The organism is Arthrobacter sp. MA-N2, assembly GCF_000517125.1.
In the GTDB taxonomy this organism is placed as follows: domain Bacteria; phylum Actinomycetota; class Actinomycetes; order Actinomycetales; family Micrococcaceae; genus Arthrobacter; species Arthrobacter methylotrophus.
The window spans coordinates 259213-315889 of the sequence record NZ_KI912157.1; the positions used below are offsets into that span (position 1 = coordinate 259213).

At 63.5% G+C, this 56677-nt stretch carries 54 protein-coding genes and 1 pseudogene (2 of these 55 running past the window's edge); 25 read left to right on the forward strand and 30 right to left on the reverse strand.

Annotated features, from left to right (window positions below; translation table 11 throughout):
* On the reverse strand, positions 1-32 hold the 5' end (the start) of the coding sequence (gene istA / locus A3M3_RS0122835) for an IS21 family transposase (RefSeq protein ID WP_028268236.1). Its footprint begins 1528 nt before the window's first position; the window shows 32 of its 1560 coding nt (coding positions 1-32); its start codon is at positions 30-32; the stop codon falls past the left edge of the window.
* 1200 nt (positions 33-1232) lie between these two features.
* Here istA (A3M3_RS0122835) and A3M3_RS0122840 point away from each other — a divergent pair.
* Positions 1233-1643, forward strand: a pseudogene (locus tag A3M3_RS0122840) (ParB/RepB/Spo0J family partition protein); the annotation flags it as partial.
* A gap of 330 nt (positions 1644-1973) precedes the next feature.
* On the opposite strand, the gene A3M3_RS0122845 reads toward A3M3_RS0122840, so the two are convergent.
* Positions 1974-2201, reverse strand: coding sequence for a DUF2188 domain-containing protein (locus A3M3_RS0122845; protein ID WP_028268238.1), 228 nt, complete (start codon positions 2199-2201; stop codon positions 1974-1976).
* A gap of 765 nt (positions 2202-2966) precedes the next feature.
* Positions 2967-4049 carry an IS110 family transposase gene (locus A3M3_RS0122855; protein WP_028268240.1) on the reverse strand — a complete coding sequence of 361 codons (1083 nt, stop codon included), beginning with the start codon at positions 4047-4049 and terminating at the stop codon, positions 2967-2969.
* 591 nt (positions 4050-4640) lie between these two features.
* Here A3M3_RS0122855 and A3M3_RS0122860 point away from each other — a divergent pair.
* The 3 genes from A3M3_RS0122860 to A3M3_RS0122870 all read left to right on the forward strand — a co-directional run bounded on the left by A3M3_RS0122860 (position 4641) and on the right by A3M3_RS0122870 (position 6259).
* Positions 4641-4907: a glutaredoxin family protein gene (locus tag A3M3_RS0122860; protein ID WP_028268241.1), complete on the forward strand. Its 267-nt coding sequence runs from the start codon at positions 4641-4643 to the stop codon at positions 4905-4907.
* Positions 4908-4921: 14 nt separating this feature from the next.
* Positions 4922-5818, forward strand: coding sequence for a single-stranded DNA-binding protein (locus A3M3_RS28645; protein WP_028268242.1), 897 nt, complete (start codon positions 4922-4924; stop codon positions 5816-5818).
* 174 nt (positions 5819-5992) lie between these two features.
* A complete protein-coding gene (locus tag A3M3_RS0122870; protein ID WP_028268243.1) occupies positions 5993-6259 on the forward strand; it encodes a ParB family protein in 267 nt (88 codons plus the stop codon).
* Between the two features lie 734 nt (positions 6260-6993).
* Here A3M3_RS0122870 and A3M3_RS0122880 read toward each other — a convergent pair.
* The gene (locus tag A3M3_RS0122880) at positions 6994-7302 is read right to left on the reverse strand and encodes a hypothetical protein (RefSeq protein ID WP_028268244.1); all 309 of its coding nucleotides are present in this window, start codon (positions 7300-7302) and stop codon (positions 6994-6996) included.
* Positions 7303-7311: 9 nt separating this feature from the next.
* Positions 7312-7572, reverse strand: a complete 261-nt coding sequence (locus A3M3_RS27755) for a hypothetical protein (RefSeq protein WP_035743731.1) — start codon at positions 7570-7572, stop codon at positions 7312-7314.
* Between the two features lie 423 nt (positions 7573-7995).
* Here A3M3_RS27755 and mobC point away from each other — a divergent pair, with 423 nt between their 5' ends.
* From mobC to A3M3_RS26675, 5 genes are all read left to right on the forward strand, one after another.
* Entirely contained in the window at positions 7996-8388 is a 393-nt protein-coding gene (mobC, locus tag A3M3_RS0122890; RefSeq protein WP_028268245.1) for a plasmid mobilization relaxosome protein MobC, read from the forward strand.
* A complete protein-coding gene (locus tag A3M3_RS0122895) occupies positions 8388-9947 on the forward strand; it encodes a relaxase/mobilization nuclease domain-containing protein (RefSeq protein ID WP_028268246.1) in 1560 nt (519 codons plus the stop codon). Before mobC ends, A3M3_RS0122895 begins: the two co-directional genes overlap by 1 nt.
* Positions 9948-9964: 17 nt before the next feature.
* Complete coding sequence (locus tag A3M3_RS0122900) at positions 9965-10906, forward strand: hypothetical protein (protein ID WP_028268247.1); 942 nt, start codon at positions 9965-9967, stop codon at positions 10904-10906.
* A gap of 93 nt (positions 10907-10999) precedes the next feature.
* Positions 11000-11248, forward strand: a complete 249-nt coding sequence (locus A3M3_RS0122905) for a helix-turn-helix domain-containing protein (protein ID WP_028268248.1) — start codon at positions 11000-11002, stop codon at positions 11246-11248.
* Between the two features lie 678 nt (positions 11249-11926).
* Positions 11927-12523 carry a DNA-binding protein gene (locus tag A3M3_RS26675; RefSeq protein WP_051423515.1) on the forward strand — a complete coding sequence of 199 codons (597 nt, stop codon included), beginning with the start codon at positions 11927-11929 and terminating at the stop codon, positions 12521-12523.
* Positions 12524-12642: 119 nt separating this feature from the next.
* Here the strand turns inward: A3M3_RS26675 and A3M3_RS0122915 are convergent, their stop codons facing one another.
* The 3 genes from A3M3_RS0122915 to A3M3_RS26680 all read right to left on the reverse strand — a co-directional run bounded on the left by A3M3_RS0122915 (position 12643) and on the right by A3M3_RS26680 (position 15250).
* Positions 12643-13452 carry a hypothetical protein gene (locus A3M3_RS0122915; RefSeq protein WP_028268249.1) on the reverse strand — a complete coding sequence of 270 codons (810 nt, stop codon included), beginning with the start codon at positions 13450-13452 and terminating at the stop codon, positions 12643-12645.
* Positions 13449-13829 (reverse strand): hypothetical protein, encoded by a 381-nt coding sequence (locus tag A3M3_RS0122920; RefSeq protein ID WP_012311538.1) that lies wholly within the window; start codon positions 13827-13829, stop codon positions 13449-13451. The genes A3M3_RS0122915 and A3M3_RS0122920 overlap by 4 nt, the downstream gene beginning before the upstream one ends.
* A gap of 287 nt (positions 13830-14116) precedes the next feature.
* Entirely contained in the window at positions 14117-15250 is a 1134-nt protein-coding gene (locus A3M3_RS26680; protein WP_231497233.1) for a hypothetical protein, read from the reverse strand.
* Between the two features lie 90 nt (positions 15251-15340).
* Here A3M3_RS26680 and A3M3_RS29170 point away from each other — a divergent pair, with 90 nt between their 5' ends.
* The gene (locus tag A3M3_RS29170) at positions 15341-15604 is read left to right on the forward strand and encodes a hypothetical protein (RefSeq protein WP_231497234.1); all 264 of its coding nucleotides are present in this window, start codon (positions 15341-15343) and stop codon (positions 15602-15604) included.
* Positions 15605-15629: 25 nt separating this feature from the next.
* Here A3M3_RS29170 and A3M3_RS0122930 read toward each other — a convergent pair whose 3' ends face one another.
* Both A3M3_RS0122930 and A3M3_RS26685 read right to left on the reverse strand, forming a co-directional pair.
* Positions 15630-15974 (reverse strand): helix-turn-helix domain-containing protein, encoded by a 345-nt coding sequence (locus tag A3M3_RS0122930; RefSeq protein WP_012311535.1) that lies wholly within the window; start codon positions 15972-15974, stop codon positions 15630-15632.
* A complete protein-coding gene (locus A3M3_RS26685) occupies positions 15971-17104 on the reverse strand; it encodes a tyrosine-type recombinase/integrase (RefSeq protein WP_035741616.1) in 1134 nt (377 codons plus the stop codon). The genes A3M3_RS0122930 and A3M3_RS26685 overlap by 4 nt, the downstream gene beginning before the upstream one ends.
* Before the next feature lie 358 nt (positions 17105-17462).
* On the opposite strand from A3M3_RS26685, the gene A3M3_RS28345 reads away from it, so the two are divergent.
* The gene (locus A3M3_RS28345) at positions 17463-17627 is read left to right on the forward strand and encodes a hypothetical protein (protein ID WP_155854529.1); all 165 of its coding nucleotides are present in this window, start codon (positions 17463-17465) and stop codon (positions 17625-17627) included.
* 29 nt (positions 17628-17656) lie between these two features.
* Here the strand turns inward: A3M3_RS28345 and A3M3_RS27760 are convergent, their stop codons facing one another.
* The 12 genes from A3M3_RS27760 to A3M3_RS26710 form a co-directional block, all read right to left on the reverse strand.
* Complete coding sequence (locus tag A3M3_RS27760) at positions 17657-18133, reverse strand: luciferase domain-containing protein (protein WP_081737026.1); 477 nt, start codon at positions 18131-18133, stop codon at positions 17657-17659.
* Positions 18133-18462, reverse strand: a complete 330-nt coding sequence (locus tag A3M3_RS27765) for a winged helix-turn-helix transcriptional regulator (RefSeq protein ID WP_081737027.1) — start codon at positions 18460-18462, stop codon at positions 18133-18135. The genes A3M3_RS27760 and A3M3_RS27765 overlap by 1 nt, the downstream gene beginning before the upstream one ends.
* 125 nt (positions 18463-18587) lie before the next feature.
* The gene (locus tag A3M3_RS0122955; RefSeq protein WP_331280379.1) at positions 18588-20012 is read right to left on the reverse strand and encodes an MFS transporter; all 1425 of its coding nucleotides are present in this window, start codon (positions 20010-20012) and stop codon (positions 18588-18590) included.
* Between the two features lie 308 nt (positions 20013-20320).
* Positions 20321-21109, reverse strand: a complete 789-nt coding sequence (istB, locus tag A3M3_RS0122960) for an IS21-like element helper ATPase IstB (protein ID WP_028268253.1) — start codon at positions 21107-21109, stop codon at positions 20321-20323.
* Entirely contained in the window at positions 21106-22665 is a 1560-nt protein-coding gene (gene istA, locus A3M3_RS26695) for an IS21 family transposase (protein WP_081737028.1), read from the reverse strand. Before istA (A3M3_RS26695) ends, istB begins: the two co-directional genes overlap by 4 nt.
* Before the next feature lie 1183 nt (positions 22666-23848).
* Positions 23849-25189: a PucR family transcriptional regulator gene (locus A3M3_RS0122980; RefSeq protein ID WP_155854530.1), complete on the reverse strand. Its 1341-nt coding sequence runs from the start codon at positions 25187-25189 to the stop codon at positions 23849-23851.
* Between the two features lie 147 nt (positions 25190-25336).
* Positions 25337-26806: an aldehyde dehydrogenase family protein gene (locus A3M3_RS0122985; RefSeq protein ID WP_197023377.1), complete on the reverse strand. Its 1470-nt coding sequence runs from the start codon at positions 26804-26806 to the stop codon at positions 25337-25339.
* Positions 26803-27330 carry a cupin domain-containing protein gene (locus A3M3_RS0122990; RefSeq protein ID WP_035743735.1) on the reverse strand — a complete coding sequence of 176 codons (528 nt, stop codon included), beginning with the start codon at positions 27328-27330 and terminating at the stop codon, positions 26803-26805. Before A3M3_RS0122990 ends, A3M3_RS0122985 begins: the two co-directional genes overlap by 4 nt.
* Positions 27331-27332: 2 nt before the next feature.
* Complete coding sequence (locus A3M3_RS0122995) at positions 27333-28229, reverse strand: VOC family protein (protein WP_028268257.1); 897 nt, start codon at positions 28227-28229, stop codon at positions 27333-27335.
* A 2-nt stretch (positions 28230-28231) separates the two neighbouring features.
* A complete protein-coding gene (locus tag A3M3_RS26700; RefSeq protein ID WP_051423516.1) occupies positions 28232-29236 on the reverse strand; it encodes a dihydrodipicolinate synthase family protein in 1005 nt (334 codons plus the stop codon).
* 37 nt (positions 29237-29273) lie between these two features.
* Positions 29274-29825 carry a flavin reductase family protein gene (locus A3M3_RS26705; protein ID WP_051423517.1) on the reverse strand — a complete coding sequence of 184 codons (552 nt, stop codon included), beginning with the start codon at positions 29823-29825 and terminating at the stop codon, positions 29274-29276.
* A 54-nt stretch (positions 29826-29879) separates the two neighbouring features.
* Positions 29880-31097 (reverse strand): acyl-CoA dehydrogenase family protein, encoded by a 1218-nt coding sequence (locus A3M3_RS26710; protein WP_051423518.1) that lies wholly within the window; start codon positions 31095-31097, stop codon positions 29880-29882.
* Between the two features lie 523 nt (positions 31098-31620).
* Between A3M3_RS26710 and A3M3_RS26720 the strand changes: the two genes are divergently transcribed.
* The 8 genes from A3M3_RS26720 (at position 31621) to A3M3_RS26725 (ending at position 42776) form a co-directional block, all read left to right on the forward strand.
* Positions 31621-32454: a PaaX family transcriptional regulator gene (locus tag A3M3_RS26720; RefSeq protein ID WP_051423519.1), complete on the forward strand. Its 834-nt coding sequence runs from the start codon at positions 31621-31623 to the stop codon at positions 32452-32454.
* A 78-nt stretch (positions 32455-32532) separates the two neighbouring features.
* Complete coding sequence (locus A3M3_RS0123020) at positions 32533-34101, forward strand: FAD-dependent monooxygenase (RefSeq protein ID WP_028268258.1); 1569 nt, start codon at positions 32533-32535, stop codon at positions 34099-34101.
* Positions 34094-36130: an acetate--CoA ligase family protein gene (locus A3M3_RS0123025; RefSeq protein ID WP_035743739.1), complete on the forward strand. Its 2037-nt coding sequence runs from the start codon at positions 34094-34096 to the stop codon at positions 36128-36130. The genes A3M3_RS0123020 and A3M3_RS0123025 overlap by 8 nt, the downstream gene beginning before the upstream one ends.
* Complete coding sequence (locus A3M3_RS0123030) at positions 36127-37800, forward strand: (2,3-dihydroxybenzoyl)adenylate synthase (RefSeq protein WP_028268260.1); 1674 nt, start codon at positions 36127-36129, stop codon at positions 37798-37800. The genes A3M3_RS0123025 and A3M3_RS0123030 overlap by 4 nt, the downstream gene beginning before the upstream one ends.
* A gap of 9 nt (positions 37801-37809) precedes the next feature.
* Positions 37810-38934, forward strand: coding sequence for a cupin domain-containing protein (locus tag A3M3_RS0123035; protein WP_028268261.1), 1125 nt, complete (start codon positions 37810-37812; stop codon positions 38932-38934).
* Positions 38931-39764, forward strand: coding sequence for a fumarylacetoacetate hydrolase family protein (locus A3M3_RS0123040; protein ID WP_028268262.1), 834 nt, complete (start codon positions 38931-38933; stop codon positions 39762-39764). The genes A3M3_RS0123035 and A3M3_RS0123040 overlap by 4 nt, the downstream gene beginning before the upstream one ends.
* Positions 39764-40522 (forward strand): maleylpyruvate isomerase family mycothiol-dependent enzyme, encoded by a 759-nt coding sequence (locus A3M3_RS0123045; protein WP_028268263.1) that lies wholly within the window; start codon positions 39764-39766, stop codon positions 40520-40522. The genes A3M3_RS0123040 and A3M3_RS0123045 overlap by 1 nt, the downstream gene beginning before the upstream one ends.
* 490 nt (positions 40523-41012) lie before the next feature.
* Positions 41013-42776: a hypothetical protein gene (locus A3M3_RS26725; RefSeq protein WP_331280380.1), complete on the forward strand. Its 1764-nt coding sequence runs from the start codon at positions 41013-41015 to the stop codon at positions 42774-42776.
* A 486-nt stretch (positions 42777-43262) separates the two neighbouring features.
* Here A3M3_RS26725 and A3M3_RS0123055 read toward each other — a convergent pair whose 3' ends face one another.
* Genes A3M3_RS0123055 through A3M3_RS0123090 form a run of 8 tightly spaced genes read right to left on the reverse strand, consistent with a single transcriptional unit; the run spans position 43263 to position 51520 of the window.
* Positions 43263-43688 (reverse strand): DUF4913 domain-containing protein, encoded by a 426-nt coding sequence (locus A3M3_RS0123055; protein ID WP_028268264.1) that lies wholly within the window; start codon positions 43686-43688, stop codon positions 43263-43265.
* On the reverse strand, positions 43681-45450 hold the full coding sequence (locus A3M3_RS0123060) for a type IV secretory system conjugative DNA transfer family protein (RefSeq protein ID WP_028268265.1): 1770 nt from the start codon (positions 45448-45450) through the stop codon (positions 43681-43683). The genes A3M3_RS0123055 and A3M3_RS0123060 overlap by 8 nt, the downstream gene beginning before the upstream one ends.
* Positions 45450-47069 (reverse strand): ATP/GTP-binding protein, encoded by a 1620-nt coding sequence (locus A3M3_RS0123065; protein ID WP_028268266.1) that lies wholly within the window; start codon positions 47067-47069, stop codon positions 45450-45452. Before A3M3_RS0123065 ends, A3M3_RS0123060 begins: the two co-directional genes overlap by 1 nt.
* Positions 47069-48580: an SCO6880 family protein gene (locus tag A3M3_RS0123070; protein ID WP_028268267.1), complete on the reverse strand. Its 1512-nt coding sequence runs from the start codon at positions 48578-48580 to the stop codon at positions 47069-47071. Before A3M3_RS0123070 ends, A3M3_RS0123065 begins: the two co-directional genes overlap by 1 nt.
* 1 nt (position 48581) lies before the next feature.
* Positions 48582-49892 (reverse strand): hypothetical protein, encoded by a 1311-nt coding sequence (locus tag A3M3_RS0123075; protein WP_028268268.1) that lies wholly within the window; start codon positions 49890-49892, stop codon positions 48582-48584.
* Positions 49892-50614 (reverse strand): hypothetical protein, encoded by a 723-nt coding sequence (locus A3M3_RS0123080; protein ID WP_028268269.1) that lies wholly within the window; start codon positions 50612-50614, stop codon positions 49892-49894. The genes A3M3_RS0123075 and A3M3_RS0123080 overlap by 1 nt, the downstream gene beginning before the upstream one ends.
* Before the next feature lie 11 nt (positions 50615-50625).
* Positions 50626-50913 carry a hypothetical protein gene (locus A3M3_RS0123085; RefSeq protein ID WP_028268270.1) on the reverse strand — a complete coding sequence of 96 codons (288 nt, stop codon included), beginning with the start codon at positions 50911-50913 and terminating at the stop codon, positions 50626-50628.
* A 13-nt stretch (positions 50914-50926) separates the two neighbouring features.
* Positions 50927-51520, reverse strand: a complete 594-nt coding sequence (locus tag A3M3_RS0123090) for a DUF6668 family protein (RefSeq protein ID WP_231497413.1) — start codon at positions 51518-51520, stop codon at positions 50927-50929.
* Positions 51521-51687: 167 nt separating this feature from the next.
* On the opposite strand from A3M3_RS0123090, the gene A3M3_RS0123095 reads away from it, so the two are divergent.
* From A3M3_RS0123095 to A3M3_RS0123115, 6 genes are all read left to right on the forward strand, one after another.
* Positions 51688-51960, forward strand: a complete 273-nt coding sequence (locus A3M3_RS0123095) for a helix-turn-helix domain-containing protein (protein WP_028268272.1) — start codon at positions 51688-51690, stop codon at positions 51958-51960.
* A 36-nt stretch (positions 51961-51996) separates the two neighbouring features.
* A complete protein-coding gene (locus tag A3M3_RS0123100) occupies positions 51997-53079 on the forward strand; it encodes a CHAP domain-containing protein (protein ID WP_028268273.1) in 1083 nt (360 codons plus the stop codon).
* Positions 53076-53591: a hypothetical protein gene (locus tag A3M3_RS0123105; protein WP_028268274.1), complete on the forward strand. Its 516-nt coding sequence runs from the start codon at positions 53076-53078 to the stop codon at positions 53589-53591. The genes A3M3_RS0123100 and A3M3_RS0123105 overlap by 4 nt, the downstream gene beginning before the upstream one ends.
* Positions 53592-53597: 6 nt before the next feature.
* The gene (locus tag A3M3_RS0123110) at positions 53598-55058 is read left to right on the forward strand and encodes a MinD/ParA family ATP-binding protein (RefSeq protein ID WP_028268275.1); all 1461 of its coding nucleotides are present in this window, start codon (positions 53598-53600) and stop codon (positions 55056-55058) included.
* A gap of 68 nt (positions 55059-55126) precedes the next feature.
* The gene (locus tag A3M3_RS29175) at positions 55127-55357 is read left to right on the forward strand and encodes a hypothetical protein (RefSeq protein WP_155854532.1); all 231 of its coding nucleotides are present in this window, start codon (positions 55127-55129) and stop codon (positions 55355-55357) included.
* Between the two features lie 81 nt (positions 55358-55438).
* Positions 55439-56677: the 5' portion of a MarR family transcriptional regulator gene (locus tag A3M3_RS0123115; protein WP_231497414.1), read on the forward strand. The gene runs 666 nt beyond the window's last position; the window shows 1239 of its 1905 coding nt (coding positions 1-1239); its start codon is at positions 55439-55441; the stop codon falls past the right edge of the window.

Consider the following 56677-nt stretch of genomic DNA (forward strand, 5'->3'; position numbering starts at 1 on the left):
AAAATTTCCATGAACTCTCCTGGAGACTTCACAACGAGCCCCCTCCTTCCCATAACGGGTGAAATACAGACGATCGACATCGCCATTTCACCGCGGAAGGAAGGGGCTCTCCCCGTAACGACACGAGGGGATGGACAAGGGAATCCCCGGCACGCGAGACCACCAAAGGAGGCCAAATGCTGTTCAAAAATGCTTGCCGCCACGGGTCAAAACCTTGCCGCGAACGGTCAGTCAGATTTTCCGACTCCGGTCAGTTTAAAGTTGCCGCTTACATCGATCGCGCGACTCCGAACACAGCCGCCGCAACACTTAGAGCGATCATGTACGGGACCACCCCATTCAGCCACTCGGCCACGACATTCCCCCCATGTTCAATGAACTCCCGAGGCTACCGCCTCCTAAAAGGAAATCTCAGCGGACGCCGAGCATTATCCGAGGACCACTTTTACTGGCTTGAATCTGAAAGGTCCCCCGCACTCGCGTCCGAAGGGGTATTCCCCGGTTGATTCCGTTTCTACTGGCAGGGCACCGGTCAGTCGGTTCCCAGACGAAGTGCTGGCGTCCACATATATCGAGGTGATGCTTACGGGCGGAGTCAGGTAGGGCGGAGATTGCGGCACTAGCCATTTACCCTCCGCGCTTTTCGTCACCGGCTCAGGAGTGCAGCCCTCGCCGAAACAAGCTGACAACGATTCCGGCTGGGTGGAAAAGAACAGTTCTACGTCACCGACAAAGGCCCAACCCATTGCTGGACATGCTCGGTTTTCACCTGCCAGGCTGCCGACGACAAGGGTATACACCAGCACGGTGGCACCCGCGGCCACTCCTAGCAGAAGTACTCCCCGAGGCTTCATAGTAGGAGCCTACGCTGTCGATCAGTCGCCGGTTTTGCCCTCAAGCTCTTTCGACTGTTCGGTGATCTTCAGGGAACCAAGAGAAACCGGGCTTGGAACGAACCTGCGTTTAAACCTCGAAGGGGAACCCGTTGCGATACAGGTTCAAGCCCTGGCGCTGGTGGCGCCAGGGCTAGCCATCTATTTTGCGGGGTGTGTCACTGCTCGAGTTCTACCCGGTGGCTGGTCGACAGCGGTGTCCTGCTGACGGCGACGAATTTCTTTCACCGTCAAAAAGCGGACTGAACAAGTCAGCCGACGACCGGCCGAGCACAGCCAATACAGCCGGCTATCCAGACCAGCCGAACAAACCTATTGTCAGCCCTTGCAAAGTGCAGAGAAGCTACCACCGTGCGCCGCGAATGGGTCAAGAACCTGCTGGCCAAGAAGCAGGCCCCCAAGGGCTGGCAGTACTTCACCGTCCACGCCATCACCCACCACTCCGAAACCGCCAGCGGCTACGAGGGAAAGGTCGCCGCCGAGATGGCCGGAGTGAAGTTCGAAGAATCCACCCAGTGGGCATGGAACCCGCTCAGGGACCACGTCGCAAAGACGACCGCACGGCCGGAGTTCTCACTGATTGCCCTGATCTGCGCAGGCTACGAAAAGACCATCCAAAAGGACTCGTGGCGCTCACCGAGCCAAACCCACCGGGACTACCTGAATCAGCTGGTCCTCTGGGGCTACACGGCAAGCGAGGTCGAGCAGATCATCATCGACAGCGGCGAAAAGGCTGAAACGACCGGATAGACCACGGCTCCTGTGCTGGGTGGCGGACCACGAACCCCGCCCGGCACAGGCCCCAACCGAATCACCACGAGAGGGCCAGGAACCATCCAGAAGTCGGGCGGTCCGCCGCCCAGGGCGAACCACAGCAACCACTCACCAGCGGCGGACCGCCGTCCGGCGCAACATCGCGAACAACCAGGAAGAGCCGCGCTCCAGCAACGACGCTGGGCAGGGCGGCCGCCACTTCAACTAGACTGAACCATAGATTTCTTTGCAGAGAAGCCCGAAAGGAGCCGGCACACGCCGGCTCCTTTCCGGGTTAATGGGCAACCACAGGTCCCCCGAGCCGGCTCAGCCCCGAACGTTCCTGGGATCGTTGCCGTAACTGTTCTTGGACCCGATCTGACCGTCCTGGTTCTTGATCACGTGCTCAACCTTGTCCGCCTGGGCAGCTTCCCGGCCTGCAGCTTCCGCTTCGGCCTTGGTGCTGTAGCCGGCACCGAACGCGCGGTCAGTACCCTCGCGCTTGTTCTTCCACTGGCCGTCCTCGTAGTACGTCTCAATGTCACCCTGAGCCACTGCACACTCCCTCTGCCGTTCCGGACCAACTGACAACCGCCGCGCACAGCGCAGGCAGCGAAAAGCCCCGCAGCACGAGCACTGACGGGGCCTCCCTGGCACCCACTCCGCCTGATGGGGGACAGGCGGAGAAGCTGCAACAAAACTAATAGAAAGCATGCTTACTTTTCAAGCTGCCACGCCGTAATACCGTCAGGCCCAAATCGCGGGCAAAGTCTCCCATGGTCCAACCCCAGCGCCGCCGACGCGCCTATTCCCGGGGCCGGCGTTCTGTCAGCAGGGATGCTTCTATATACGTCAAGCCCGTCCTGTCCGGTTGGGGACGCCGGTAGTTATCTCGGGACTGCGGCGGTTAGGCTCAGCCCATGACGACGTCTTCAACGGACCCTATGAAACCGGCTCGTGTGGGTGTAGCCAGAGCGCTCAGGATCGCCATGCTCGGGGGCTGCGGCCTGTTAGGCCTCGTGGTGGTTGTGTTGGTCGCTGTGGGAGACAGGAGTCTTCCTTCTCTCCTAGCGCTGACGGCGGGGCTCCTTTGTATGGCAGGCATCCTGCTCATAATTTTCCGGAGCCTCGGACAGTGGGGTCAGGACCCAGGGTACAAACTGTCGGGCACGCCCCTGCTGTCCATCTTTGGGCTGTGCGCCCTAAGTGGAGTGCTGGTCGTTTGGTCCACATCATTGTGATGGATGCACGGTTGGCCTGCGACGGTAAGTCGGATATGAAGACTCCCTGACGAGCTGCCCAGTCTCGAATCGCAGAGCTCTAATAAGCATGCCTCGAGATCGCGTGACTGACCTCGTGAGCCGTACCGAGGGTTCGAAAGATCTGTCGCGTGATGTAGCGCTTCAGACTGCGGATGATTTCCTTCTTGTTTCGTCCTTCACGCGTCCGGCGGACTACATATTCCCTGGTCTCCTGGTGCCAGCGCATTCTTACGACGGCGATCGTGTGGATCGCCTTGTTCAATTGACGATCCCCGCCGCGATTGAGCCTGTATCTGGTCGTTCCCCCGGACGAAGCTGGAATTGGGCATGTGCCGGCAAGCGCTGCCAAGGCTGCCTCCGAACGAACGCGGCCCGGATGAGACCAAGCGGTAAGAATTGCTGCGGCGCTGATCGGTCCCACACCTGGCATGTCCAGGAGCGCTTGATTGGTCTGCTGGACCAACAGGGCCATATCGGCCCGGTTCTGCTCGAGCTGATCTTCAAGCGCGAGGATTTGTTTAGCCAACCGGGTAGCCTCCGAACGACTTACCCGGGTACCGACACCTTCATCCCGCATCCTCCACGCCGCGATGGTTCCGATTGTTTTTGAGGTCAAAGACTTACGAAGATCGATTCCCAGGTCAACGACGCGGAGCAGCGCGATCAACGAATTGATCGCCGCCGTGCGTTCGCGAACCATTGAAGTCCTAGCAACGGTAAGGACGCGCAGCGCCGTATGGTGCTGGCCGGCACGCGGTTCTCGAAGCTCATTCGTCTCGATTCCGAGGACGGCCCTGGCCGCCCGAGCTGCGTCGATACTGTCTGACTTACCCCGTTTTCGCCCAATTCGACGCTCAGGAAACGGTGCTTCAACTACTCGGAAGCCCGACTCCGTTGCCAGCTGCCGAAGTTTGGCACCGTATGATCCGGTTCCTTCCATGGAGAGCAGTACCCCTGACTTATCCCCGGTGCTGCGACGGGAAATCCAGCGGAGCGCCCGGCTCATCCCAGTACTTGTTGACGGGAAAGTTTCGTTCGCAATCTCGGCTCCGGTTACCGCGGAGATGATTGCCAAGGTATGAGTTTTCGAGTGTGTATCGATGCCAACAACAAAGTCGTAAGCCTGCGCCACTACGGCCATTTGTACCTCCTGCAGTTCCTTCGGATCAGTGCGGGTGTCGGCGGAATACGGCGAGGCAAGTCTGGGATGGGCCACAACTTATGAGGCTGGGCAGGCTTCTAATCAAGCCATCGCAGTAGACAGAACCGATGCTGGACTCCCGATGAGCGGGCAGATCCCTGCAAGCGCACCTTAGATAATCCCAAGGGCAAAACGACACAAGGGCCACGTCCGTCCGAAGTCACAGCACCAGCCTGACAGCCAGTCTCGGACCAGCTGCATATAACAGTCCCAGACGACACCAATTCAATGGGGGAGTGCACGTTTTGCTGGCATCTCACCAACAGTCCCGAGAGCGGCTTTTCAGGCACATGGGGGCTGCGGACCTGGCGAACCAACGGGGATGACCACAGTAGCCGGCGGTGGGACTCACCATCCGTAACCGGGAGTCGGCGGCCGGGGGAATCACACAGTTGCGTGTATAAACATGTGCCAAAAATCCCTAGAATAAAAGGGAAAACCCCTAGTCATTCAGTTGAATGATTGCTAAAATTGAGGTAGCAAGTCAGCCAGACGAACGAAACTTATTTGATACGAAACCAGGTGCTGAAAATGACTGCTTCACCGACCGCTTACACGGTCTACACCAAGCCCGATTGCCCCAACTGTGAGAAGACGAAGGACTACTTCGACTCCAAGGGCATCACCTACACGGCCGTGGACATCACCGACGTGCCGGCAGCGCTGGAGTACATCACCGCCGAACTCGGCTACTCCCAGGCACCTGTGGTTGTGAACAACGCCGATGACCAGGACCACTGGTCCGGCCTGCGCCGCGACAAGCTCGTTCAAGCGGCCATGAGCCACAAGGCGGCGTGAGGACCGTGGAGAGAATGCGCCCGGTCGTCGGGTTCAACCTCAGCCCACGGATCCCGTTGGAGGTGGACCTGTTCCGGCAGGTCAACCCCAGCGGCCGGATTCCCACCGACATTGTGGATCCCTACGTTGTGGAGCCCGCCATTGTGGAACCTCTCAGTGAGGACCTGTACGAGGGCTACGCCGTTCCGGGCAGGGGAGGGGATGACGGGTTCCTTGAGGCGCTCAGCCGCGCCCCGGTCGGGGAAGGCGGGCTCTGGGACGCCCACACCGCGGACCAGTACCAACCCAACGACCTCACCCACGACGAACCAGGTGGGACCGAACCTCAGAACGAACCCACAACAGACACCGAGAACATCACCAGCACACGAGGAAAAGGAACCATCATGGCCGGCGAAACCACGATTACCGTCATTGGAAACCTGACATCAGATCCAGAGCTGAGATTCACTCCGTCGGGATCCGCCGTAGCGAACTTCACCATCGCGTCAACGCCCAGGACTTTCGACCGGCAGTCCAACGAGTGGAAGGACGGCGAGACACTTTTCCTCCGGGCCGCCGTGTGGCGGGAAGCAGCGGAGAACGTGGCCGAGTCCCTGACCAAGGGCATGCGCGTCATCGTCACCGGCCGGCTGAAGTCCCGTTCCTACGAAACCAAGGAAGGCGAGAAGCGCACCGTAATAGAGCTCGAGGTGGACGAGATCGGCCCCTCGCTGAAGACGGCCACCGCCAAGGTCAACCGCACCCAGCGCGGCAACCAGGGCGGACAGGCCGGCAGCGGCTTCGGCAATCAGGGCAACGGCAACCAGGGCTCGCAGTCAGCCCCGCAGGAGGACCCTTGGGGTCTGCCCACCGCCGGCGCGACCGCGGGCGGCTGGGGCAACGGACCGGAGTCGGAACCGCCCTTCTAAGCAGCATCCTTGTCGGGGCCGGCACGAACGCCGGCCCCGACAGTTCAATCACCTGATGACGAAGGGAAAAGAATGCTCAATCCGGACTGGGTCCAGACACGTTACAAGGGTTCCCTGGACAGCCCGCACCCGTGCCCTGCCGTGCTGCGGACTGTGCAGTAGGACGCTCTGCAGATGACCAAACCGAAGAGGTTTCCGGCGTTCACGCCCTACTACACCGAGGAGCAGGCGGGGCAGGTCCGGGCCGCGTTCAAGGCGGCAGGTTTGCAGGAGGGCGATGCCAGTGTTTCGGACCTTATTGTTCGGGCGACGATGCGTGAAGTGAAACGGCTGCAGCGCAAGTACAACGGCGGAAAGCCGTGGCCTCCGGTGCAGGCCGGGGAGCTGCGGCGCGGGCAGCGGACACTGGACGAAATGATGCACCGAAACGAGGAAGCGTAACCGTGGGGCAGGGGACTGAAGACGTGAACATGACCGGGATCCGGGCGTCCTCGCCGTCCCCCCAAAATGCTGACCTACAGGAGGTCCAGTAGATTCCGGCCTTGGTAAACCGACGGCATCTGGCGGGCGTGGGAGGATGACCTGGTAGCGTACATCGATTCCGCTTATGAGAAGACGGCGGAACGCATTGCGGCGCCCACGTTCGTGAGGGCGCGGAATCCGAAAAGCACTGAACCGAGACCCTTCAGGGGTCTCAAGGCTGTCGCCCATTCGTGGGCCGGCCTTTTCGCCATGTACTGCGATTGGTGCCATTGCCGGGATCACGCTGGCCGACGGACGTCGGTAGTGTTGAGCGCCGACCTGCAGCTTGTGGCTGTCACCGCCCTGGACCAACCAGGGAAGCCCCTCTGTGCCATAGAAGCCCTCCCCGGCGTCTGGTTCCTGTGCCCGCTGGACCCCAGGCCCCGCACCCTTGAGGTGTGTCATCCCTGCTGAAAGAAACCGAGCCGGAATGGTCGGGAGACGGCCGTCTAAGTTTCGGACCATGGAGGACTGTTTCGGCCTTATCTGGCCATCCTTGCAAGGAGTCTTTGCGCAGCTCCGCAGGACTTGTGCGTTGCGTGCTGAAGCGCAATTGAAGGACCGGAATGTTCCGGTCCTTCAATTGTCTGTAGTTGCTCTATCGATTGCCTCCGCAGCGGCTGTCGGTGTTCAATCCGGCGTTGGTTGCGGGGTTACTGTTCGCTCGAGGACGTGCTGGCGTTCTGGTCGGATCCCTGTTCCGGTTCGGCGGACCGCTTTGTCGCGCGGCGACGCTTTACGGCGGACGGCTCAAGGCCAAGTTTTTTTAGTTCCTCGGAACTCCATCCATCCCGTGTGGCTTGCACGTAGGCGCGCTTGTCATCGCGTTCGGCCGCCACGAGCTGGTCACGCAAATCGTTGATCCGCTGGCGGCTCTTCACCAGGGCGGTGACGGAATCGATGCGGGAGTCCAGCAGCGCCCGGGCCTGGTTTCGTGTCTGTTCAATGTCGAGGGTAGCCATGGAACCAGCCTAACGATTGCCCTGAGCCCGACTGGCGCGTGACGCGCCCTTCAGGCGAGACGTTTCCGGCGACGCCGGAGGATCTCCTGCCAGGAGGCCGGCGTTCCTGGGATCGCTGAACCAGTCCCGCAGATAGTCCTCGGAGTAGCTGACGGTTCGTCGTGTGAACTGGAAGTATTCGGGGCCGATACCTTGGCGCCGCCACTGCCGCAGCTGCACGGGAGAGATTCCGTATTGCCTGGCCACTGTGGTTGGTGAGATGAGAGCCACAACTGTACCTTTCGCTTGCCCTATGCCGCGTTCCTTTCGGCACGCTTGCCGAAACTTGGCCGGTGAGGGAATTGGCCAGTTGGAGCGGCCGGACCGTGGAATACCGGAGCGGAGCGAGGATATGCCGCGAAAGCCGGCCGTGGAGACTTGCCAAGGAAAGACCGGGCAGTAGCCTCAACCAGCCGAAACGGAACGACGCAGTCGTTGTGAACAAGTCAGACGCGCAGCGTCGTCCAGGGCAGTACCGAGCAACCACCCCAAGCGCCGAGAGCACGCGCAGGTGGCTCGCCGGAGCAAGCTATGTGGTTATGTGCCATAACCCGCGTGTCGATCCACTGCCTGCGCGCGTCGATCGGCGACACTGAGGGTGTCGGCCCGGAAATTCCGGGGCGCTGCGCTGGGCATGTGGGGGAGGGGCACGGGATGAGCGAAGAGCAGAGGTCTCCCCGCCGGTTCGCCCGCCGCCGCCGTGCGAACATTGACGGTGCCACGCGGTACGTGCGGGTGTCGATGTCGGAGTTCGAACGGGCGCAGCTGAAGGTCCTGGAAGAACGTACCGGGCGCAGCCCGTCGGAGATTCTGGTCAGCGCGGCCCTGTACGCGGAGAACTCCGAGTCGCTCGCTGAACGGCGTGCGATGGCTGTGGAATTCATCGCGGCCCGCCGCTACCTTGCCGCCCTGTCGAACAACGTCAACCAGCTCGCCCGGCACGCGAACGCCACGGACGAATTTCCCGAAGCAGCGCGCACGGTGCTGACCCGCGTGCGGGCGGTCGCTGACCGGATCAATACGATGCTGGATTCGATGGTCCGCTGATGATTCCCAACATCACCAAAGGCACCCGCATGCACGGGCTCATCGCCTATCTTGCCGGCCCCGGTCGAACGAACGAACACACCGACCCGCACCTTGTCGCCGGCTCACCGTCGATCATGGCCTGGCACAACGACGACGAACTGAACGCCGACGCCGCCCAAGCCATCGCCAAGGAACTGGACCGGGCCAGAAGCGTCTTGGGTGTCGAGATTCCCGGCGGCCATGTCTGGCACTGCTCACTGTCACTGCGCGCCGAAGAAGGCGACCTGACCGACCAGAAATGGGCGGCCATCGCCCAGGACTTCATGGACGAGATGGGGTTCACCGAAGCCAGCGGACGGGCGCCGGTGCAGTGGGTGGCGATCCGTCACGGTCACAGCAAAGCCGGGAACGACCACATTCACATCGCTGCCTCCATGGTTCGCGAGGACGGCACGAAGTGGAGCAGCTGGCGTGATTTCCCCCGTGCCCAACAGGCCGCGCGCGAGCTTGAGAAGAAGTACGGTTTGGAAGAACTTTCACCCACTCATTCCACTCGTGGCCTCCGGCCGGGAGAACGTGAGGCATCCGAACGGCGGGGAGCCCCGGAACCGGAACGCCGGTCTCTGGAACGCAAAGTCCGTGCCTGCGCGACTTCCGCCCAGGATGAGGCCGAATTCATTCGACGCCTTCGCCGCACCGGTGCCCTGGTCAGGCCACGGTACGCGTCCGGACGTGACGACGTCGTGGTCGGCTACAGCGTGGCAGAACGTCCCCCCAAAAGTGGCCGGCCGGTCTGGTTCGGAGGCGGGCACCTCGCCAAAGACCTTGCCCTGCCCAAGCTCCGTGCCGAGTGGCCTGACAGCCCCCAAGGTGCTGCCGCTGCGGTTGCAGAATGGCAGGCAGCTGCACGTGGACGCCGCCCGGTCACGATCGGCCGCGAAGCCCACGAACCGGACCCGCAAATGTGGGAGCAGTACAGCGACGAAGTTGCCCGGCTCCGCGACACGCTGCGCTCCGTCCCGCTGGACGATCATGCGACTTGGGCGCACGTTGCACGCGAGACATCCGGCGCCTTCGCCGCCTGGTCCACGGCGACCGAGGCAACGCCAGGACCACTCGCAGCAGCAGCCGACGAGCTGTCCAAGACAGCACAACTGCGGCGCTACCCAGTCCGCCCCATCCGCGGCGCAGGACCATCTGCCCGCGGGGCCTCCCTCCTGCTTATGGCAGCTTCGATGGGCGGCACCGGAACCGCCGCACAGGCAATCATGCTGCGCCAGCTGCTCAACGTCGCAAAGGCCGTCCACGACATGCACAAGGCCTCAAATGACCTGCGCCGAGCACGCCAAATCAGCCACATGGTGAAGCACCACCTGAGCCAGGTCGCGGCCGCACTACCCAGCGTCCCGGCGACCATGCCCACAGCGGATAGCGAAGCGGCCGTCGCGGTACGCGCGAGTACAGCCGGGCAGGTTGCCGGTCGGTCCGCGGGCTCCGTGCTGCCGCCCAAATACGTGCAGGCACGCACCCACGCGAGCACCCGAAGCGGGAGCGCCCGCCCAGACATTGAGAGATAGCACCAAGGAGGGGAACCATGAGTGAATCTGACGGCATTGATGAGGCTCTTGAGGGAATGTCGCGCGTTGCGCTTACTGTCGCCGGCCGGCTCGGTGAGCAGCTTGCCAGGGCACGCGAGCAAGAGCTGCGCCGCGCCCAAGCGGCCGAGGAACAACAAGCCCGCGAACTGCAGGCCCGGTTCGATGCGGAGCGGGCGGCTGCCCGTGCACAGCTCGCCCCAGTCATGGACAACCGGTGGTGGGACACAGCCACCGGCCGCGACGTCGAAAGGGCACAGGAGGCGGCCACCGCATGGAAGGACCACGACCCGGCCGCGCGCGACGCGGCAGAAGTGATCCGCGACCAGGTACAGCGACGGTACGGCTTGGACGTGGACAACCTCGGCGCGAATGAAGCAACGGTGGCGGAGGCCCTGGCTAAAGCAGAGCGGGACCGCGAACAGGCAGAACAGGAACGCCGTGCCGGCCGCGATGAAAACGCCCTGGCTGTGCAACTGCTGGCCGAGGCCGACCGGGAAGACAGGAAACGCGCGGAGGCCGTTGATCGGCCCTCAAAGGAGGACTTGGACGAAGCGCTGGCCTGGCTCCGGGAGAGCAAACCCATCGAAGCACACAACTGGGAACAGCGGCACAAATTTGCGGACAGCGTGGTCGAGGAGGACGACATGGAAAGGCGGCTGATCACAAACTGGACAGCCGCCCGTGCCGATCACCGCCCCGAGCATTTGCGTGACAAAGCAGGAGCCACATACGACTCAGCCGAGCGCCGACAGGAACTGGCGGCCAGCCTCGAAGGGGTTGCTGATCGCGAGGCTGTGCAGGCACGGCTCAGCGCAGACCAGGACCAGGGCACACCGCCCAGCGCAGCCGTAGACAAGGGATCAAGGCCTGCAAAGGCCCGCAAGACGCGCGGAGCCAACGGCCCGACAAAGCTCCTTCAAAAGGGCATGAGCCGGTAAGCCCTGCATGCTGTCCAGCCCAGGAAATCTCAACGGAAGGCCGCGGCCCGCAAACTGGTCCCGTCTGGGTGCTGCTCACATTAGGATGTCCAGGTGACCGCTGAACACGGCAAGCGCCGCTTTCTGACCATCGAGCAGGTCGCCGAAGAATTGAATTCCAAAAGCAGCCTCATCCGGAACCTCATTCATACCGGGGAGCTTCGCGCTTTTCAGGTTGGAGCCCGGGGGCTCTGGCGCGTTGGGCGCCAGGATCTCGAGGACTATATAGCAGATGCTTACCGGCGCACCGCTGACCGGATCGCCGCGGGCGAACTGGCGGACGACGTGCCGGAAGGGGAATAGGGGCGCTGCAGGGGCGGAATCCCCTGTGCTCCGGGGCGGTCGGGCGTCGCTCCAAGGTCTTACGCTGGCGTGCGCTCATCCGCGGATACACTCTCCCAGCGTTTCTGGGCCACCCTGGCCGGCTGATCCCGAAGGCCCTGCCGATCTTTTCCCAGGAGACGCCCCCGCCCTTGCCGGTGGGCCACGGCTTCATCGAGCTGGGCCTCCAGCTCCTTGAGGCTCCCGCCCAGGGATGCGGGTGCGGTGCAGCGACACGTCCTGGGCGACATGCCACACACCGGAGCAGAGCGCCCCGTAAATGCTGCCACTGCATTCTGAGTCACAGTGACCCCCAAACGTTCTGCCCTTCAAAGCAGCCCGAGGAGCGGTCATCTCCGGGGGCACAGTCAGACCCGAATGGGCTTCCTTGCACTCTGGGAGTAGTAGTAGGAAGCAAACTACTACTCCTACTCTTTTCGTGGATGCGTATCGCACCCAAGGCTCCTGGACGGCGCCGCAAATCCGCAACCGCTCTGCGCCTGGGGCCACCCACGCGGGGGTCCCCCGCTACCCAGCCCTCTGGCGTGGGCCTATCCACCACATGGACGGGGGCGGTCGGCCCGGGAGGGCTTGGTATTGCCGAATGGGAGTAGTAGGAGTAGTTTTGGTACTACTCCTACTACTTTTGAGGGACTTTGTATGAGCTCGAGTGCTAAAGACCGGGTTTTTGCCGCTGCGGAGCAGATCAGCGCCGAGCGGCGCCCGACCGTGTCCACTGTTCGATCTGCTGCAGGCGTTAGTAACGCTGACGCCACCCGCTATCTGAAGGAATGGGCCGAGGAGAAGCAGTCCGCCGGAGGTCAGGTCGCGGCAACCCCGCCGGCCATCCTCGAGCAGGCGGCGCGTCTGGCCGGGGCTGTCTGGGCGGAAGCGTCCACCCTTGCGAACGAGCGCCACGCCGCCACCGGTGAGCTCTGGGCCCGGGAGAAAAAGGAGCTGAATGAAGAGGTCGCCGAGCTTGTTGCCGACCTCGACAAAGTGACAGCCGACAAGGAGTCCGCTGTCTCCGAGCTGGTGGCCAAAATAGAGGAGCTGGAACGCCAGCTAACCACCAATGCCGAGCAGTTAGAGCAGGCCCGCTCAGCCGGCCAGGAAGCAACGGCCGAAGCTGCGGCAGCAGCAACCCGGGCGGCCGCCGCGCAGGCCCGCGCGGACGCGCTCCAGGAAGCCCATGACGCGCTGCTGCAGCGCATTACCCCCGAGCAGCCTCAAAGTGGCGAAGTGCCTAATGCCTGATCTAGCCGGGGCCCCCTCTGCCAACGGCCGGGTCCTGCAGCCGTCAGCAGTGGGCGGCCTACCGGGGGGGGGGGGGGGGGGGGGGGGGGGGGGGCGGCGCTCGGAAGATTTCCTTGATTTCATGGGCGAGCTCCGAGGACCGATAGACCGTACAGTTCGGCTACACGGTGGAATTCAGGGTCCGGTCCGACATTTTCGGAGGTCAGCTGCAGCAGGCCGTTGCGGCTGGGGGAGAGGCCTTCGTCAGCCCGTCGGTCCCAGTACGCCCAGCACCTTCCAGTCAGTGTTTTTGATGGGTAGCTGATACCCAGTGGTTCTGAGCCATCGTCTAACACCGTTCCGCGGATGACGTGGGCGAGCAGGGTTGTCAGATCACGGTCGTCACCGGTGAGGGAGCCGGCCGTGAGGAGCTGCAGGCGTTCGGTCAGCCCCGCCGTGGCTGGTGTGAGGGCTTCAAGGGCGCGGAGGGTGGCGGCGTCGTCTATCTGAACCCACCACCCTTGGCCAGGGAGCCGAATTTCGTAAATCGAACGGTCCATTTGCCAGTCCACGGATATGGCCCATGGGACGTCAATCCCGTTCTCCTCGGCCTGGGCCCGGACACTGGTGATGTAGTCCTCGACAGTCCATCCGATCGATTCCGCGGCCTTGGCCACGGACGCGCGCTGCTGCCGGAAGCCGAGCAATACCTCGGCGTAGGCGCACTGGCGGGAGTCGGCCAGGTAGATCGTTGAGCCCATGCTGTCGTACCGTCCCCGGGAATCGCTGGTCGCGTCCGTTCCGATGGGCATCGGGCCAACGATGGAATTTTTCCTGACCGACAACGCGCCGTAGCGGTCCTTCGCCACCCTGAACGAAATATGGCCGGCGGCCTGGACAAGGGTGAGCCCCGTCGAGGCGCACTGGCGCCCCTTGGCGGTTGGGATCATGCGGCGTAGGTGTCATTCACGAATGCTTCGGCGGCTCCCAAAACCTCACGGGAACGCAGCTGCTGGATGTAAAGGACAGGAAGTTCCTCGTCCAGGCGCGGGTTTGCGCCCATCAGCCAGGCCAACGCGACATGCTTTCCTTCAGCGAGCTCAAGGGTCTTCCAGACGCGATGACCCAGGCGCAGGCGGGATTCGACTTCGGGGCGGGGCTCCGGGCCGTCAGGCTTGGCCCAGCGGAACGGAGACGTGCGGTCCTTCACTCCGGCCATGGTCTGGACGACCGTCGTACCCAGATTCTCATTGAGTTCGCGCACAAGGTCGTGAATGTTCATCCGGGTGGTCCCCAGATGAATGTCATGCCGGGTGGTTGCTTCCATTTCTCAATCATCGCAGGCTTGCAAGAGTAAAGCAACGAAAATGCAACGCTAAACAGCCGGAACTTTGGGCTGGTCAAAACTGGAGAGGAGACCGGTCGCTACTCATCAGCGCCCGGTGTTAGCCCGTCCTGATTGGGCAGCAGGAGTGGTAGGTGTATTCTGAAAATAGCGGCTTACTTGAAGATTAAAGCAAACAACTGGATAAGCGGGTTATCGGTTTGGGGCGTATTCCCTGGCTTGGGGAACTGTGCTTCTGTCCGGAGCTTCTGTCGCGGAGCCTCCCGCGGTCAGGGCGTCTTGCCGGCTCGCTCCTGGGCGAAGTGGGGGTTCTTGCCAACGACGTAGCTTGCCATGGGTGCGCTGGCGGCTCCGGCGTGGCGGGACAGAGTCTGCTTGCTGTATCCGAGCATGCGGGCGAGTGAGGTGGCGTCGATTTCTTTGACCAGGCATTGCAGGGTGGCGTTGCGGATGCCCTGGATGTTGATGCCCATCCTGCGAAGTTTTAGGAGGTGGGTGTTGGGGGATCGGGGAGATCCTGCGCGGACGCCCGGGAAGAGCCAGCGGCTGTCGCGGTTGACTGTCTGCTGGCCGCCGCGGTTTTGGATGTGGGCCCAGAACATGGGTGCCAGCAGCTCGGGGATGGGCGCTGGGTACCGGCCGAGGTTGAGGAACATGCCCTTGCCGGTCACTTCGACGTCGTCGATGGTGAGCATGGCGATTCTGCCGATGGGGATGCCATAGAGCAGGAAGATCAGGCCTGCGATGCGGATCGAGACGGCGACGTTGTCGGCCTCGATGAGCTTGCGGACGAGGTCCAGGCGTTCCTGTTGGCTGAGGACAGGTGTCGTTTTGGCCAGCCGCGCAGCGACCTGGATGTCCTTCCCTGGCGTTTCCCGCTTGAGGTATTGGATGAAGTTCCTGATATGTCGACGGGTCGAGGTGCCCTCGGAGAGGTATTCGTCGAGATGGATCTGGCGGATGGAAGATGCTGTCCTGCCGTGCTCGTCGTGGAGCCAGCGGAGGAATTTTCCTGCTTCGGTGATCTCCTGTTTCGCCGAGCGCACGGCGTAGTTCATGTTCTTCGTCGCGGACGATTCTGTCCGAAGCCTTTTGAGGTGGTGCCAGCGGGCGAAACGCTCGATGGGTGCGTGGATTTCCGGTGTAGTGGAGAGTTGGTTGAGGCGTTCGTCGAGCCATTGTTCGAACATGGCCAGCTGGCGGTCTTCCTGGGCGGGCAGGATGCGGTTGTGGGTGAGGATTGCCCGGAGGTGCTCGACTGCCGGCGTCTTCGGAAGCTCGTTGAAAGCCTGGTGGGAGAGTTCGATCTCTCGGTCACCGATTCGTTTGAGCAGCGATGCGGATCGGCCACCGTTGCTGCGCAGCCAGGTGTAGATGCTCTCGGGTCGGGTGGATTCGGTCAATATCTTAATCAGGCGTTTTAGCCGCAGGTCGGGCGGGTCATTTGGCCTGAGGAGCTCTGTCAGATCGGTGGTGAGTACGCAGGTGATGCAGTGACCGCCGCGGAAGCGCTCGGCCTCGCGGCCGCAGTTGTCACAGGTGAGGTTTGTCGTGATGCCGGCGCACTCGCGGCAGGTGTCCTCGCCTGTATCGGTCCGGCCTGGGAGCATTCTGTCGGCGCCGCAGAGCGGGCATCGGCCGTATCGGTGGGTTGCGTTCGTGAAGCAGATGCCGCAGATGCGTCCGTCTGGCCAGCGGACCCGGATTTTTCCGGTGGTTTTCCCGCAGCGGTCGCAGCCCTCGCTCGTCCTGTTTGAGCGGGGACGGCCGCGCGGCTTGAACTCACTGCTCATGGGGGCGGGTAATGCGCGCCCGGACCGGCCGGTAGGCGGCCAGCAGGGGGACATCCGTGCCGTCGCCGACCGCGGTGCGACGGCGCTGCGTGCGGGCGTCCGTTGCGGTGTAGGTGAGGATTTCGTTGGCTTCGACCTTGAAAATGTCGCAGAGCGCTGCCAGGACCTGGAACGAGATCCGGTCCGGGTTCTGGCCGACGAGCCGGTAGATCTGCGACTCGGAGAGCGTGATGCCGCGCTCCCGAAGCGGAGCAACAAGATCACGGCTGTTACGCATTCCGGCGCGTGCCATCAGCTCCTTGACGCGAAACTGGTAGTCGATCTGACGGTTCATCGTGGTGTCTTTCCGGGAGGCGTTTTGGGTTTGGTCAGCACCCTGCTGTTGCTGGCCAGCAGGGTGTTGTTGAGAACGCGTTCGAGTTCGCGCGCGGCATAGTCGGGGGAGGGCAGGGTGTAGATCGTGGTGGTCGATGTGTGTTCGTGGCCAACCTGCATTGAGATGAACTTGGTGTCATAGCCGTGCTCGGTCTGCATGTGCGTGACGTAGGACCGGCGCAGGGAGTGAAGATCGAGCCCCGGCGGGAAGCCGAGTTCGTCAAGGAACCCGCGCATCCGAGCCCGGAGGTTCTTTTCCGGAACCAGGCCTCCACGGTCAGTCGGGAAGAGGTCGCCGACAGGCTGCCCATACCGGGGAAGGCCGCGTCTGACCCAGTCATCAACCGCCTCGGCCGCCCAGTCCACAAGGGTCAGGACGGACCGTTGCTTCTTGGGGGAGCCCTTCTGCGGCTTCCCGAAGCGGACGCGCAGAATGCCGTAGTCACCAAAGTACGGGGCCTTAACATTGCGGGAAAAATCCACGAGGCTGAGGTGACGAACCTCGTCGCGCCGAAGGCCCCAGCCGTAGGCGGTCTTGAAGGCGACAGCGTCACGCCACGCGGCAAGAGCGCCCTTGCGCCCCGAGTTAATAATCCGTTCGACTTCCAGGTCGGCCAGGTCGAAGAATGCCTGCAGCTCCTCGGGAGTGAAGGCACGCTTTTCCGGACCCATATCGGCATCCTGGACGTGTCGGGCCTTGTTGAACTCGGTGATCACCTGGGAAAAGGTTGTCCCGAAGAGCCGCCCGCAGTTCTCGTTCCACGGGTATTCAGGGTTGGTTGCATACTCGCAAAACAGCTTGATGTCCGTCTGGTAGGCCCGGACGGTGGAAAGGGCAAGGTTCTCAACACCGCGAAGATGAGCGAACAGCTCGTCCGCGTCGACCGGGCCCCATTCCCAGGGATACTTGCCCGAGAAGTCCGCCAGGCGCATCACAGAGGCGACCCGGCGCTTGGTCGTCTGCAGGGTGAAGTTCTGCGCCAAGTGGGATCTCTTCCACCCGGTGAGCACTTCGCTCAGGAACCCGTCACGGTCCGGCTCCCGATTCGGCAGAGGCAAGAACGCGAGACCGCCGAACTTATCACCCAAGAAGCCTCCTATGTCGACTGCAAGTTTTGCAGTCGAGATGCAAAAAATGCAAACCCAAGGCCCAAAACGCCTGGTAAGTCGCCGATTATGCAGCCGTTCAGCGCAGGGCGCACCGGTTCGCCCGAGCAGATCCCTGCCACGGCGAAGCGAGTAAACGGGCTGGTCAGAGCGGATTCCTACGCCTGCGCGGCCGTTATCAAGAGTGGACATATTCGCAGAAAATGCGGACAACCTTTTTACAACTTTACATAAGGTCCATTATCGGCGTTCAAAGCACGGGAGTAGAAGCGGATGGGACAACTCCCGTCTGCTGAAGAACCGTACCTCAGCGAGACACGGGCACCCGTCAGCGGCGCTGATGTCTGCGGACGACCTGGAATCCCCGCAGGAAACCATCCACTTGCTGTCCCGTTCAGGCATCCGCGAAGACCTGAACCAGGAGCGGGGCGACATTGCGGACGGGAATACGACCAGGGGTGATGCCCTCTGCCGTGAGTTTGGGCTGCCGCCGAACGTTGTGTGAGCGGGGTGAAGTCGATCTCTATCGCGCTGTTAGGCCAGCGATCCGCCGGCGGCCAGATAGCTCTGCTCAATGGCGAACTTGACGACGGCAAGTTCGCCCTCGTCGCGGGGGCCATAGACCATAATTACTATGGGTGGCAGATATCCCTTGCCGACCAGGCTGTGGTGTTCGGCCCAGCCTGCGGCGATCAGCTTCTGAGCAACGTCAGTCGGCACGTTGAGGTGCAGACTACCGTCCGAAGGCGGATGGATATGTCCCCACTCGCCCCCGAACAGGTCTGGGATGCTGGGCTCGGCCACGGGCGAATCGAGGTAGAACGCGACGGAGCCTGGGACCGAGACATGGCTCGGCCCGCGTCGTACGCCCGGCAGGGAAAGAGCATGATCACGGGCCCGGTCCTGCATCGCCGGTGGAGCGACCTGTTCGAGCTGAGTGTGAGGGTTCGACGGCGTAGTCGAAGGTTTGGCGCCGGGGCGCAGTGGCAGATCGTTGAGAGACAGGGCCATTAGCGATTCTCGCTTTCATGATCGGTCGAAGTTGGCGGCAGAAGATTGCCGTCCTCGTCGGTCGGCGCCCCTGCCCACACGCGAAGGGCATCGAGGGCTGGTTCGAGCCCTCGACCTCGGTCAGTGAGTTCGTAGGTGACTGCGATCGCAGGTCCGGGGTCGACCTCGCCAACGACCAGGCCCGCCTCTTGGAGCTCACTCAATCGGTCGCTGAGCATTCGGTTGGATAACTGCGGCAAGGCGTGGCGCAGTTCGCTGAATCGCGCAGGCCGTTGTAAGAGCAGGTCGACGATGAGCCCATTCCACCGCTTGCCGAAGAGTCGGAATATGTTCTCGGTGTATTGACACGCGTGTAAGGGAAGTGGGCCGCTCCTTTAGAAAATCGCCGATACGTTCCACTGGATGTTGCTCATCATGTTCCATGGGCGAGTCATCTATCAGTGCAGACTGGACCCTAATCAACAGGTAAAGTACCGGACTTGAACGTTTCGCGTGTGAGTATTGTCGCGATCAGCGACACCAGCGCGAGTGCAGCGATGTAGACAGCCACGGGCCAGAAGTGCCCGACCGCAGCCAGTAGAGCGGTTGCGATCAGCGGAGTGAATCCACCGGCAAGCATGGCGGTCAGTTGCACGCCGAGGTTGACTCCGCTGAGCCGCACCCTGGTGGGGAAGAGCTCCGCGAAGAATGCACCAACCGGCGCACTCAGCGCGGCATGCCCCAGACTCATCGCGAGAATGAGTGCAACGTAGATAAGAGGCAGTGATTTGGTGTTGAGCAGCATAAAAAACGGAGCCGCAAACAACGTCAGGAAGGATGCGCCAAAAATCATTACCGGTCGGCGGCCAATCTTGTCGGAAAGGGCGCCCCACAGTGGGATTGCTATCATCTGAAATACCGCTGCGATCAGCACCGCATTAAGGATATTTGCGGCGGGTAGCCCGAGGGTCTGCGAGCCGTACGCAACCGAGAACGTCGCGATGAGGAAGAAGGCAGCCGTCTCACCTGACTTCATTCCAATGACCAGCAGAATCTGTTTCCAGTAGCGGCGGATTGCCTCTATAAGCGGTGCTTTGACGGTGCCGTTTTCGCTTTTGACGGTCTGGAAAACGCTGGGTTCGGGCACGCTTAGCCGCACCGCTAGTCCGGCGCCGACGATGAGCGCGCTCAGCCAGAATGGAACGCGCCAGCCCCAAGCCAGGAATACGTCTGGTTCGAGGCGGGCAAAGGCGCCGAAGATGAGGGTCGCGAGTACGAGTCCGCCGGCCATGCCCACTGCAGGCCACGACCCAAGGAAGCCCCGACGTCGTGAGTGTGGGCCATCAGCCTCAGCGGCGAGCACGAACGCGCCTCCCTGCTCCCCACCCATTGCGACACCCTGTATAAGCCGCAAAGTAACCAGGAGAATTGGAGCCCACACACCGATGGTCTCGTAAGTTGGGAGCATACCGATCAGCGTCGAACTGACGCCCATCGCGATCATGGTGATGACTAGGACACGCTTGCGGCCAATGATGTCACCAAAATGCCCGAAAATCATTCCACCTATCGGTCGAGCGACAAAGCCCACCCCGAAAGTGGCAAATGCCGCCAACGTTCCGGCCGTGGCATCAATCTTGGGGAAGAAGAGGGGGGCAAATACGAGCGCCGCTGCCGACCCGTACAAGACGAAGTCGTACATTTCCAGCGCAGTCCCGACTGTCGCTGCAGCTATCGTGCGCCTAGTCGGGGCCGTGTTCGTGGTAGCCGCCCCCTGCTCCCCGCTGGCGGCAGCACTCTCTCTTACAGACATGCAAAATTCCTCTCTTCGGGTGACTACTTTGTCACGACGGCGATTTACTGAAGCTCCAGGCTTGGCGACATGAGGGCATAACCGCATCCGAGGAATTTCTAGCGAGTCGCGGACCGTTCAGCGCCGTAAGGTAAAGCCTGGGCAGCTCGCCTCAGCGTCGGCCTGCTTCCACTGCTCCCTCGCGGTTCCAACTGCAGTTGATGAGCGACCCGAGCATCGCTCGAGCCTCTGTCTTGACCTCATCCTTGCAGGCAGGCAATGATGTCAATGGCCAGTTGTTTCTGCCCATGGACGGCCACAAGAAGTGCCCGCTGGTGGCCAGTAAAACTGCCCGGTTATGGCCAATAGATCTGCCCACTGATTGGTTTCGGCGGGATTGGCCATCGTTGGGTTGGTCAGTTCAAGCGGGTGACTCCTTTTCCGGCGAGGGCTTGGGTGAGGCGGACGGAATCGCCGCTGGTCTGGCAGACGTGGGCGTGGTGCAGCAGTCGGTCAACGGTGGCGGTGGCGAGGGTTTTGGGCATGAGCTCGTCGAATCCGGCGGGGTGGAGGTTTGAGCTGATCGCGACGGAGCGTTTTTCGTAGGCTGCGTCCACGACCCGGTAGAGGCCTTCGGCGGCGTCGGTGGCCACGGGCAGCAGGCCAATGTCGTCAATCACCACGAGCTCGGCTCGGAGAATCCGGGCGACGGCCCGGGTGACACTGTCATCGGTTCGGTGGGCCCGGATGAGGACGCCGAGGTCCTCGAGCCTGAACCAGGCGACCCGCATGCCGGCTTCGACGGCCTGCTGGCCGAGGGCTTCGAGGAAGAACGTCTTCCCCGTCCCCGAGGGCCCGCAGACGACGAGGTTTTCCCTACGGGTGACCCATTCCAGAGTCCGCAGCGCCTGCTGGGTCGGGGCCGGGATGGAGGACGCTGCAGGGTCCCACGCCTCGAATGTCTTCCCGGTCGGGAACCCGGCTGCTTTGCGGCGGGAAGCGAGCATGGACCGGGCCCGGCCGGCGGCTTCCTCCGTGAAGAGGGCCTTGATGACCTCGGCCGGTTCCCACCGCTGGGCGCGGGCGGTGGCGATCAGTTCCGGGGCCAGCGCCCGGGCGTGGGGCATTTTCAGGGACCGCATCAGGGCCTCCAGGTCCGCCGGCAGCGGCGGAGCGGCGGTGTTGGTCGTGGTGACGGGGCTCATCGGGCCTCCTCCGACGTGATGTTGGCTGTGGTGGTCTTGTTGGTTGTGGTGTTCATGGCGGGGTTGCCGATCGCGGCCCACGCCCCTGTTCCTTGGGTGAGGGAGGTGGCTTCGTTGGCGGTGTGGGTGGTAGTGCGGCGGATGTTGGCGTTCAGGATCGAGGCGAGGTCCGGGTGCGCGAACCGGCCGTGGAGTGCGGCGTCGCCCAGGGCCCGGTCGACCTGGTCGGTGCCGGCGATTTTGGCCAGCGTGACGGCTTCTGCCATTTTCACGTTCATCCTTGCGGTCCCGGCCGCGGCGGCCTCGACGAGCCAGGTTCTGGCGCCTTCGCCGATGGCCAGGAACGCTGCCTCGTCGGCGCTGCGGGCCCTCACCTCGTAGTCGCCGGGGAGCTTCGCCCGGGTTCCGGGGAAGTGTTCGTCGTTGATGGCGGGGCTGCCGGGCCGGGCCCGGTCGTGGCGGGCGACTTCGACGGGCCCGGTCGTGCCGTGGTGGACGATGATGACCTGCTCGCCGGGCCCGGTGCCGTGGGTGCGGACGAACACCCGGGCTCCGAGCAGGTGGGCCGGGACGGAGTATTGGGCGTTTTCGAAGGTGACCATCGGGGTGTTCTCCGGAACGCTGCGGGCCAGGCCGAATGCGACCGTGTGGGCGGTGTCCGGGATCCGGTGCAGGCGCGGGGCTTCCTCGGCGAGCATGGCTGCAGGTTTCCGCCGCGTCGTCCGGTGCTCCCGGTGATTGACCTCGTCCATGAACGCCTGGCAGGCGGCCTCGAGCTCGACGAAGGTGCGGTATTCGTCGCGGAGGTTGGTGTCTTTGGGCACGAGGTCGGCCTTGGCGAGTTTCACGGACGCTTCGACTCCGCCTTTGGTGGCCGGGTCCGCCGGTTGGCAGGTCAGCACGGTCACCCCGTAGTGCCGGGCGAAGTCCAGGGTCTGCTGGTTGCGCACCGGGACCCCGGCGACGTGGGCGGTGGTGACGGTCTTCTCGTTGTCCGTGAGGACGTAGGTCGGCGCCCCTCCGAGGAGCCGGAAGCACCGGTCCAGGGCCGCGAACACGCTCGGCGCGGTCCTGTCCCTGAGCGGGATCACGATGCGGAAGCGTGAGAACGCCAGCCAGGCCACGAAAAGGATGGTCTTCACCCCGCCGATCCGGGGCCCGTCGCCGAAGTCGTACTGCAACCACATCCCCGGTTCTGTGATCCACGGCCGGTGGATGCGGGTGTGGCCCAGCCGCCACGCTGCTTTGACCTGCGCGATCGCCCGGCGGGTGGAGCGCTCCGAACCCGTGTAGCCAAGGGCGAGGAGCTTCTCGTGGGCCTTGTCGGCCCGGATCCGGCCCTTGGAGGCTTCCACCCATTCTTCGATCTTGGGCAGGTACGGGTCGGTGACCCGGCCCCGTGCCGTCGGCTCCCCGATGGGCCTGCCGGCATCCCGGGCGGTGACGTGTTTGGCAACGGTGTGGTGCGAGCAGCCCGTGAGCTCCGCGGTGGCGCGCAACGATCCGGTCAGATCGTAGGCAGCAAGGATTTCCATGATTTCTCCGTCAGACTTCATACAGGGCCTCTTCCTGGTTCGCTTGGTGCGCTTAGACACCGTCATCAAACCCCAGGGAGAGGCTCCCGCCGCTTAAGGCGCGGTCGGTTCAGTAAGGAAGTGGGCAGATCTCATGGCCACCGTCGGGCAGTTTTACTGGCCGTCAGTGGGCACTTTCGTGGCCGCCTATGGGCAGTTTCTCATGGCCGCTAACACAATGACGCCTGCTTGGTCCCCGAGACCAGGTTTCTCGCAGATGTTGGCCTAGGGGCACGCTTCCTGGGCGGGTGCGAGCAGGCAGCCTTCGCCGGCCATGCGCGCTTTGATCAAGGGGATCTTCTGCCAGCCCCCGTTGGCGATATCGATTAGCCGCAATGTCACGCATCCGGTGAGCAAGGGCCGATCCGGGCCTTGGCCAGATCTAGGGCGCGTTCCAATTCGGTTTAGACCGTTCCATCGAAAGCCTGCCATGCGCCCGACTCATGTCGGCGGAGATGTATCCCAGCAGGGTCGTCAGTGCCTGGAGGGAGTTTGCTGTTGATCAGGCGGTGGCATCCGCAGCTTGGAGCAGCAGTGTGTTCCCGGTGAGCCGTTTTGGCGAGCGGACGTGCTCGGCCGGAAGCGCCGTTTCTTGTTGTCTTGCGGGCCTGGGGCAGGAATGCTGGTTCATCCCCTGAGAACAGCACGCGCCAGCCGAACGTGTCTGCCAGCACCGGGCTGTTTGAAATTCAAATGCGCCGTTCGGAGGTGTCTGCCTCGGCTCTCCTTTGCCGTCGCTGCAGCCTCGTCCAGGCGGGACCACCGCACCAACCCTAGGTGCCGCTAGGTCCACTGAGGGAGTGCGGTGGTTTGATCCCGATGTCCGGGTCGGGCAAGCTGACTGTTGACCTCAAGCGCAGGCGCTGGGTGCTGGCCGTCCCATGTCACGCAGCTGTTTCCGTTCCTCCATCACGGTGACGCGTCCGCCCTTCTTCACTGCCTTGCCGCGATGAGGACGGTGTCAAAGCTTCCGGCGTGACCGGCAGGACCTGGCTGACGGGATCGTTGACGAGGTGCCATGATTTAGGCAGTTGCGCGGGCGAGGCGGCGACGACAGTAGCAAGCGATGGATGGATCGACTTCTGGGCCCTGATGCTTGCATCGTGATCGGGTGGTTCCACTGGTTTCCGGAGGGGGCCGCCCTCGGGTATGACAGTCTCAGCGCTCAGTCTCTGCCGCTCTGGCGGCGGAGGACCACCTCGCCGAGCAGGCCGCTGATAATCAGCGCCGTGTGCAGTGCGTGGTGGTCGCTGCCGATGGGATGACCGAGAATTTCCTCGGCGCGTTTGAGCCGGTAGGTGATCGTATTCCGGGAAACGTGCAGGCGTTCGGCTGCACGTGCCAGGCTCCGGTCGGTGTTCAGGTACTCCTGGATGCTCCGCCGTATGTCGCGCATGTACGCGGAATCTTCCGACAGTCCGTCCAGGTGCCGGCCGACGAACCGGCGGAGCAGGTCCAGGTCGGAGCTCATGAGCGCAGCGACCTCGACGTCGGCGAAGACCACACTGTCGGGGCGTACGTGTTCCCGGTGCGTGAGGAGGCGGAGGACGGCCATTGCTTCAGCGTGGCTGCTGCGGAAACCGTCTTCTCCGGAGGTAATGGTGCCCACCGTGACGACGTGGTCGGCCTGGACCGGGGGCCGGATGATCTTCAGGTCGGCAGGATCGGGGGCGCTGCCCCAAGCCATGACGCGGCCGAGACCGGTGGGTGCCAGGAACTGGGCGGTGCATCCGAAGGATTCGAGGATGTCCCGGGCCTGCCGGGAAAGTGCGTCAATCCGGTCGTGGACGAGCGATTCTGTGGTGGCAACGACGACGGCTATGTGGTGGCGGTCCCGGATCCGGTATCCAACGGCGGCTTCGGCTTCCGCCACGCCGACCGTGCCGTCCAGGAGTCCGCGGGCTATGTCCGCGCGCTGTGCCTCCCCGGTCCGTTGCCAGTGTTCAAGTTCGAGGCGGTAGGACTTGGCCAGTTCATCGCCGAACGCGTCGAAGAACTCGAAGAGTTCACGGGATGCGGTGGCCAGCTCTTCTCCGGAGCGTTCGGCACCAATCAGGTCCCTGCATGCGGCGTAGAGTGCATCAGTCAGGTCCGCCTGCGTCATGTGCAATGCCCGCAGAATATGGTCATAGGAAATTCCGCGCCGCACCATTTCCCGTACGCTGCTGTCAGCCTCGGCTGTCATGACTTCTTCGTGTCCCGGGCTGTGCAGATGGATCAGTACCCGGACGATCAGGGACTCCACTCCCAGCCGGAGGACTTCGTAGGGTTTCTTACCCCCGCCGAATTCGGGCAGCACGTTGATGATCCGGGCAGTATTATCTTGGGCAATTGACGCCGCCCAACGGCCAGCCGTGGGACCCAGCAGCGCTTCTGCACGGCCTACCGAGGCTGGCAGCAGGATACTGGCGGCCGGCTGTCCCGGCGCAGGCTGAAGCCTTGTGATCCATTCGGTGCGGCCGGTCTGTGCCGTGGTTGTGTGGCGGCCAGGGGAATCGTGTGGCACGTTTTTCACCAGGTATCGGGTTAGGGCGCCGGTGCGGATCCGGTGCGGAGGGTCGATTCAGCATACGGCGGTTCCGGGAAGGCCGGAACGGCAGGGGTGGGGCGCCGGTTGTCCTTCCGGCCTCCGGCGGCCCACCCCTTGCTGGTCCTACTTCAGCAACCGGATGGAGTGCTCCTCCACGTACTCGGCCAGGCCCGCGTTACCGAACTCGCGCCCGATGCCGCTTTGTTTCACGCCGCCGAACGGCATCCGCAGATCCAGGGACTCGAAGGAGTGTGTGTTGACGAACGTGCTTCCGGCCTCGATGCGGCTGGCGATGGCCAGACCGCGCTCTGGATCTGACGTCCATACGGAGGACCCGAGCCCGTACTCGCTGTCGTTGGCCCACCCGATGACTTCTTCCTCGTCGTCGTACGGGATCAGGGGAATGACCGGACCGAACTGCTCACAACTGGTGACGGCGTCCGTATGGGCGGCGCCGCGGACGACGTGCGGGAGGACGTAATAGCCGTCATCCCAAGCCGTCCCTTCGGCGCGGTGGCCGAGTTCGATGATGTCGGCGCCGGCGGCGCGGGTGGACTCGATGAGGTCCAGGACCTTGCGGTACTGGGCCTCGGTCGCCAGCGGGCCGAAGGCCACGCCTTCGGTCAGGCCGTGGCCGACCACATAGTTCTCGACTCGGGCACAGAGCGCCTGGGCGAACTCGTCGTGCATCGCCCGCGGGACGTACACGCGCTTGACGGCGAAGCAGATCTGTCCGGACCGGGTGAAGATGCCAGTGAGCATTCTGTCGAGGGTGGCCTCGATGTCTGCATCGTCCAGCACGATGGCCGGGTCGTTCCCGCCCAGCTCCAGGGTTATGTTCTTGATCGTTCCTGCCGCGGCTGTCATGACGGAGCGGGCAGTTTCCGTGCCGCCGGTGAACCCGACTTTCCGCACCAGCGGGTGCGTCGTCAGTGCCGTTCCGACGTCGCCGTCGCCATGGACCACGTTCAGCACGCCATCGGGCAACACCTCGGCGATGCGGTGCAGGGCCACTGTCAGTGCGGCGGAGGCAAACGGGGACGGCTTGAGCACCATGGTGTTGCCGGTGGCCAAGGCAGGGGCCAGCTTCATCATGGTCAGCACCACTGGCATGTTCCACGGAACGATCGCCGCGACGACGCCGCGGGGCGCCTTTTCGATGCGGATCGTGGACTGTTCGTCGTCGTATACCGTGGGCTCCATAAAACCCTCGAGCAGGCTTGCGGTGTGCTGCAGTACGCCGGTGCCCAGGGCGAAGTCCGTCTGCGCCTCCCACAGGACGCCGCCGTGCTCACGCACCAGCAGCGGTGCGAGTTCCTCTGCGGAACCGGCGAGGATGTCGGCTGCCTGCATCAGCAGAGCGGCACGCTCCCCTGCCGGGATCTGTTGCCAGGAGGCGAAGGCCTGGTGTGCCGCCTGGACCGCGCGGTCAACATCCTCGGGTGTCCCGACGGCGACCCGTGCCACGGTCTCGGACAGCCGGCCCGGATCGACGGCATCACGGAATCGTTCGCCGTCGACCATCTTGCCGTCGATGACGTGTCCGATTGTCGGCACTGCCGTCATGGTTGGAATGGTTGGAATGGCAGTCATGATAGTTCCTTCCTGGTTGTGGCCGCGCCGAATTGCTCCGCGAAGCTGATGTTTCCTAAGCTTTCCCGCTGGGTTGCATCAACTGCGCTGAGCAGCCGCGAGTTTTCGATGATGATCATGTCCACAGTGGCGGCCTTCTCTGCATAGTGGCGGTGCCAGATCCACGGCGGGGTGTAGACAAAGTCGCCCTTGGCCCAGCGGACGACCTGGTCGCCGATCTCCGACCATCCGGAACCGTCCACCACGTAGTGGATGGACTCGTGGACGTGCCGTTGCAGGTCCGTCGCGGATCCGGCGGGGATTTGCTGGAGGAAGAACTCGGTGGCCCGTGTCGGCATGTGCAGCAGCAGTCCGATCCGGGAGGGGTTCCCGGTCTGTTCCTCGGTCAGCCAATGGGCTGTGGAGGACGACACCACCAGGTTCGGCTCCTCGACGTGCTGGTCGTCGCGGCTTTTCATCTTGTGCAGGTCCGCCAGGAATGCTCCGAGTTCCTCCTCGGAGGGTGCCTTGGCCTGTCCGGTCATGCTTAGGATCCGTTCTGGAAGGACTCCGGGGGCAGGTCGCCCCAGGCGCTGAACATGGCAGCCATGTCGCTCCAGATCTTCGGCGCGGCCGGGGTGTTGATCATCCGGGGCATTTCGGCGGTCAGTTCATAGCGGTTGCCGCCGGGGCTCCACATGTAGCTGTAGAGGTTTCCGCCGACGCCGTGGCGGCCTGGGCCCGTCTCGGTCTTGTATCCGGCCTGGGCGAAGTAGTCCGATGCGACCTTGAGGTGGTCGAAGTTGTTCAGCGTCCAGCACAGGTGGTCCAGGGTTTCGCCCTCGCCGCGCTTCTGCATCATGGCCACGTCGTGGTGGTACTCGCCAACCCGGGTCCATGCGGCTCCCCAGACGCCCGGTGCCGGGGAGAAGGCCTCGGAGATGCGGAAGTCCAGCACCGTCTCAAGGAACTCGGCCAGCTCCTTGACGTTGTCGGCGCGCAGCGTGATGTGGTCCACGTCGATCGGGTTCACTCCGCCGTAGGTCTTCTTGACCTTGGTCAGGGCGGGCTGGATATGGGTTTGGGTGTAGTTGCTCAGCAGCACGAGCTCCATGTCGTGGCCGCTGGGCAGTTGAAAGGACAGACCCTGCTCGACGCCCGGGACGCGTTCCTTGGACCGGGAGGTCTGCACTCCGGCAGCCGCAAGGCGGGTCTCGTAGTGGTCCAGGTCGTCCGTGGCGTCGACCTGGATCGCGAAGTTGCGAACGCCTGTACCACCCTGGGTGAGAGAGAGGTCGATGAAGTCGTCATAGCCGCAGCTCAGGAAGACCTGGCCGTCCTCGCGGGCCACTTCTTCCAGGCCCAGGACGGTGGTGCAAAAATCGAGTTCCTTCTCGAGATCGGTCACGCGCAGTTCGGCATAAGACAGTTTCTGGTGGCTCATTTTCATGACTCCTGTGTAGTTGCGGCGAGCATCGTCGCGTGGGTGTACTTTTGGTGCAGCCGGGCCCAGCGGGTCCCTGCTTCCCGGGCCCCCAGAAGGTATTCCTGGGGAACGTGGTGGTAGGGCGGCCTGGCCGGCCCAGGGTCGACCAGGCCGCCAGCGGCAAACCGCGCCTTCTCGAGCGGGATGTTATAGAGGGAGAATTCCGCGAAGCTTCCGTTCGGGAAGAGGGTCTCCATGGCGCGGCGCATCTCGTCGCTGACCATTTGGGCCCGCTCGTAGTCCGAGCTGTTGATAGCCTCTCGAAGGGCGATGAGCGGGGCCATCCCGCAGTTGCCGCTGCCGGTCCATGTGGCTCGGGCTGCCCCGCCGACCCGCCGACGGGCGCTGAGCCAGTCTGTGTCCAGCGGCATGATGGTCAGGTCATCGCCGCATGCTTCGACGTCCGCCTCGTAGTCAGGCGTCAGCGCAACGTACTTGGCGCCGATCACCGTGGGAATTTGGGCCAGCTCACGGTAGACGGCAGTGCTGATCTTGCCTTTGAAGACCTGAGGATTGTCGTAGATCACGATGGGGGCCTCAGGCAGTGCCTCGGCGACGTCGGAGTAGTAGCCGATGATCGTCTTGTCATCGCAGGCGCTCCACATCGGCCGGCCCAGAAAGAGACCGGTGGCACCCAGTTCCATCAGCCGGCGGCCGCGCTGGATAGTCTCCCGCGTGCTGAGGGCGGTGGCACCGGCAAACACAGGGACCGCACCGTCGACCTCGCGGACGACCTGGGCGACGAACCCTTCCAACTCCGCCTGCGACAAAGTCGCGGCCTCGCCGAACGTGCCGTTGGTCATGATCCCATCGACGCCGCCATCGATGACCGACCGGACGAGCCGGGTGGTCTCGTCGTGGTCGACCGTGTCATCGACCGTCAGGAGGTCAGCGTCCTTGAGCGCCGGAGTGGGCAGTATGTTGTAGACGCCCTGCAGGTCCCGGGCAGTCATGGGGAGGGTCATATGGATCTCCTGGTGGTTTTCGTGGGGGTTTGAGCGGTCAGTACAGCGACCACTCGAAGTTGTGCGGTTGGGTCATCTGAATGTGTTTGGCGTCGAGTTCGCCCAGCTGGGAGCGGTAGAACACCAGCGGTGTGGCGTCCGATGCTCCCTCTTGGACATGGAGCACACGCCCGACGAGCATCGTGTGGTCACCGACCGTGCGGCGCTCGTGGAGTTCACAGTCCAGCCACAGGACGCAGCCGTTCAGCTGCGGCAGGTGGTTGGGCGACCAGCCCCAGGTATCCTCGGCGAACCGTTCGTCCACCCGGCGCTTCGAGGCGTATTGGAAGCACAAGTCCTCCTGGCCTTTGGCCAGCAGGTTCACTTGAAAACGTCCTGCCTCGATGATTCGCTGGGCGGTGGCTGAGGTGTCGAGCGCGTAATAGGACACCAGGGGAGGATCAAGGGAGATCGATGCGAGGCTACCGACGGTCATGCCGATCGGGGTCTCGTCGTGGACGGCAGTGATTACGGCTACCGGGGTCGGGATCTTGCCATAGGCCCGCTTGAGCGCGGAATCGGTCGGGATTTGGATGGTGTCAACGGTCATGGCCGTGCTCCTCTCTGCTGGATGGGTTCCGGGATTTGGGTGTGCAAGGGAGCATCACACGAACGGTGTCGGCATGTGGGCGATGCCAAGCAGGGTCCGGCCGTAGGCCTCGCGAGCGATTGCCGGGGAGATGAAGGCATGCCGTGACGCGGTCTCGATGTCGCGCCAGTACATCTGGAGGCGGTTGAATGTTCCGAAGCTGGAGGCCCCCCCGACGTTCAGAAGGGTGTCCACAGCCTCTCGGGCGCATACCGCAGCCCGGTCGACGGCCATTTTGGCGCGTGCGCGCTCCTGGATCGGCATGAACTCTCCGCTGGCGCCCCACCGGTCGATTTCCTCGGTGGCGGTGCGCAACAGCGCCTCGGCCGTGTCGATCAACGACGCGGCCTCCGCAACCTGGGACTGCACGAAGGAGACCTCAGAGGCGTTCTTGTAGAAGGAGTGCGAGATACCCTTGCCTTTGCCCAGCGATGCCAGGACAGTGTCGAGTGCTCCGCGGGCCATGCCGATCTGTGGCGAGATGAGCGCCACGGTGAACAATGGCACTAAAGGCATGTTGAAGTGCGCACTGTCCGGGAAGCCTTGGGGAAACTCGTGCTGGAGGGTTCGCGGAAGCGACATCGACCGGTGTTCGGGCACGAAGACCTTCTCAGCGCTCAGAGTGTTCGAGCCAGTCCCCCGCATGCCTGCTACGTGCCACGTGTCCTTCCATCCCAGCTCCGAGCGCGGAATCAGGACGAAGACCTGATCGACAACCTCGCCGTGCTCATCGATGACCGGAGTCCCGAGCATCGCCCAGTCGGCGTAGTAGCTGCCTGATTGGAAACCCCAGCTTCCATTGACCTCGAAGCCTCCCGTGACCCGCCTCGCCTCGCCGGCGATGGTGATGGCCCCGCAGAACAAGGCGTCGGGATTCTCTTCGAAGATCTCCGTGACGGCCTGCTCAGGGAAGTGCGAGATGGCCCACGCGGAGGCGTTGGACAAACCGCCGATCCACGCTGAAGACGGGCAGTGCCTGCCAACCGCAGCGAGCACCTCGAAGAGCGTGCGGGAGGACACCTCGAGTCCGCCGTAGGCGTGGGGCCGGGTCACCCGGAAGACACCAGCGTCTACCAAGGCGCGAATACTTTCGTCGGGTACCTTGCGCTGTTCGTCAGCGATCAAGGCATTGGCGGCCAGCAGCCCAGAGAGCTCATCGACGCGGGCCAGCAAAGCGTGGCGGTGCTCAAGATCGGCGAACGTGGTTTCGGCGGGGATTATGGCAGTGGACATGGACAGAACTCCTAGTCAGAGGTGAGCAAAATGGGTCCTGCGGCCCCGGAGGGGAAGACCTGGGTTCGGCGGTACAGCTGCCGGCATTTCGATAACGTCAACGTTAGGCTGGTCACATTTGAGGCGATTGTGGCGGGGAACCAGAGTCTCGCCGGCGCATTGGCCCCGCAGCACAAAGGCCGCGCCGTTGCACGGCAGGATGATCCACTCAACGTCACGCTCGTTGAACGGATGCGCACGATGGAGACTTTCGCCGCGCCCCTCTTCCACCGCCCCCTGGCGCCGGGCAGCGGCAGCCCGAGGCGCAGCCAAGCGAAAAGGTGGCTTGTTGGGTGCAGTGCACCGCCAACTCCTTTCCGAGACCACGGAATCCCTACCGGCATCATCGGCCAGCCGATCGCAAGGGCCGGTAACCGCAGGCCAGGGCCCTTCGCGCCAAGCCGCCGAACCAAGAATTGATGTAACATTTTTATGTGCACCGTTAGAGGTCATGTTGCATATAAATCCCGGAAAAGGAGGCCCCATGGCGGAGACACCCCGGTCGCTCGTCCTGAATCTGTTCGGCGACTACCTTCGCTATGCCGGCGGGGAGGTCAAGCTTGGCGAGCTGACCGAACTGATGGTGGCATTCGGCATGGAACCGGCCACCATCAGGGTCAGCATGTCCAGACTCAAGAAGGAGGGCTGGTTCACCACCCGCAGGGAGGGCCGGGAGACGGTCTACGCCCTCAGTGAGGACATGCTTGACGTGCTCATTCAGGGCCGTGCACGGATCTTCCGCCGCAGGCAGGAGCGCTGGACCGGTCGGTGGACCATGGTTATTTACCAGGTGCCCGAAACCGAGCGGGCGGTCCGGGAGCAACTTCGCAAGCAGCTGGCCTGGGCCGGATTTGGCCAGCTCTCCCCCTCGACCTGGCTGGCCCCGCACGATCTTTCGCGGGAAGCGAAGGAGCTCGCTTCCCGGTTTGTGTCTGCGCGGGTGGATGTCCTCTGGTGCGGTTGTGATGACGCGGAGGCGGCCCGCGACCTGGCCGCCCGATGCTGGGACCTGGAAGCGCTGGGACGGGACTACCGGGATTTCCTGAGCACCTACGCGCACCTGGACAACGAACGCGGCAACGCCAACAAGGACGGGAAGCAGGCACTGGTGGAGCGCACCCGGATCATCGACGACTTCCGCCGCTTCCCCTTTCGCGATCCCGAGCTGCCGCAGGAGCTTCAGCCGGCGAACTGGCCCGGCCCGGCAGCATTCAGCCTGTTTGACCGGGTGCACAAACAGCTGGGGCCACAGGCGAACGCCTACGTGGAGGGCATCATCGGGCGTACCGTCGCAGTCACCCCAGAAGCAAACATGTAACAAAAGCTTGACGGCCAACATGTACCAGTAACATACTTGATCTATCCCACTCCCCCAATTTTTCAGAAGGTGGCATCGATGGCACTTCGCGTAGCCTGCATTGGCGGCGGTCCTGGCGGACTGTTTTTCTCAACTTTGTTCAAGCAGACAGTTCCCGACGCCGAAGTCGTGCTCTTTGAACGAAACCAGGCCACGGACGCATTCGGCTTCGGCGTGGTCTTCTCCGACGCAACCCTGAACAAAATCAACGAGGCCGATCCCGTGGTCCACGACGGCCTGCGGGACTTCGGCACACACTGGGACGACATCGAGGTCTGGCTCAAGGGCGAGCAGAAGTCCTTCAGCGGTAACGGCATGGCCGCGATCTACCGCAAGACCCTACTTCAGCTGATGCAGGAACGGGCCGCGGACGCCGGCGTCGACATGCGCTTCGGCCAGTATGTCCCGGACCTGTCCCAGCTCGCAGACTTTGACCTGATCGTGGGCGCAGACGGCGCCAATTCATCGACCCGGGAACAGCTCGGCGAAAGCCTGGGCCACACCGCTGAGATGGCCACCGCCAAGTTCATCTGGTTCGGAACCAGCCACATCTTCAAGGGCATGACCTTCCTGCACCGGAAGAGCGAGTTCGGTAACTTCGCGGTTCACGGCTACCCGATCAGCGACAAGCTGAGCACTTTCATTGTCGAAACCGACGAGGAAACCTGGCGCAAAGCCGGGCTCGACGAATTCGATGTCAGCCAGCCCCCGGGACCTTCGGACCTGAAGACCCAACGATTCCTCGAAAAGCTCTTCGCCGAGGACATCGCCGGCGAACCGCTGGTGGCCAACAGCTCCCGCTGGGCGAATTTCCGCACCCGCCGGACTCAGTCCTGGCACAAGGGCAACGTCGTCCTGCTCGGCGATGCCGTACACACGGCACACTTCTCCGTTGGATCCGGGACGAAGATGGCCATGGAGGACGCCATCACCCTGGTCCGCGAAGTCGCCGCACACCAGGACGACCTCGAAACTGCGTTCACCAACTACGAGGCCGAGCGTCAGCCGCAGGTGGCCAAAATCCAGAACCAGGCACGCGGCGGACTGAGCTGGTGGGAACATTTCGGCAGGTACTACAACTCCTTCGCCCCCACCCAGTTCACCTTCCATTTCTTCTCCCGCAGCATCGACATCGACAAGATCCGCCAGCGCGATGCCGGCTTTGTTGAGTCCGTGGAAGGAGACTGGCTGGCCCGGCACGGCCACACACCACTGGAAACACCCCTCGATGCCGGCTCTGTCCGGTTCGGCGGGCGCCAGCTCTCCCTCACCCAGCAGGGGGGCCGGGCCGCCCTGGCCGGGCCAGGCGGCAGCATTGCCGTGGTCACCGACCCTGCCGAGGCAAACACCACCACGGCACTGCTGCTCACCGCGCCGGACACCGAAGAGGGCCTGGCCGCAGTCTTTGACCAGCTGCCGGACCAGGCCGCTGCCGTCGTGATCCGGGGCGGTAACCCCTTTACCCGGATTCTCCTGTCCGAGGAAGCCCGGCTCGGCCGCGGCCTCACCAGTGTCATCGTTGACGACCGGGGCTCGGTATCAGCGCTCACCCTGGTGCTCTCCGGCCGGGCAGACGCTGTCGCCACTCCGGAGGCAGACCATGCATAACCTGTCGCCGCTGTTCGAACCCCGCGGCGTGATCGTCGTCGGGGCCTCGTCCAGCCCGGAGAAACTGGGTGCCGTCATGGCGCAGTCCCTAGCCACGTATCCGGCACCCGTGGAACTGGTGAACAGCCGCGGTGAGAACGGGATGCACACCAGCATCGCCGGCGCAGCGGCCGCGATCCCGGGCGGTCCCGATCTTGCCGTCCTCTGCGTCCCTGCCGCTGCCACAGCCCAGGCTCTGCGGGACAGTGCAGCCGTCGGCGTCAAAGCGGCCCTGGTCTGCGCAGGCGGATTCGCCGAAGCCGGCGGCCCCGGTCTCGCGTTCGACCGGGACGTCCGGGAAGCCATCCGGGAAACGGGGATCCGGCTGCTCGGCCCCAACACTTCTGGTTTCTTCGTTCCGCACCGTAACCTGCGCGCAAGCTTTGTGCCCGGCGTCGCAGAACTGGAACCCGGCTCGGTGGCCGTGGTGGCCGCCAGCGGCGGCGTCAACCACGTCCTGGCCTTCCACCTGCAACGCGCTGGAGTGGGCGTCAGCCTTGCCGTCGGCATCGGCGCCGGCACGGACATCACCGCACCGGACGTGCTGGACTACCTGATCTCCGATGACCAGACCCAAGCAGTTGCCCTGCACCTGGAGACCGTTGCGGACGGCCCTGCCCTGGCGGAGTCGGTCTCCCGCCTCAGCGCGGTCAAACCAGTGGTCGCGCTGGTAGTCGGACAGAATGATGTGTCCGAATTTGCCCAGTCACACACCGGCGCCCTGGCCACGTCGTGGCGCACCACCCGTGCCGTCCTGAAACAGGCAGGCGCCGTGATCGTCGACGACGAGAACCAGCTGGTTGCCGCTGTCACCGCCCTTACTGGGCGCCGCCTGGCACCCGCGGCCGATCCCGGCGTCGGGCTCATCACCGGCCAGGCCGGCCCCGGCCTGCTGATCGCCGATGCTCTCCATACTGCCGGCGTGACGCTGCCGCGCCTCACTCAGGCCAGCCAGGACACCATCGCGACGATCCTGCCGCCCATCACGTTCCAAGCAAACCCGGTGGACACCGGCCGTCCCGGCCCCGGGTACGGAAACATCGTGGCAGCTGTGGCCGCGGATCCGGCCATCGATGTGGTCGCCGTATACGGACTGACAGAACCCGTGGCCGACCTGCCGGCATCCGTCGCCGAATCCGGCGCGGCCGAGGCGCTCCCGTTCCTGATCGGTGTGGACGGACCCGACGGTGACGTTGAACGTACCCGCAAATCCGCCCAAGTCCACGGCCTGCCGCTGATCACCGGACCAACGTCGCTGGCCCACGGCATTGCCGCGCTGGTCAACGACGCCCGGGGACAGTTCCAGCGTGCTCAGGCTGCGGCCGTTTCCTTCGCCTGGCCCGATGTGGAAGGACCGTGGGACGAGGACCGTGCCAAGGAATTGCTCGGCGCGCTGGGCATCGCCACACCCGCCCGGCGCAGCTGCAGCACCCGCGCCGCCGCCCAGGAGGCTCTCGCCGAGCTGGGCGGCCCGGTGGCGGTGAAGCTGCTCGACGCAGCCGTCCTGCACAAAACCGAGATCGGCGGTGTGCACCTGGGCGTGAATACCGCTGCGGCCATGGACCTGGCTTTGGACGGCCTGGAGGCAGCCGGGGCCCGCGAATTCCTGGTCGAGGCCATGGCACCATCGGGGGTTGACCTGGTGGCGGGAGTGCGCCGCGACCCCGTTTTCGGCCCGATCGTCGTCTTTGGCCTCGGCGGCACCGCCGCTGAAGTCTTCGCCGACATTTCCATCCGTTCGGCCCCGCTATCCGCCCGCGAGGCTGAAGGCATGCCCGCAGATCTCCAGGCCCGCGAACTGCTGCACGGCTTCCGCTCCGGTCCTACCGTGGACACGGCCGAGCTGGCAGGCATTTTGGTCCGGCTCGGTGACGCGCTCGTTGCCAATGACCAAATCGCCGAGATCGAAATAAACCCTTTGCGCCTGACCCGTGACGGTCTCATAGCGCTTGACGCAGTAGTGATCAATGTCGAGGAGTACATGAAATGAGCAGCCACACCAGTGAAGGCACCATTGCCTGGCCGGCGGACCTCGCCGCAGAATTCCGTGCCAAAGGCTATTGGGAAGACCGCGCTCTGGGCTCTTACATCGTCGACACGGCCGACCGGTTGCCGGAGAAGGTCGCCGTCGTTGACGGGGATCTGAGGCTGACCTACGCCGAACTGGCAAACAGAATGGATGCGGCCGCGGAACGACTCCTTGGCTTGGGACTGCGGCCTGATGACCGCATCATGGTCCAGCTGCCCAACGGCTGGCAATTCACCGTGCTGACGCTGGCATGCTTCCGTGCCGGCATCATTCCTGTGATGGCACTGCCGGCACACCGGCAATACGAGCTGTCCTTCCTCACGGAACTCTCCGAAGCAAGGGCCATCGCCGTCCCGGACGTCATCAAGGACTTTGACCACCAGGAATTGGCCGAAGGCCTGGCGGCAACCATCCCGTCGCTGGAGTTCATTCTCGTGTCGGGGGAAGCCAACGCCCGGAACGTTCGCCTCGAGGACATCCTGGCTCCCGGAGCGGATGCCCCCGGCGCAAGGGCCAGACTGGACGACTCCGCACCGTCACCCGATTCGCCCGCCCTGTTCCTCCTCTCCGGCGGCACCACCGGCCTGCCCAAGCTCATCACCAGAACCCACAACGACTACGCCTATAACATCAAGGCCACCTCCATCCCCACCGGAGTCACGGAGAACACCGTGTATCTGGGCACGCTTCCTGCCAGCCACAATTTCCCGTTGGCATGCCCGGGCATTCTGGGGATCCTGTTCGCCGGTGGCCGCGCAGTCATGCTGCCCAGCCCTGAACCGCGCAAAGCCTTCGCCACCATCGAACGCGAGAAGGTAACCCTGTCAACGGCGGTCCCCGCGGTCGCCCAGCGGTGGATCGAGTACCAGCAGGAAACCGGCGGCGATCAGCTGGCCAGCCTCGAAGTCCTCCAGGTGGGCGGCTCCCGCCTCCCGGATGAAATTGCTCGGAAGGTGAAACCGGTCCTGGGCGCGACACTGCAGCAGGTCTTCGGCATGGCCGAAGGGCTGATCAACACGACCCGCCTCGATGACCCGGATGACGTCATCTGCGCCACGCAGGGCCGCCCCGTATCCGAAGCCGACGAAGTCCGCATCGTGGGTGAGGCCGGAGAAGACCTGCCCGACGGCGTTGCCGGGTCCATCCTGACCCGCGGCCCCTACACACCCCGGGGCTACTACCGCGCCCCGGAAGCCAACGCCCGCGCCTTTACCCCCGATGGCTGGTACGCCAGCGGAGACATCGTGGAACGGCGCCCCGACGGAAACCTCATCGTCCAAGGCCGCGACAAAGACATGATCAACCGCGGCGGCGAAAAGATCTCCGCCGAAGAAATCGAAAGCCTCGTCTACCGGATCGAAGACGTCACCATGGCGGCCGCGATCGCCATGCCGGACCCACATCTCGGCGAACGGCTCTGCCTCTACATCACCGTCAAACCCGGAACAGAAGTAACCCTCGATCAGATCCAGGGCATGCTGCGCCAAACAGGGGTGGCGGCCTTCAAGATTCCCGAACACCTGGTGGTTGTAGACGAACTGCCTGCCACCAAGGTCGGCAAGATCAACAAGAAGGAACTCCGAGCCGACATCGCCGAACGGCTGGGTACTGCCGGCGCCCACGCAAAGTAGAGGACTGCCATGACTGAGAACATCACCCATGAATCAGTGGCCGCCAGCCACGCCGTGCCGGAGCCGACGCCTGAAGAGGCTGTCCAGCTGGAAAAGCTGTATGCGGACTTCGAGACCGAGAACCTGATTCCGTTGTGGACCGAAATTGGGGATCTGATGCCGATGGTTCCCTCTCCGAAGGCTGTGCCGCACGTGTGGCGGTGGAGCGATCTGTATCCGTTGGCTGCCCGTGCCGGTGATCTGGTGCCGGTGGGCCGTGGTGGGGAACGCCGTGCGATCGCGTTGGCCAACCCCGGCCTTGCCGGCACCGCCTACGCCACCCCGACGCTGTGGGCTGCCATCCAGTACCTCGGTGGCCGTGAGACCGCACCGGAGCACCGCCACTCCCAGAACGCGTTCCGCTTCGTGGTTGAGGGCGAGGGTGTCTGGACCGTGGTGAACGGGGATCCGGTGCGGATGTCCCGCGGTGACTTCCTGCTGACCCCGGGGTGGAACTTTCACGGCCACCACAACGACACCGACGAGCCGATGGCCTGGATCGACGGCCTGGACATCCCGTTCGTGCACTACGCCGACGCCGGATTCTTCGAGTTCGGCACCGAGCGCGTCACCGACGAGGCGACCCCGGACATCTCCCGCTCCGAGCGGCTCTGGGCCCACCCCGGCCTGCGCCCCCTCTCCGGCCTGGATGACACCACCAGCTCCCCCATCGCCGCCTACCGCTGGAAGTACACCGACGCCGCGCTGCGCGAGCAGCTCCTGCTCGAAGATGAGGGCCACCCGGCCACCGTCTCCCAGGGCCACGCAGCCGTCCGCTACACCAACCCGACCACCGGCGGGGACGTCATGCCCACGATCCGGGCGGAATTCCACCGCTTCCGGGCCGGCGCGTCCACCGAACCCCTGCACGAGGTCGGCTCCAGCGTGTGGCAGGTCTTCGAAGGCCGTGGCAGTGTAGTCCTGAACGGCGAGACCAGGACCCTGGACAAGGGCGACCTGTTCGTGGTCCCGTCCTGGGCCGAATGGTCCCTGCAGGCCGAGACAGAGTTTGATCTGTTCCGCTTCAGCGACGCCCCGATCTTTGAACGGCTGAACTTTAACCGCACCTACACCGAAGGACGCAAGAACGCATGAAACTCCTCACCCTCCGTCTCTCCCAGGGAGCAGAAACCGTCACGAAGGCTGTCCGCCAGGACGGCGACACGCTGACCGAAATTGACGGGTTCTCCGACGTCGGAGCGCTCCTGAAGGACAGCAACTGGGAAGCCATCGCCCAGGCCGCCTCCGGCGCCACGCACCCGCTCGAAGGCGCCGACCTCGACGCCGTTGTCCCCGCACCGGGCAAGATCATCTGCGTGGGCCACAACTACCGCAACCACATCAAGGAAATGGGCCGGGAAGTCCCCGAGTACCCCACCCTGTTCGCCAAGTACGCCGAGTCACTCATCGGACCCAACGATGACCTGGCCCTGCCGCAGGAGTCCGACACCGTTGACTGGGAATCCGAACTCGCCGTCGTCATCGGCAAGAAGGGCCGCCGGATTTCCGAAGCCGACGCCGCAGACCACATCGCCGGCTACGCCGTCCTGAACGACGTGTCCATGCGCGACTACCAGTTCCGCACCATCCAGTGGCTGCAGGGCAAGACCTGGGAGAAGTCCACCCCGTTCGGTCCCGCCCTGGTCACCAAGGACGAATTCAGCGGCGGCCTCATGACCACCGCGGTGGACGGCGAAGTCCAGCAGTCCACGCCGACGAACGACGTGGTCTTCACCCCGGAATTCCTGGTTTCCTACATCTCCACCATCATCACCCTGAACCCGGGCGACGTCATCGCTACCGGCACCCCCGGCGGCGTCGGACATGCGCAGGATCCGAAGCGGTACCTGCAGGAAGGCCAGCTCCTGGTCACCACCATTGAGGGCCTGGGCCAGCTGAACAACCGCGTGGTCAAGGAAGCCTGATGGTCGCGCGCCACGACCAGACGTCGGACCCGCAGCTGCTCGAATCGCTGCTGCAGGCCCGGCGTGGGACCGCGTTCTTCGCGCGCAAGCTCAACGAGCTCTCCGACGCGGACCTCGACGGCCCCTCGTTGCTGCCGGGCTGGACCCGCCGCCACGTGACCGCACACATCGGCTACAACGCCCGCGCCATCGCCCGGCTCATCGAATGGGCCGCGACCGGCGTGGAAACACCCATGTACGCGTCCACCGAGGTCCGGGACCACGAAATCAACTTCGGGGCCACCCTCCCGCCGATCGCGTTGCGGCACCTCTTCGACCACTCAGCGGTGCACCTGAACGTCGAATGGCGCGACCTGCCAGCAGACTCCTGGCACCACAAAGTCAAGACCGCCCAGGGCCGGACTGTCCCGGCCGAGGAAACCGTCTGGATGCGCACCCGCGAGGTCTGGACCCACGCCGTGGACCTGGACAACGGCGCGACCTTCAGCGATATCCCCGCACCGGTGCTCGAACGCCTCCTGGGAGACATCACCGGAGCGTGGAAAACCCGCGGCACCGACACCGGACTCCTCATCAAGGTCACCGGCCCGCAGCCCGAGCTTGAATTCGGCAGCACCGGTCCGGACACTCCCCTGGTGATCTCCGGCCCGCTTGCCGGAGTTGCCCGCTGGGCGACCGGCAGGGGAACCGACGGCGTCACCGCCACCCGGAACGAAGCACCCCTGGCCCAAACACCCGGAGCGCCCAAATGGATCTAAAGAATTTTAGTACGCCATTTGCGAGACGCGAACAGCCACAAACGCTTCGAGAGTAAGTGATGTAGTCGGGGATTTTTCGATCCGCAGCGTGTGACGCCCACACCCAATCATTTAAGAGTTTGAAGTACACCCCAACCTGACGTCAGGATGTTTCCTAAAACCCGTCAGAATAGAGTCCGAATCGTACTCAGGGTGGTGCCTCACCGGAAGGCCTAAGATCCAAATCTGACAGAAGGACGCGCCCTCGGAGCCACACAAAAAGGGGTATGGAAAGGCACCTTTGCGGAGAGTGCCGTGGTGGATCTCTCGGGTTGAACACGTAAGGGACGCGAGTTCGCATGCACTCCGAATCAACTCGATTGAATTGCTGGGAGGCAACAGGACCGTCGACCTGAAGCCAGGTTTGAACCTTATTCGTGGGGACATCACAACGGGCAAGACCACACTCGTTCGCTTGCTCCGAGGCTTCTTGGGGAACATTCCTAAGCACATGCCACCGGAAATGGAGCAGGTGCGGGCACTAACGGGCGAGGTCCTGCTCGGCGACAGACTGTGGAAGCTTTACCGTCCTATGGTCACCACTAAGGATGCCCCAGTTGAAGTGGCAGAGGCGGATTCGTCCGAAGAGGTAGAAGGTATAGCTCTGCGCCTGCCGGCCGCCGGCTCGGCGGGCTATGGAGAGTTCGTACTGCAACAGCTTGGTTTGCCAGTGGTCTCTGTTCCCCGCGCTAGAAAAGAACCCACCCTTGACCAAACGCCGGTAACCATTAACGACTGGCTGCACTATTGCATCGTCACCGGCGACGAGTTGGACGTTCAGGTCTTTGGGCACCGTGAGACATTCCGTGATCACAAACGGCGTTGGGTGTTTGAAATCGCCTATGGCCTATACGACGAGGAACTCGCACGACTTTCTGCCCAAATCCGTCAAGTGGATCTGTCCATCCGCGCAGCAGAGGCCGAGCATGAAGTAGTGGCAGCTTTTCTGGCGGAGGCAGAGTTCGGGAGCAAGGAGGAATTAGAGGGTACTTTGGAGGCCGAGCAGGAGACACTGTCCGCACTTCAGCAAAGCCAGCATGACACCCGTAGTGCCTTCGAACATGAGCCAGCAGAGGAGATCGCTGCGTTGCGGGCTGGCGTGCTAGACCTACGCAAGGAAATTGACGCCGATAAAGCCGAGCTTCGGCAACATGAGGCGCAGCTTCGTGACCTCTTAGACCTGGAACGTCAGTTGGTGAGCCTTTCCAAGCGTCTTACACGCTCGATAGTGGCAGACGAATGGATGGTTGACTTTGATTTCATCGTTTGCCCTCGCTGCGGCCACGACCTGGACCGACATCGTGTAGAAACTTCCATTTGCTACTTATGCGAGCAACCTGAGCCAGACATCGCTCCAAATAGGGAGACCCTTCTTCGGGAACAGGACCGCGTTACTTTTCAAATCGCCGAAACCAAACAGCTCATTGAAGAACGGCGATATAGCCTCGAACGGCTGCGCAATGCGAGTAACGAGGGGGCCGAACGACTGATCAAGCTGTCGGTTCAGCTTGATCAAGCAACCGAGCAATTTGTGTCGAGCCATGCATCCGAACTAAAAGCTCTAGCAGCACAAGTGGCTACGGTCGAGGCAAATGTTGCTTGGCTCCTGCGTTCATTGAAACTGTTCGCGCACCAGTCGAACCAGCAGGAGCGCCTAGACATACTCCGCGACCGGAAGGCCGAGCTGGAGGCGGACCTTGAAGCCCACGATGTTGCAGTCTCTGAGGCAGAGGAAAACATCGCTGCTCTTGAAGCACGGATGCTCGACTACCTCCAGCGCCTGAATGCCCCTACCTTGGGCGATTTGTTGACCGTCCGGATCAACAGAACAAGCTATCTGCCTGAGGTCAGTGGACGGACGTTCGACGAGCTGTCGAGCCAAGGGCTCAAGACTATTGTCAACGTGGCGCACACATTGGCTCATCACACGGTCGCAATAGACAGAGGACTCGCGCTACCAGGATTTGTCGTTCTGGATGGAGTATCGGCTAATTCGGGGAAGGATGGCCTGGATGGTGAACGTGTTCTTGACATGTACCGGCTCTTCGCTGAGATATCCGACTCCTACAGCGACCAACTTCAGATTCTTGTAGTTGATAATGAGCTACCTCCCGAGATTGTGGCCGACTTGAACGATCGAATTGTGCTAACACTTTCACAGAACGATCGGCTAATTGTCGGTCCAGCCGAGCTAACCGCCACAACGGACCAATAAAGCAACTCGCCTGCTTTTGTGTCGCAATCGCCGGCGAGGTCCGCCTCGTACATGGCCTTTGGCCCTGCGGGCGTCGCAGGCGTCGCGGACGGCCCTGGCGGATTGCCGCAAGGTTCGCAGGCCCCGGACGTCGTGCGATGTCTCGCAAAAAAGATGAAGTCACGGCCTGGGCCGCCCCAGTCTCCCAGCTCGTACGCCGCAAGCTTTCAGGTTTTGGTCGGGATTCCTGTACCAGCCCTAGGACTCGTATAGACGCCGACCTGCAGCGATGGCTGGCTAGGAGATTGCCCACGGCTGTTATTGAGATGCCGTCTGGCTGTGGCTCCGCTGCCCACAGCCGGGGACAATCCTGATGGGTTATCCACCGCTACTGCTGCTGAGGGAGCTTTCCCGATGGCTCCCGATTTCAGCCGTGGATAACCCGGTTTGACCCCAACTGTGGACAGCCCGCGTGGTCACCTGAGGGTTGGCTAGACAAAGCCCCGGTCAGAATAGCCCTGGGGGCGGTTCCTCGCAGGGTAGCGGGGCGAGTTTGGAGCGGTGCCCGTCGTCCGGGTTGCAGCCGCGGAACGGCCCGTCAGTTGAGAGTAGTACGGACATGTGGTGGTCTGCGTGGTCGCGCCACCACACGCTCATCCCTGTGGTCCCGTCGAGGCGCAGGAACTCCCAAGCGCGCCAGAGTGCTTCGAGGCGGCTGATTGCTTCCGCGTGCTTCCACCATTGCGGGCACCAGGTCACTCCTCCCTGGACGTTAAGCTGCCGGCGATAGCTGGTGGCCAGCTTTTTGCTGACGAATTCGGCGACGTTTGGGTAGAACAGTTCGGGCTGGTCTCCGTCGTCCTCGGCTTCTTCCCTGGCGTCAGCTTGAGTGTCGTCCGGTTTGTCGTCCCATTCGCCCAGGCCTTCACTCATCAGAGGCTCCAGCGGCTACCCATCGGTTAGTTGCCGCGAGTGCCGGATGGTTGGCCGGGTCGTGCGCAGCGATGGAGGCCCGGATTGCGTCGGCGTGTGCGCCGTTCATCCAGGGCACCGTTTCCAGCAGTGCGGCGGGGGCGCCGGAGGCGAACATGATGGCGCGGCCGCGGGGGAACGCGGCCAGGTCGGAGACGTCCAGGGTGCGTTCTCTGCGGTCGTCGTCGTGGCTGTAGGAGGTGCCTTGTTTGGAGCGGCTGCGGGTGGTGTTGGAGTAGCGGTACTCCCCCACGAGCTGCGCGAGCTCGTTCAGGAATTCGGCTTCGGCGACGCCGCCGCCGTAGACCTTGATGTTGGAGGCTGACCAGAGTTTGCGCATCCCGTCACGGCCCCAGACTTCCACGCCTTGGGACCAGGACTGGAGGATGGTCATCAGGACGATGCCCCGGGAGCCGTAGTGGCTGTAGAGGTTTGGCAGTTCGCGCCAGCGGCAGACGTTGGCCGCTTCGTCCAGGACACCGACCATGGGGGTGGCGAGCCGGCCTCCGGGTGAGTGGACGGCGAGTTCTTCGGCGGCTTCGACTGTGGCCACGGTCAGTGCTGTCACGAGTGGGCCGGCGGTGCCTTTGCCTTCCTTGGACAGGCTGTACAGGGTCCCCTTGGAGCGGACGAATTCCGCCGGATCGAACTGCGGCCGCTCATCGTTCTCACCCCGGGGTGTCACCCACCGGGCCACTTGGCGGTTGGTGAGGCAGGAGGCCATCTGCAGCGCCGTGCCGTACACGCCGCCACGCTGTTTCTCGGGAGCGTTGATCACGCCACCGACGGCGTTCGCAGTCTGGAGGTACCCGTGGGTCTTGAGGATGTCGACCGCTTCATCCTCAGCGGGCCGGGTCAGCCAGGTGTGAACCTGCGTGATCGGGCGGCCGTCAAGGGCCGCGGCGAGCAGGAGCCCGGCAAGGAGATCCTGGCCAGCCGGATCAAAGTAGGCGTCCGTCTTGGCATCAGGGCCACGCGAACCGGCTGCGAAGTGGTCCGCCAGGCGGGCCGCTTTGACCTCGTCCGTGACGTAGGACAGGGGGTTCCACCACCAGTCGGGTTCCTCGAGTGCGACGGACTGCGGGTCGAAGACCCACACCGGCCCGTCGGCCGCCCGGACGTCGCGTGTTCCGTCAACGATGTCCCGCTTGTTTGAGGTCACCAGCGCAGCTCCCGGGGCGGCGAGGATCGCAGGGATGGCCCGGGATGTCGTCTTGCCCGTCCGGGGTCCCCAGATGTCGATGTGCATGTCTTCCCAGGATCCGTAGACCATCTGCCCGCCGAGGACGGTCTTGCCTACCGGGACGCCCGGTGAACCTTTGACTCCGAGACGTTCGGCGGTGGCCGTTGCGCCGCGCAGGCTCAGGGCGCGCAGGTCCCGGGCTTTGGCCATGTGCTGGGCTGCGGCGTCCACCCGGGAACGCTTGGACCGTTTGCGCAGCACCGCACGGACCACCAGAACGGCCACAAGGATGATGAGGACGCCAAAGCTGATCAGTACCCAGGTGGCGGCCTCGGGCCAGGTGACCTTGTGCGAGAGCAGGCTGAAGACCAGTTCAAACGGGTTCGCCGGCAGCTTCTGGCCATCACCGGACAACATTGAGCCCAGGTGCACGGCGCCGGCCACCGAGCCGACACCAAGCACCACGGCTGTGATGAAGACCCAGAGCAGGATGGTTTCGCCATCCATCCGGGAGCGTTTGCCGCTGTTTGGCGCACCCATCAGTTGTCCCCTTCGCCGTTCCGGCTGATCGTCCAGCGCTTGTTCGTGTCGTGCAGTTTTTCTTCGACGCTGGTCAGCTTGAGGGCGACCGGGATCCCGGGGCGGCCACCGACTTTGAAGAGGAACTTGCCCAGGCCCGGGCGTACGCGTTTGCGGGATCCGCCGACGTCGGTCCATGACCCCGGGTCAGCCCATGAGATGAGGCGGGATTGTTCGGCCCGGGAGAGGGTGACGGCTTTGTTGAGTTTTTCCATTTCGGCTCCGGGGAGCGCGCCGCAGACGACCATGCCGGAGCGTTCGACGAATCCGCGGGCTTTCATCCGTTCGGCTTCCGTGGGCAGGGCTTCGAGGTCGCTCATGGTGTGCGTGATCATGGCCTGCCCGACGCCCTCGGTACGGTTCAGGCGGGTGAGTGAGTCGACCCTGTCGACCATGCCTTCGCCGGAGCGCAGGGCCCGCCAGAGCTCGTCCATGACGACGAAGTAGTTACGGCGCGGTTCCAGGCCGGCGTCTGCCAGGGTGTGGGCGACCTGGACGGTGGCGAACCCGGTTGACCAGCAGGCCAGCAGGCAGGCCGCTTGAATGTCGCGCTGCGTGTCGGAGATTCCTGACAGGTCGAAGACCACGGGCTTGGTCAGGTCCATCGGCTGGTCGGTGGGCTGGGAGAACATGTCCGAGAAACGGCCCGAGCCGTCGAGGGAGTACAGCGACTGGCGCAGCTGGTCGGTCGCGTCGAGGTAGCGGCTCATGTCGCCACGGTCCAAGGCGATCGCGCGCAGCTCGTCGGGGGCGTCTTTGATGACCTCGATCAGGTCCCCAATGAGGGGCACGCGGTCCAGGCGCTCGTCCAGGATGTGCAGTGCCCGGTCAATCAGGGATTCCTCGTGGGCGCTGGGCTTGGCGTTCCGCACGATGGTGATCAGCGCCGTGATCATGTTCAGGCGCCGGTTGTGCGAGTCGGCCATCAGCTGTTCGGCCAGTTTCTCCGCCTTCGCCGCTGCAGCTAGCAGCTGCGCGGCCGCAGCCTGGTCGCCCTCTGGATCGTTTAGGGCCCGGTTCGCCTTGGCCCGGTGTTCCTCGGCTGAAGCGAGCAGCCTGACGGCGGCTCCTTTGGCTTCACCGGGGTCCAGGACGTTCAAGTGGCCGCGTCCGGGGCCCAGGCTGATGACCTGCCCGCCGAGGGCTTCGATCAGGTCAACGTAGTCCGGCTTCAGGTCACCGAGGATCAACGGGTTGATGCTCCGGCCAGCCAGGCCCAGGACGATGTGCCGGACCAGGGTGGACTTGCCGTAGTGCGGCAGGCCGAGGACAAACATGGAGGGGTTGTTGATCATGCCGTGCATGAACCAGCTGATGGGATCGGCGCTGAAGGGCGCTCCGGTGTCGGTGTGAACGCCGATTGGAACTCCGAGGATCGGGGTGCCGGAGCCGCCCACGAATGGCCAGAGACCGCAGACCTGGACGGAGGTTCCGCGCCATTCGTCGGCAGCGGTGACGTAGACGGCTTCGCCCTGTCCGCGGCCGCGCCAGCCCCGCAGGCCCGGGCGGCGGGAGACCGCGGGGGCGAGCTTCGTGGCTGGGGCCGGTGTGCGCTGGTGCTGGGTCTTGCTGCCGAACATCACATGGCCTCGCGGATCTCTTCGGGAACCTTCAAGTGCTTGGGCAGGACCAGCCCCAGTGGCAGGGACGCGGCAAAGGCAGAATCCTGTGAGCCGTACGCGCGCCGCAACAGCAGACGTGCCGAGGGGCCGAGGTTGCCCTCCACCACGGCCACGGCGTCCTCAAGGTCACGGGCGGACAGCACCGTGGCGGTTACGACCATGCCGAAGTTGACCAGCCCGGCCCCCTTGGCTTCCTCCGCTGCGGTGGCCTGCGCAGCGCGCGCGTCGACCAGAGCGCGTGCGGTGGGGCGGTTGGTCGAGGAGGCCCGGGTCAGGGCGCTCGTCTGGTCGGACTCCACGATGGCGGCCGCGCGGCCTGCTTCGATCGGACGGTACAGCAAGGTGACGCGCTTGCGGTCGATCTCCCCGTGCGGTGCGACGAGGCGGCCCAGCGCTGATGCCAGGATGTGTCCGCGCGGGGCGCCCGTCATTGTCCATGACACGGAGTGCCCGGAATCGTGGCGGTAGCCGTCCCAGTTGGATTGGTGGGCGGACGGTCCGACATCGCCCCAGTCCAGGTCAACGGGTGTGCCCTGGTAGTGGGCTTCGTCGATGAGCCGAGCTGCTGCAGGGTCGTAAGCGACCCGAACGACCTCACACAGTTCCTGGGCGTTCAACGGGGCGCAGGCCCCGGCGCCGGTGGATTCCAGACGTTCGGTCAGGCTGGGAAGCCGTGAGGCGAGATCCCTTGCGATCTCTTCGGCCGTGCGTCGTTTGCCGCCGGCCCGGGCAGCGGCGCTGAACGTCAGCGCGACCCAGGCGCGGATCGTGGCCGATCCCTGCGGGTAGGTGTTCAAGGCCTCGCGGAGCATGGCCTTGGCAATGTCAGGGGCGTCGTCATGGATGTTCGATTCAACTTCCCTGCGCAGCCGTGCCCCGGAATCGGGTGCGGTTTCGACCGTGACGGATGCAGCCACGACGGCAGGTTCATTGGACAACGAGGCCAGCCAGCCGCCCCAGTTAGCCACCCAGGCATCAATCTGCTCGGGATCAACCAGGGACGCCCCGTCGGGCTGGGTGCCGAAGACAACGGTGTAATGCGCGGTGGAGGGAAGGTGAATCAGCGCGAAGGGGCGGCCATAGGAGTCGGTGAACTCGTAAAGCTTGGAACCGGCGGAGATCCCAGGCAGCTGGAACTCGCCCCAAGGCGTCAGCCCCAGCGGGCCGGAGCGGTAGATGTTGGCCTTCTTGCGCCGTGCGGAGCGGAACGCCAGCCGGGCGAAGACCCGCTCCCCTACGGATTTGTTGTGCTTGTCGGTCACCGACACGACGGCCAGCGCCACCCCAAGAATGAACAGAGCAATGAGCCCGGCGAACCAGCCCCCAACAAAGAGGCAGATCACCGTGATGATGAGGCCAACAAACAAACCGGCTGTTGCCAGCCCACCAAGGGTGCCGATGCCCGCCTTACGGGGACGTCGCCAGTTGCCGTAGGTCGGTTCCCTGTATGTGTTCTCGATCGCTGCCATTTCAAGCACCCCCCGTGGATTCTTCACTCATGTCTTTGATGGCCCCGGAAGCGGCCTGGCCTGCTTCTGCGCCCTTCTGTGCGGCCAGTACGGCGGCACCGCCCGCGCCCGCGGCCACAGCGCCGCCGCTGGCGGCTGCTCCGCTGCCTGCAGCAGCACTGCCCGCACCGGCGGTAGATGCTGTCGGGCCAGTTCCTGATTGGGCGCCCGTGGCTCCCGAACCCCGGGTGCCGTTCGTTCCTGCTGTTCCCTGGCTGCCAGTGCCCGAAGGGCCCTGCGATGCAGGGCTTTGGCTAGATGCGCTGTTGGTTGTCGTCGAGCTGGTGGATGATCCGCCGCCGCGTCCGGCGCTGCCCATGCTGATTGCGCCGGAAGCCAGTGCGCCGACCGTCCCTGCTGCCAGAGCGCCACCGCCGCCAGCGACAGCACCAACCATCGGGGTGACGAACCGCATGAGGGCTGGCAGGGCGAACAAGGCAATGATCATCAGAGCCAGTCCGGTGACTGTTGCCAGGAGCGCGGAGCCGAAGTCCTTGCCGTCACCAACGTTTCCGAAGATCTTGCTGCCGCTGAGTTGGAAGGCCGTCGCGTAGATAATGGCGGCCGCGGGCTTGTAGAGAATGAAAGCGATCAGCCAAGCTGTGCACTTCTGGAACCAACCCTTGCCGGCCTCGGTGTTGCTGAAAGCTGCAGCCGTAGGAAAGATCCCTGTCAGGATGACGAGCAGGCCACCGCGGATGATCATGAGCACGATCTGCATTACGGAGGCCATAATCGCGATGAGCCCCAGGAGAATGATCATGATCGACCCGATCGGGCTGGTGGCCGAAAGCGCCAACAGGGCCGTGATGTTTTCGTTGAACGAGGTCCCGTTCGTGGAATTAGTGATGATCCAGGCAGAAAACTGATCCGCCGCGACCGTCAGCAGTCCCACTGCCGCCACACCGGCGCCGGAGATGACGATCAACGTCGCCAGCGAACGCACCAGATCCCGCAAAGGCGCACCCCTGCGCTCAATCACCATCTTTGCTGACCCCACAAGGACGGACAGCACAGCCAGGGAAGCCGTCCAGAAGTAGAGACTGTTCTGCAGGAACAACACCGGGTCACTCGCCGTGGACCCTCCCGGGGCCGCGGTCAGAGCGGGAGTTCCCACGTTCAACCAAAAGGTCCCGAGTGTTTGGACTGTTTGTCCAACGGCATCGGCAATAGCTTTCGCCATGTTCTTCACGGCATCATTGGCGACATCTTCAATGGCCGCCCCTGCCTGGCAAAAGGGATTTATTGCATTCAAGCCGGAGCAGTCAGCCATTAGACACCGGCCCACTCAACGTAGCCACTGAGGTCACTGAGCTGTCGCGCCCCAGTGTCCCCTGTAGCCGGAACAACGAACTTCCAGTCGCCCTCGTACCACTGGAGCGGAACTGGGATGGAGACGAAAGTTCCATTTGCACCCTTGAATGCGAGATCAATGACGGCCCGGTCAGCCTCGTAAGAACGGAATGTGAAGCCGGCCAATTGGGCGGTCACGGAGTTTGGGGCGGCTGTTGGGGATGACTTCAGCACCGCATCTCGCTCCGGGCTTGGTACAGCCAACTGCTGATAAACGAGGTCCGCTTTTCCAGCTGAGGACAACGCAGTCATGTTTGCCGCTGCATACAACGCGCCGGTCGGTGAGTGTGCGAAACAGGAGCGGAGGCCGTTGGCTTCGGTCTTGCCGGGGCCAAATTGCGTGGGCGATGTTGGTGCGGCGATCTTGCCGACCAATTCCCATTTGGTATCAGCGGGTGTAGTGGCCGGCTTGGCCTGATCACCGGATGGCAGGCCGCACACGCTGGCCCCCGACGTCGCCGCAGGTTGGCTGCTGGTGCTCGTGCTGGTGGAGCTCGGTTCAGGGGACGCCGTTCCCCCGCCTCTGGGAACCAGGGCCAGGATTACCCCGAGCGCGACAATGATCGCCACGACAACGGCCGAGATGATGAACTTAGGTTTGGTGAGCGGATTCTGGTCTTCGTTCACTGTCGGTTCAGTCATGGCTCGGCTCCTTAGACCAGGGCGCCTACGACGCCGCCAGCGGAGGCTGCCAGGATGCACCCGCCGAGGACCCATGCCAGACGGCCGGCATGCTCGCCGCCCTCTCCGCGTCGGTTGTTGATCATCATCGTTCCGGCTGTGATCAGGATGCCCGCCACGGCAAGGCCGAAGACGATCCATGCGACCCATTTGAGGATTGTCAGCAAACCTTCAGAGCCGGGAGGCGCTTCACCTGTGCCCGGATTCGGTATCTCAGTGATGGCAAAGCTTGACCATTCCATGGCCTTGGAAAACATCATTAGTTTCTACTTTCTACTTAGCCGTGTGTCCGGCAGTGGCAGTTACTGCGATCTGGACCTGTTCAAGAGTGGTGCGGGCTTCTTTGGGAAGTTCCTCGGTGGCGACGTCATGGCCATAACGCCATGCGTTTACCCAGGGGAAATGCCACATGTGGGGCACTCCCCCACCGACGACGCGGGCGAAGTCGCGGATCTCTTTGGGGAGCCGTCCGGGAGCGTCAGCCATGACCACCAGGCCGGCGACGTGGATCCCGGAAAGAGAGCCGGAAGCCCATTCAGTGGCAGCGAGCCGTGCTGCACGAAGACCCGGGATATTGGACCGCGCAACCAGGACGATCGCGGATCCGGCTGCCGTCAAAGGCCACTGATGTTCGGCGGCTTTGGTTCTCTTGTCCAGGCGTGCAAGCGAAGTTTCGCCAGCGCCGCCGTGGACACCAAGCCACCAAAAGCTCGGTTCCCTCCCCGCAACGTTCCTTCGGGGAAGCCGGTCCGCCTGGTCCGGTTGCGGAACACTCAGCTGCGGCCTGGTCGCCCCCGTAGGGACGAAAGGCGGCTCTTCCGGGATAGCTGAAACGGGTTCGTCGATAGTTTCTGCGCCGAGCGTCACCCAGCGATTCTTTGAGACCGGCATTTCACATCCCCTACTAATGTCCGCAAAGATCGTATCGGTACCATCCGACACGAAAGGCCAAAAGTGACCCCCAACAACAGCTTTAATACCTTTCAGTCACCTCCAGTACATCACAGTACCAATTTGTGGTCTACGATGGCTCTATGCGGTGGGACGGACTGAGCGTGGACCCCAAGTACCTGGAAGCACTCTTCGCCAAGTACCCGGAGCGTCTTACGCCTCAGGACCTCGAAGAGATCTTCGGGTTGTCCCGGAACACCGTCTACCGCTGGCTCCAAACCGGAGTGATTCCTGCTTACCAAGTCGAGAAGACATGGTTAATCGCCAGAGATCAAGTCAAGGACTGGGTCTGGGAGAACCGGAACACGCTCAGGAAGGGCCAGATACCAGAAGTGAACGACGAGGACCAGCCCTAGGGCGCAGCAGCCGACGAGCAGATGTGAGGGGGACACATGCAATCACGAACGAGCGCGCCCGCGCTGGTCGCCGGCGCCGTCCTTGCACCCGTCGGCTTGGTGCTGTCCATCATCCTGTTCGGCGGGGGCTCCCAGGCCGCGGCCGATGTCTGCTCACCAACCGGGTCCAGCGTCAGCGTTGACGCAAGCCAGCTGCCCAAAGTCGCTATTGCCGGTTACGAGGGCGAGCAACTGAAGAACGCGGCCCTGGTCATCAATGCAGGCAAAGCCCTTGGTCTGTCCGCCCGGGGACAGACGATCGGTGTCATGACGGCCATGGGCGAATCCGGGCTCCGGGTTCTGGACTACGGCGACGGCCCGGGCCCTGACTCCCGGGGACTGTTCCAGCAGCGCGACAACGGCGCATGGGGGACCTACGCGGACCGCATGAACCCAACGACTTCAGCGACGAGCTTCTTTACCGCCCTGCAGAAGGTCAGCGGGTGGGAACAGCTCGAACCCACCACGGCCGCACACAGGGTCCAGCGCAACGCCGACCCGTTCCACTACCAGCCCTACTGGGCCGCCGCCGTCGAGGTTGTCGCCGCCCTAGGCGACGTTCAGATCACCGACGCCGGCGGGGAAAGCTCCTGCGGGATCCCCGGCCAATCCGGTAAAGACGATGACCTGCCGTGGCGCACGGCCAAGATCTACGAACCATCCCCGCTGGGCATGTACACCCGCGAATGCGTCGACTTCGCCCTCTGGCGTGTCAACCAGCAACTGGGCAGCACCACCGCCCCCTACAAGGTCCTCAACGGCACCTTCCGGCCTGACGGTGCCGTCCTCGGCTCTGCCCTCACCTGGAAAGACGGCTGGGACGCCAAAGGCTGGCCCACCGGCAAAACGCCACGTGTCGGCGCTGTCGTCTGGTACTCCCCCGGCACCGGAGGCGCAGACGGCACCTACGGCCACGTCGCCGTCGTCAAAGCCGTTAACGGTGACGGCAGCTTCCTGGAAGAGGGCTACAACGGCAACCCCGCCCCGAACGACCACACCTACTACACCCGCACAGTAGAGAACAGCACTCCCAGCGCCTTTCTCTACCTGCCCGGCAGCAACTCACCGGAGGAACCATGAAACGCACCCTGACAGCCCTCGCGGCCCTGCTCGTGTGCACGGCATGCGCGCCGGTATCCAGCTCTACGCCCGGGGAACCATCGCCCAGTGCTTCCGCCGCCAGCTCAGCCACGCTCAGCGCGGGCGGTAAGCCCCAAGCTCCCGGCGGCACAGCGCCGGCCACGCTAGGCATTGCCTGGGACGAGGCAAGCAAAACAGCCGCGCTGGAAACCGCGACCGAGGCCATGACGCTGTATGCCCGTCCCACTGTCACGGACAAGCAATGGATCCAGGAACTCGGCCAGCTCCTCACCGCCCAAGCAACCGCTGATTACCAATATGTTGACCCGGCCAACATCCCGGTCACCAGGATCACTGGAACGGGCCAACTCAGGATCGATGAGAACAACGGTTTCGGCTGCCATGTCGTCTTTCCCACCGATGTCGGCGACTACGACGTGCAGCTGCTCCGCAGCGCAGCCGACAAGCCCTGGCAGGTCAACCGTTTCACGCCCCCGAACGGCACAAAGTAAGGACAGATGATGGAAACTCAAGCACTCGACTTCCCCAAGATCAACGCCGTTCTGCGGACCAACGGAACCGGCGAAGTCACCATCAACGGAACCTCCCACGCGATCGAGGCCGCCGACGAAGCCGCTGTCCTGGGCGAGGCGCTACGCCTCATCTCTGAAACCGCTGCTCAGCTTGGCCGACCCGTCCGCGTCAGCACCACCGATCCGGACGGCCAGGGCCTCATCATCGTCTCCCCCGAAGGTGTTGTCAGCGAGGCCGCTCCTATCAAGCCCACCCCGAAGCAGGAGCAGGACACCTTGCCCGCTACGGCAGCCCCTTCCCCCAGAACGGCCAAGGCCACGACTACGGCCGCGCCTGCTCCTACACCAGCCTCGGCTCCCGATGCCTCTCCGGCCGAAGAAGTGCCGGCACGCCCTGCCGACCCTGCGCCGGTGACCTTCGGTGCAGCTGTCAAGGACTCAGCCCAGGGGCCCGCGCCGGCCGCCACAGCAGCCGCAGCTGAGCCTGCCACACGGCGCAGCCTCAAAGACACCTCATTCCTCATCAGCGCGCCCGTGCTCCAGCCGGCCACGCGCGGCTGGCGCGGCGTTCTCAGCCGCCTGGGCTTCCGCATGGACCCCTCGCCTGAAGAGCTGGCCGAACGCGAGGACATCCGCACAGTGAGCCAGCACTGGCCCGGCCCTCGCACTGTGGCTGTCGTCAACCGCAAGGGTGGAGCGAACAAGACCCCCACCGTCGTCATGCTCAGCGCGATCCTGGCCCGTTACAGCGGCGCGGCGACTGTCGCCTGGGACAACAACGAATCACAGGGCACCCTCGGCTGGCGCACCGAGAAAGGCGGCCACAACAACAGCGTCCTGGATCTCATCGACTCATCAAAGGCGCTGCTCTCCCCCAGCGCCCAAGCAGCAGAGATCGCCCAGTTCGTCCACCACCAGACCTCGGACAAGTTCGACGTCCTGCGCTCAGACGAAAACGAGGAGGGCGACCACGAAGTGACCGCAGAGGAAGTGGACATCGCCCACCAGGTACTCACCCGCTACTACCGTCTGATCGTCATGGACTCAGGAAACACCGCCCGGGCCGCCAACTGGCGGAGAATGATCCACCACACCAACCAGCTCGTGGTCCCCGTGACAGCCATCGAAGACCGCGCCGAAGCCGCCCGGCTGACTCTCCAAACCCTCGAATCCCGTGGCGGCCACGACGCCGAGCTGGCCCGCAACGCCGTCGTCATCGTGTCCGAGTCCACCGACGCCAAGCGCAGCATGAGCGGCGACGCGCTCAAACGCGCCAAGGACGAAGCCCGGCGGATCGCTGACGGCTTCGCCCCCCATGTACGAGCCGTTGTCCGCATCCCCTACGACCCCGCCCTGGTCAACGGACCCATCCGCTACGACGCACTCCAGCCAGCCACCCAACGAGCCTGGCTCGCCGCAGCCGCCGCCGTCGCAAAAGGCTTCTAAAAGAGATGAAGCCGACACGCCGTACTTTATGTCCGATCCCCAGCGTTTCAGAAACTAACGTGAGGGGCATGGCAATTCAGAAACGCGCACGCGGAGGACGCCCTTCTAAAGGGGACCGTCATGTTCTGACTACCCGGCTCCCCGTTGCAGATGCAGAAAAGTTGTTCGCTGTTGCAGATCACCAAGGGCAGTCGGCTAGTGAGTTCATCGCACATGCCGTTGCTGAAAAGCTCGCCGCTATCGACATGACATTCGTTAGCGGCCAGGAGGAACTGCCTATCGGCCGTATCGCCTCTTAAGAGAGGAAGGCCCGCACTAGGCGGGCCTTCTCGGAAGCATTAAGTCCAGATCCAGTTCTTGGCGGGACACGATCTGAACTTTTGACAACACCCACGCTGTGGGTGCCATTTGTGTTACCTCGAAAGGAACTACTGCACACCATGGTACCGGAACCGGTATCGGCGTCAACGCATGCCCTTATGGGTGTCGCGCCGTATGTGAAGCCAGAAGAGGCATGGAGCCTTGCTCCGATGATTGCTGGCGCACCTTCGTACCGATTGGGTCGGTGGGTTGGTTCGCGATTCCAGTACCCGCGGCCGCGGGCCACGCCGAAAATCACACGGTCGCTTCCGGAGCGTCCTGCGGCGGTGATGGTGCATGGGCCGGATGGCTGTGTTGCCACGCTGTGCTTGGATTTTGACACGTCCAAGGCCCTCAAGGGTGTGGTTGATGCGGACGCTGCCCGGGTGGGCCGGTTGTTGTCGGCATGCGGGGTGCTTTTTGTTGAGGACTTCTCCCCCAGTGGTGGCCGGCACGTTTACATCCCGCTGCGGGATCGTATGGACGCAACCGAAGCCAGGGAGCTGGTGGAAGCGCTGGCGCTGACGGCGACGAGCCTGGACCCGAGTCCTCACCAGAACATCACGGACGGATGTATCCGTGTCCCTGGTTCGGTGCACAAGGCCGGAGGCCATCAAACCCTCGTCACTCCACTCTCCCAGGCCTACGACATCCTGCGCCGCCGCAACCCAGCCTCTGCGCTGGTCGAGCTTCGGGCCGCTCTGGCTCCGGAACTAACCCGTAAGCGTGCACTCAAAGCCAGGGCTGCCAGGAGTGTGGCCGCACAGCGAAATGGTTTCTTGCCGCAGCTCTCACTAACCATGGCCAGTGAGTCTCCGCTGCGCAGGGTGGCACGTACTGGCCTGTATGACACGGCTAGGTACAAGAGCCCATCCGAAGCTCGGATGGCTGTACTGAATCACTTCAGCGCCTGTGGTTGGTCACTACAACACGTCGAGAACGAACTCACCGGCCAGTTCCCCGGGCTGGCAGCGCTCTATGGAACCCCTCAACGCCAGGCACGACTCCTGCCCTATGAGTGGGCCAAAGCCCAGTCCTTCACCTCCACCCAAGTTCTGCAGAAACGAGACCCGCATAAACAGAGGAAAAAGACTGCCCCTATTAACAACACAAGCCCAACTTTAACCACAGGGGGGGCGGGGAAACTCAGTAGCGCTGGTGTGCACCAGCTCGTGAACGACCTGGAAAATATTCTCTACGCAGTCGTCGACCACAGACTGCGTGCCAGAGGCCGGCAGGGCCTTAGTCTTCGTTTGCTG

Coding starts and splice junctions, on each gene's coding strand:
- A3M3_RS26700 (WP_051423516.1), bottom strand. CDS start 29,236: ATGACCCTCCCCATGACTGCCCGGGACCTGCAGGGCGTCTACAACATA.
- A3M3_RS0122995 (WP_028268257.1), bottom strand. CDS start 28,229: ATGAGCCACCAGAAACTGTCTTATGCCGAACTGCGCGTGACCGATCTC.
- A3M3_RS0123085 (WP_028268270.1), bottom strand. CDS start 50,913: ATGATGTTTTCCAAGGCCATGGAATGGTCAAGCTTTGCCATCACTGAG.
- A3M3_RS0122990 (WP_035743735.1), bottom strand. CDS start 27,330: ATGACCGGACAGGCCAAGGCACCCTCCGAGGAGGAACTCGGAGCATTC.
- A3M3_RS0122855 (WP_028268240.1), bottom strand. CDS start 4,049: ATGGCCGTAGTGGCGCAGGCTTACGACTTTGTTGTTGGCATCGATACA.
- A3M3_RS0123025 (WP_035743739.1), top strand. CDS start 34,094: ATGCATAACCTGTCGCCGCTGTTCGAACCCCGCGGCGTGATCGTCGTC.
- A3M3_RS0123040 (WP_028268262.1), top strand. CDS start 38,931: ATGAAACTCCTCACCCTCCGTCTCTCCCAGGGAGCAGAAACCGTCACG.
- A3M3_RS0123060 (WP_028268265.1), bottom strand. CDS start 45,450: ATGGGTGCGCCAAACAGCGGCAAACGCTCCCGGATGGATGGCGAAACC.
- A3M3_RS0123080 (WP_028268269.1), bottom strand. CDS start 50,614: ATGACTGAACCGACAGTGAACGAAGACCAGAATCCGCTCACCAAACCT.
- A3M3_RS0123075 (WP_028268268.1), bottom strand. CDS start 49,892: ATGGCTGACTGCTCCGGCTTGAATGCAATAAATCCCTTTTGCCAGGCA.
- A3M3_RS0122860 (WP_028268241.1), top strand. CDS start 4,641: ATGACTGCTTCACCGACCGCTTACACGGTCTACACCAAGCCCGATTGC.
- A3M3_RS26725 (WP_331280380.1), top strand. CDS start 41,013: ATGCCACCGGAAATGGAGCAGGTGCGGGCACTAACGGGCGAGGTCCTG.
- istB (WP_028268253.1), bottom strand. CDS start 21,109: ATGAGCCCCGTCACCACGACCAACACCGCCGCTCCGCCGCTGCCGGCG.
- A3M3_RS0123045 (WP_028268263.1), top strand. CDS start 39,764: ATGGTCGCGCGCCACGACCAGACGTCGGACCCGCAGCTGCTCGAATCG.
- A3M3_RS0123100 (WP_028268273.1), top strand. CDS start 51,997: ATGCAATCACGAACGAGCGCGCCCGCGCTGGTCGCCGGCGCCGTCCTT.
- A3M3_RS0123110 (WP_028268275.1), top strand. CDS start 53,598: ATGATGGAAACTCAAGCACTCGACTTCCCCAAGATCAACGCCGTTCTG.
- A3M3_RS0123105 (WP_028268274.1), top strand. CDS start 53,076: ATGAAACGCACCCTGACAGCCCTCGCGGCCCTGCTCGTGTGCACGGCA.
- A3M3_RS0123030 (WP_028268260.1), top strand. CDS start 36,127: ATGAGCAGCCACACCAGTGAAGGCACCATTGCCTGGCCGGCGGACCTC.
- A3M3_RS28645 (WP_028268242.1), top strand. CDS start 4,922: ATGCGCCCGGTCGTCGGGTTCAACCTCAGCCCACGGATCCCGTTGGAG.
- A3M3_RS0122955 (WP_331280379.1), bottom strand. CDS start 20,012: ATGCGGTTATGCCCTCATGTCGCCAAGCCTGGAGCTTCAGTAAATCGC.
- A3M3_RS0122915 (WP_028268249.1), bottom strand. CDS start 13,452: ATGATCCCAACCGCCAAGGGGCGCCAGTGCGCCTCGACGGGGCTCACC.
- A3M3_RS0123035 (WP_028268261.1), top strand. CDS start 37,810: ATGACTGAGAACATCACCCATGAATCAGTGGCCGCCAGCCACGCCGTG.
- A3M3_RS0122900 (WP_028268247.1), top strand. CDS start 9,965: ATGAGTGAATCTGACGGCATTGATGAGGCTCTTGAGGGAATGTCGCGC.
- A3M3_RS0123070 (WP_028268267.1), bottom strand. CDS start 48,580: ATGGCAGCGATCGAGAACACATACAGGGAACCGACCTACGGCAACTGG.
- A3M3_RS0122880 (WP_028268244.1), bottom strand. CDS start 7,302: ATGGCTACCCTCGACATTGAACAGACACGAAACCAGGCCCGGGCGCTG.
- A3M3_RS0122895 (WP_028268246.1), top strand. CDS start 8,388: ATGATTCCCAACATCACCAAAGGCACCCGCATGCACGGGCTCATCGCC.
- A3M3_RS28345 (WP_155854529.1), top strand. CDS start 17,463: ATGTCTGCGGACGACCTGGAATCCCCGCAGGAAACCATCCACTTGCTG.
- A3M3_RS0122930 (WP_012311535.1), bottom strand. CDS start 15,974: ATGAACCGTCAGATCGACTACCAGTTTCGCGTCAAGGAGCTGATGGCA.
- A3M3_RS26720 (WP_051423519.1), top strand. CDS start 31,621: ATGGCGGAGACACCCCGGTCGCTCGTCCTGAATCTGTTCGGCGACTAC.
- A3M3_RS26705 (WP_051423517.1), bottom strand. CDS start 29,825: ATGACCGTTGACACCATCCAAATCCCGACCGATTCCGCGCTCAAGCGG.
- A3M3_RS0122870 (WP_028268243.1), top strand. CDS start 5,993: ATGACCAAACCGAAGAGGTTTCCGGCGTTCACGCCCTACTACACCGAG.
- istA (WP_081737028.1), bottom strand. CDS start 22,665: ATGAAGTCTGACGGAGAAATCATGGAAATCCTTGCTGCCTACGATCTG.
- A3M3_RS0123095 (WP_028268272.1), top strand. CDS start 51,688: ATGCGGTGGGACGGACTGAGCGTGGACCCCAAGTACCTGGAAGCACTC.
- A3M3_RS26675 (WP_051423515.1), top strand. CDS start 11,927: ATGAGCTCGAGTGCTAAAGACCGGGTTTTTGCCGCTGCGGAGCAGATC.
- A3M3_RS0122985 (WP_197023377.1), bottom strand. CDS start 26,806: ATGACTGCCATTCCAACCATTCCAACCATGACGGCAGTGCCGACAATC.
- A3M3_RS0123020 (WP_028268258.1), top strand. CDS start 32,533: ATGGCACTTCGCGTAGCCTGCATTGGCGGCGGTCCTGGCGGACTGTTT.
- A3M3_RS26710 (WP_051423518.1), bottom strand. CDS start 31,097: ATGTCCACTGCCATAATCCCCGCCGAAACCACGTTCGCCGATCTTGAG.
- A3M3_RS29175 (WP_155854532.1), top strand. CDS start 55,127: ATGGCAATTCAGAAACGCGCACGCGGAGGACGCCCTTCTAAAGGGGAC.
- A3M3_RS27760 (WP_081737026.1), bottom strand. CDS start 18,133: ATGGCCCTGTCTCTCAACGATCTGCCACTGCGCCCCGGCGCCAAACCT.
- A3M3_RS0123055 (WP_028268264.1), bottom strand. CDS start 43,688: ATGAGTGAAGGCCTGGGCGAATGGGACGACAAACCGGACGACACTCAA.
- A3M3_RS0123065 (WP_028268266.1), bottom strand. CDS start 47,069: ATGTTCGGCAGCAAGACCCAGCACCAGCGCACACCGGCCCCAGCCACG.
- A3M3_RS0122920 (WP_012311538.1), bottom strand. CDS start 13,829: ATGGAAGCAACCACCCGGCATGACATTCATCTGGGGACCACCCGGATG.
- mobC (WP_028268245.1), top strand. CDS start 7,996: ATGAGCGAAGAGCAGAGGTCTCCCCGCCGGTTCGCCCGCCGCCGCCGT.